General features: G+C 35.3%; 50 protein-coding genes and 1 pseudogene (1 of these 51 running past the window's edge). 24 read left to right on the plus strand and 27 right to left on the minus strand.

The genetic code is table 11. From position 1 onward, the window contains the following. The first annotated feature begins 672 nt into the window (after positions 1 to 672). Positions 673 to 1119 carry a helix-turn-helix transcriptional regulator gene (locus WD048_13090; protein ID MEX0813147.1) on the plus strand — a complete coding sequence of 149 codons (447 nt, stop codon included), beginning with the start codon at positions 673 to 675 and terminating at the stop codon, positions 1117 to 1119. Between the two features lie 1128 nt (positions 1120 to 2247). Here the strand turns inward: WD048_13090 and WD048_13095 are convergent. Then, positions 2248 to 2862, minus strand: coding sequence for a hypothetical protein (locus tag WD048_13095; GenBank protein MEX0813148.1), 615 nt, complete (start codon positions 2860 to 2862; stop codon positions 2248 to 2250). A 113-nt stretch (positions 2863 to 2975) separates the two neighbouring features. On the opposite strand from WD048_13095, the gene WD048_13100 reads away from it, so the two are divergent. From WD048_13100 to WD048_13120, 5 genes are read left to right on the plus strand one after another with little or no spacing between them, the layout of a single operon-like run. Then, positions 2976 to 4058: a hypothetical protein gene (locus WD048_13100; protein ID MEX0813149.1), complete on the plus strand. Its 1083-nt coding sequence runs from the start codon at positions 2976 to 2978 to the stop codon at positions 4056 to 4058. A gap of 9 nt (positions 4059 to 4067) precedes the next feature. Further along, positions 4068 to 4772, plus strand: coding sequence for an ABC transporter ATP-binding protein (locus WD048_13105; protein ID MEX0813150.1), 705 nt, complete (start codon positions 4068 to 4070; stop codon positions 4770 to 4772). Position 4773: 1 nt separating this feature from the next. Further along, positions 4774 to 5538 carry an ABC transporter permease gene (locus WD048_13110; protein MEX0813151.1) on the plus strand — a complete coding sequence of 255 codons (765 nt, stop codon included), beginning with the start codon at positions 4774 to 4776 and terminating at the stop codon, positions 5536 to 5538. Further along, positions 5525 to 6553: an ABC transporter substrate-binding protein gene (locus WD048_13115; GenBank protein ID MEX0813152.1), complete on the plus strand. Its 1029-nt coding sequence runs from the start codon at positions 5525 to 5527 to the stop codon at positions 6551 to 6553. The genes WD048_13110 and WD048_13115 overlap by 14 nt, the downstream gene beginning before the upstream one ends. After that, complete coding sequence (locus WD048_13120; protein MEX0813153.1) at positions 6534 to 7268, plus strand: class I SAM-dependent methyltransferase; 735 nt, start codon at positions 6534 to 6536, stop codon at positions 7266 to 7268. Before WD048_13115 ends, WD048_13120 begins: the two co-directional genes overlap by 20 nt. A 56-nt stretch (positions 7269 to 7324) precedes the next feature. Here WD048_13120 and WD048_13125 read toward each other — a convergent pair whose 3' ends face one another. From WD048_13125 to WD048_13135, 3 genes are all read right to left on the minus strand, one after another. Beyond that, positions 7325 to 10306, minus strand: a complete 2982-nt coding sequence (locus WD048_13125; protein ID MEX0813154.1) for a type IV secretion system DNA-binding domain-containing protein — start codon at positions 10304 to 10306, stop codon at positions 7325 to 7327. Beyond that, positions 10306 to 10881 carry a hypothetical protein gene (locus WD048_13130; protein ID MEX0813155.1) on the minus strand — a complete coding sequence of 192 codons (576 nt, stop codon included), beginning with the start codon at positions 10879 to 10881 and terminating at the stop codon, positions 10306 to 10308. Before WD048_13130 ends, WD048_13125 begins: the two co-directional genes overlap by 1 nt. A gap of 121 nt (positions 10882 to 11002) precedes the next feature. After that, positions 11003 to 11284 (minus strand): hypothetical protein, encoded by a 282-nt coding sequence (locus WD048_13135; protein MEX0813156.1) that lies wholly within the window; start codon positions 11282 to 11284, stop codon positions 11003 to 11005. A 106-nt stretch (positions 11285 to 11390) separates the two neighbouring features. On the opposite strand from WD048_13135, the gene WD048_13140 reads away from it, so the two are divergent. After that, a complete protein-coding gene (locus tag WD048_13140; protein ID MEX0813157.1) occupies positions 11391 to 14585 on the plus strand; it encodes a hypothetical protein in 3195 nt (1064 codons plus the stop codon). A 34-nt stretch (positions 14586 to 14619) separates the two neighbouring features. Here WD048_13140 and WD048_13145 read toward each other — a convergent pair whose 3' ends face one another. The 5 genes from WD048_13145 to WD048_13165 form a co-directional block, all read right to left on the minus strand. Next, the gene (locus tag WD048_13145) at positions 14620 to 14946 is read right to left on the minus strand and encodes a hypothetical protein (GenBank protein ID MEX0813158.1); all 327 of its coding nucleotides are present in this window, start codon (positions 14944 to 14946) and stop codon (positions 14620 to 14622) included. A 34-nt stretch (positions 14947 to 14980) separates the two neighbouring features. Further along, positions 14981 to 15748, minus strand: a complete 768-nt coding sequence (locus WD048_13150) for a fibrobacter succinogenes major paralogous domain-containing protein (protein ID MEX0813159.1) — start codon at positions 15746 to 15748, stop codon at positions 14981 to 14983. Positions 15749 to 16124: 376 nt separating this feature from the next. Continuing rightward, on the minus strand, positions 16125 to 17363 hold the full coding sequence (locus WD048_13155) for a type IV secretion system DNA-binding domain-containing protein (protein MEX0813160.1): 1239 nt from the start codon (positions 17361 to 17363) through the stop codon (positions 16125 to 16127). Further along, complete coding sequence (locus tag WD048_13160; protein MEX0813161.1) at positions 17350 to 17718, minus strand: hypothetical protein; 369 nt, start codon at positions 17716 to 17718, stop codon at positions 17350 to 17352. The genes WD048_13155 and WD048_13160 overlap by 14 nt, the downstream gene beginning before the upstream one ends. 116 nt (positions 17719 to 17834) lie before the next feature. Continuing rightward, on the minus strand, positions 17835 to 18149 hold the full coding sequence (locus WD048_13165) for a DUF2958 domain-containing protein (GenBank protein MEX0813162.1): 315 nt from the start codon (positions 18147 to 18149) through the stop codon (positions 17835 to 17837). Between the two features lie 137 nt (positions 18150 to 18286). Here WD048_13165 and WD048_13170 point away from each other — a divergent pair, with 137 nt between their 5' ends. After that, positions 18287 to 18466 (plus strand): hypothetical protein, encoded by a 180-nt coding sequence (locus tag WD048_13170; GenBank protein MEX0813163.1) that lies wholly within the window; start codon positions 18287 to 18289, stop codon positions 18464 to 18466. Positions 18467 to 18585: 119 nt separating this feature from the next. Continuing rightward, positions 18586 to 20292, plus strand: coding sequence for a recombinase family protein (locus WD048_13175; protein ID MEX0813164.1), 1707 nt, complete (start codon positions 18586 to 18588; stop codon positions 20290 to 20292). A gap of 770 nt (positions 20293 to 21062) precedes the next feature. Here the strand turns inward: WD048_13175 and WD048_13180 are convergent. Together WD048_13180 and WD048_13185 are read right to left on the minus strand one after the other, a co-directional pair. Next, positions 21063 to 22859, minus strand: coding sequence for an ATP-dependent helicase (locus tag WD048_13180; GenBank protein MEX0813165.1), 1797 nt, complete (start codon positions 22857 to 22859; stop codon positions 21063 to 21065). Between the two features lie 9 nt (positions 22860 to 22868). Next, positions 22869 to 25010, minus strand: coding sequence for an AAA family ATPase (locus tag WD048_13185; GenBank protein MEX0813166.1), 2142 nt, complete (start codon positions 25008 to 25010; stop codon positions 22869 to 22871). A gap of 455 nt (positions 25011 to 25465) precedes the next feature. Between WD048_13185 and xseA the strand changes: the two genes are divergently transcribed. Together xseA and WD048_13195 are read left to right on the plus strand one after the other, a co-directional pair. After that, a complete protein-coding gene (gene xseA, locus WD048_13190; protein ID MEX0813167.1) occupies positions 25466 to 26815 on the plus strand; it encodes an exodeoxyribonuclease VII large subunit in 1350 nt (449 codons plus the stop codon). Then, the gene (locus WD048_13195) at positions 26793 to 27065 is read left to right on the plus strand and encodes a hypothetical protein (GenBank protein MEX0813168.1); all 273 of its coding nucleotides are present in this window, start codon (positions 26793 to 26795) and stop codon (positions 27063 to 27065) included. Before xseA ends, WD048_13195 begins: the two co-directional genes overlap by 23 nt. Positions 27066 to 27207: 142 nt before the next feature. Here the strand turns inward: WD048_13195 and WD048_13200 are convergent, their stop codons facing one another. Together WD048_13200 and WD048_13205 are read right to left on the minus strand one after the other, a co-directional pair. Then, entirely contained in the window at positions 27208 to 28377 is a 1170-nt protein-coding gene (locus WD048_13200) for a hypothetical protein (GenBank protein MEX0813169.1), read from the minus strand. Next, the gene (locus WD048_13205) at positions 28337 to 29272 is read right to left on the minus strand and encodes a hypothetical protein (protein ID MEX0813170.1); all 936 of its coding nucleotides are present in this window, start codon (positions 29270 to 29272) and stop codon (positions 28337 to 28339) included. Before WD048_13205 ends, WD048_13200 begins: the two co-directional genes overlap by 41 nt. Positions 29273 to 29803: 531 nt before the next feature. On the opposite strand from WD048_13205, the gene WD048_13210 reads away from it, so the two are divergent. The 3 genes and pseudogenes from WD048_13210 to WD048_13220 all read left to right on the plus strand — a co-directional run bounded on the left by WD048_13210 (position 29804) and on the right by WD048_13220 (position 31166). Further along, entirely contained in the window at positions 29804 to 30151 is a 348-nt protein-coding gene (locus tag WD048_13210; GenBank protein ID MEX0813171.1) for a helix-turn-helix transcriptional regulator, read from the plus strand. Next, entirely contained in the window at positions 30148 to 30639 is a 492-nt protein-coding gene (locus WD048_13215) for a hypothetical protein (protein MEX0813172.1), read from the plus strand. Before WD048_13210 ends, WD048_13215 begins: the two co-directional genes overlap by 4 nt. A 401-nt stretch (positions 30640 to 31040) precedes the next feature. Continuing rightward, positions 31041 to 31166, plus strand: a pseudogene (locus tag WD048_13220) (IS4 family transposase). Positions 31167 to 31534: 368 nt separating this feature from the next. Here WD048_13220 and WD048_13225 read toward each other — a convergent pair. The 4 genes from WD048_13225 to WD048_13240 all read right to left on the minus strand — a co-directional run bounded on the left by WD048_13225 (position 31535) and on the right by WD048_13240 (position 33811). After that, positions 31535 to 31774, minus strand: coding sequence for a MazG-like family protein (locus WD048_13225; protein MEX0813173.1), 240 nt, complete (start codon positions 31772 to 31774; stop codon positions 31535 to 31537). Between the two features lie 89 nt (positions 31775 to 31863). Then, positions 31864 to 32430 carry a nucleoside monophosphate kinase gene (locus WD048_13230; protein ID MEX0813174.1) on the minus strand — a complete coding sequence of 189 codons (567 nt, stop codon included), beginning with the start codon at positions 32428 to 32430 and terminating at the stop codon, positions 31864 to 31866. Further along, positions 32427 to 33296, minus strand: a complete 870-nt coding sequence (locus WD048_13235) for an HAD hydrolase-like protein (GenBank protein MEX0813175.1) — start codon at positions 33294 to 33296, stop codon at positions 32427 to 32429. Before WD048_13235 ends, WD048_13230 begins: the two co-directional genes overlap by 4 nt. Next, the gene (locus WD048_13240) at positions 33296 to 33811 is read right to left on the minus strand and encodes a hypothetical protein (GenBank protein MEX0813176.1); all 516 of its coding nucleotides are present in this window, start codon (positions 33809 to 33811) and stop codon (positions 33296 to 33298) included. Before WD048_13240 ends, WD048_13235 begins: the two co-directional genes overlap by 1 nt. Before the next feature lie 363 nt (positions 33812 to 34174). On the opposite strand from WD048_13240, the gene WD048_13245 reads away from it, so the two are divergent. After that, entirely contained in the window at positions 34175 to 35167 is a 993-nt protein-coding gene (locus WD048_13245) for an IS30 family transposase (protein ID MEX0813177.1), read from the plus strand. Here the strand turns inward: WD048_13245 and WD048_13250 are convergent. Then, positions 35164 to 36171, minus strand: a complete 1008-nt coding sequence (locus tag WD048_13250; protein ID MEX0813178.1) for a methyltransferase — start codon at positions 36169 to 36171, stop codon at positions 35164 to 35166. The genes WD048_13245 and WD048_13250 overlap by 4 nt on opposite strands. 534 nt (positions 36172 to 36705) lie before the next feature. Between WD048_13250 and WD048_13255 the strand changes: the two genes are divergently transcribed. The 5 genes from WD048_13255 (at position 36706) to WD048_13275 (ending at position 41254) form a co-directional block, all read left to right on the plus strand. Continuing rightward, a complete protein-coding gene (locus WD048_13255) occupies positions 36706 to 37647 on the plus strand; it encodes an endonuclease/exonuclease/phosphatase family protein (protein MEX0813179.1) in 942 nt (313 codons plus the stop codon). Positions 37648 to 37658: 11 nt separating this feature from the next. Next, positions 37659 to 38456, plus strand: a complete 798-nt coding sequence (locus WD048_13260; protein ID MEX0813180.1) for a hypothetical protein — start codon at positions 37659 to 37661, stop codon at positions 38454 to 38456. A 302-nt stretch (positions 38457 to 38758) separates the two neighbouring features. Continuing rightward, the gene (locus WD048_13265) at positions 38759 to 38986 is read left to right on the plus strand and encodes a hypothetical protein (protein MEX0813181.1); all 228 of its coding nucleotides are present in this window, start codon (positions 38759 to 38761) and stop codon (positions 38984 to 38986) included. Between the two features lie 122 nt (positions 38987 to 39108). Beyond that, positions 39109 to 39660, plus strand: a complete 552-nt coding sequence (locus WD048_13270) for a lecithin retinol acyltransferase family protein (GenBank protein MEX0813182.1) — start codon at positions 39109 to 39111, stop codon at positions 39658 to 39660. 106 nt (positions 39661 to 39766) lie between these two features. Further along, positions 39767 to 41254, plus strand: coding sequence for a recombinase family protein (locus tag WD048_13275; GenBank protein ID MEX0813183.1), 1488 nt, complete (start codon positions 39767 to 39769; stop codon positions 41252 to 41254). Here the strand turns inward: WD048_13275 and WD048_13280 are convergent. The 3 genes from WD048_13280 to WD048_13290 all read right to left on the minus strand — a co-directional run bounded on the left by WD048_13280 (position 41187) and on the right by WD048_13290 (position 45093). After that, positions 41187 to 42296: a YifB family Mg chelatase-like AAA ATPase gene (locus tag WD048_13280; protein MEX0813184.1), complete on the minus strand. Its 1110-nt coding sequence runs from the start codon at positions 42294 to 42296 to the stop codon at positions 41187 to 41189. The two genes, WD048_13275 and WD048_13280, sit on opposite strands and share 68 nt — an antisense overlap. A gap of 71 nt (positions 42297 to 42367) precedes the next feature. Next, on the minus strand, positions 42368 to 43852 hold the full coding sequence (locus tag WD048_13285) for a sodium:proton antiporter (protein MEX0813185.1): 1485 nt from the start codon (positions 43850 to 43852) through the stop codon (positions 42368 to 42370). A gap of 2 nt (positions 43853 to 43854) precedes the next feature. After that, positions 43855 to 45093, minus strand: a complete 1239-nt coding sequence (locus tag WD048_13290; protein ID MEX0813186.1) for a Glu/Leu/Phe/Val dehydrogenase dimerization domain-containing protein — start codon at positions 45091 to 45093, stop codon at positions 43855 to 43857. A gap of 201 nt (positions 45094 to 45294) precedes the next feature. On the opposite strand from WD048_13290, the gene WD048_13295 reads away from it, so the two are divergent. Continuing rightward, complete coding sequence (locus tag WD048_13295; protein MEX0813187.1) at positions 45295 to 46452, plus strand: formimidoylglutamase; 1158 nt, start codon at positions 45295 to 45297, stop codon at positions 46450 to 46452. On the opposite strand, the gene murF is transcribed toward WD048_13295, so the two are convergent. The 6 genes from murF to WD048_13325 form a co-directional block, all read right to left on the minus strand. Continuing rightward, positions 46445 to 47734, minus strand: a complete 1290-nt coding sequence (murF, locus tag WD048_13300; protein MEX0813188.1) for a UDP-N-acetylmuramoyl-tripeptide--D-alanyl-D-alanine ligase — start codon at positions 47732 to 47734, stop codon at positions 46445 to 46447. The two genes, WD048_13295 and murF, sit on opposite strands and share 8 nt — an antisense overlap. Positions 47735 to 47897: 163 nt before the next feature. Next, positions 47898 to 48026 carry a hypothetical protein gene (locus WD048_13305; protein MEX0813189.1) on the minus strand — a complete coding sequence of 43 codons (129 nt, stop codon included), beginning with the start codon at positions 48024 to 48026 and terminating at the stop codon, positions 47898 to 47900. Between the two features lie 19 nt (positions 48027 to 48045). After that, positions 48046 to 48420 carry a hypothetical protein gene (locus WD048_13310; GenBank protein MEX0813190.1) on the minus strand — a complete coding sequence of 125 codons (375 nt, stop codon included), beginning with the start codon at positions 48418 to 48420 and terminating at the stop codon, positions 48046 to 48048. Positions 48421 to 48646: 226 nt separating this feature from the next. Next, positions 48647 to 48967 (minus strand): hypothetical protein, encoded by a 321-nt coding sequence (locus WD048_13315; protein MEX0813191.1) that lies wholly within the window; start codon positions 48965 to 48967, stop codon positions 48647 to 48649. 233 nt (positions 48968 to 49200) lie between these two features. Continuing rightward, a complete protein-coding gene (locus WD048_13320; GenBank protein MEX0813192.1) occupies positions 49201 to 50670 on the minus strand; it encodes an SUMF1/EgtB/PvdO family nonheme iron enzyme in 1470 nt (489 codons plus the stop codon). A 51-nt stretch (positions 50671 to 50721) separates the two neighbouring features. After that, positions 50722 to 51744 (minus strand): PorP/SprF family type IX secretion system membrane protein, encoded by a 1023-nt coding sequence (locus WD048_13325; GenBank protein ID MEX0813193.1) that lies wholly within the window; start codon positions 51742 to 51744, stop codon positions 50722 to 50724. Positions 51745 to 51839: 95 nt separating this feature from the next. Here WD048_13325 and porU point away from each other — a divergent pair, with 95 nt between their 5' ends. The 3 genes from porU to WD048_13340 all read left to right on the plus strand — a co-directional run. Beyond that, positions 51840 to 55652, plus strand: a complete 3813-nt coding sequence (gene porU / locus WD048_13330; protein ID MEX0813194.1) for a type IX secretion system sortase PorU — start codon at positions 51840 to 51842, stop codon at positions 55650 to 55652. A gap of 22 nt (positions 55653 to 55674) precedes the next feature. After that, positions 55675 to 56868 carry a type IX secretion system outer membrane channel protein PorV gene (gene porV / locus WD048_13335; protein ID MEX0813195.1) on the plus strand — a complete coding sequence of 398 codons (1194 nt, stop codon included), beginning with the start codon at positions 55675 to 55677 and terminating at the stop codon, positions 56866 to 56868. 93 nt (positions 56869 to 56961) lie between these two features. Then, positions 56962 to 57671: the 5' portion of an iron-containing alcohol dehydrogenase gene (locus tag WD048_13340; GenBank protein ID MEX0813196.1), read on the plus strand. It continues 442 nt past the right edge of the window; the window shows 710 of its 1152 coding nt (coding positions 1-710); its start codon is at positions 56962 to 56964; its stop codon lies off the right edge, out of view.

A 57671-nucleotide genomic window follows, 5' to 3' on the forward strand; every position in this document is an offset into this window, starting at 1 on the left:
CCTGCCAGTTGAGCAGTACCTTGTCCGGTGAAATGCCCGTAGCGGTCAGCCCGGGTTTGTAATTGCTTTGCGCCTGTGCCGGGATTCCAAAAAACATCAGGAAAGAAAGCAGTGATAATAACGACAACATTTTCATAAGTACGGTTTTTGGTTGATGAATATTTATAAAATAAGTACCCTGGTTAAAGAGGGCGAAATCTTCCTATTATCATTAATAGCCTTGCTTTTCACAGCAAGAACAGAATGTGCTCAAGCCTATATTTCAATACTCAAATTGAAAATATAGATATGTGACTAAGGTAAGGGGAAAGAATCGTTATTTACAATTATTAACAAATAAGGACTGTTTATAAGTTGTAATACAATATAATTTTCATTTGCTATTCATCAAATAATTTACTGTATAACAAAAAGTTATAAGCAAAAATAAAATGTGGATAAATTGTTTGTAAGTTTATTTGATATTGTCCAAATAGATTGATTCTAAGAGTGCAAAAACATATGGGAAAATGCAATAGAATTTCTTGAAACGTTTAGGTATACAGGTATTTATTCACAGAAGCCTCAGAAGGTCTTATATCCTTTAATGGACTTTATGGAGATACATTTATAAAATAAGCAGTCGTTATTCAACACGCTTTTGTTTTATGTTGGATGTGTGCTTTTATTTTCATGGTTGCGTACCCCATTTTAAAAAAGACATTAAAAGCACTAAAACCAAAGCCGGTCGCATATCCCACCAAAATTACAACAATTGGTGATCATATCCGAAAGAAACGATTAGACTTAGGATTGTATCAAAAAGATGTAGCTCAATTCATTGGAGTTACCACTGACACGATCACCTTTTGGGAAAAAGGAAGATCAAAACCTACTATAAAACAAATGCCGAAAATCATAACATTCTTGGGGTATAATCCTTGTATAAAAGAAGCAAAGACCATCGGAGAAAAACTCTATCAATACCGGATTGAAAATGGGGTAACTGTAAAAGAATTAATTAAGCTTATAAAGATAGACAGGCAGACGATATTGAAGATTGAGGGTGGTGAAACAGTTTCTGTAAAAGCTTTTAACAAAATGGCTGGATTCCTTAATGATAATAAAAAAAATAAATGAGCAATTCAATAAAAAATCATTCTTTTACAATGCTCTATTGAAGGTGTACGATTGAGACTTTAATTTACTAGGATGTACTATTTTATGAGTCAAATATGAATCCCTGTAATCAATATGACAACATTTGAAATCTGATAGTCAAGTGAATCCCGATTAGCGGAGTATATTGGGATTTAAATAGTCCGATGTTTGCTTCGGATAAAAAGATAGTACCTTATTGACATCTTCCTTGCTTTCTACAGGTTGTTCATTTGCTAACTTGATTGCAAGATTTAAAAATTTAGGTATCTCGGAACTAATTAAATGCTGTGTACATTAAGTTTGTATAATAAGGATTTAATGACGTTCTTATTTCATTTTTTCTAATTAAAATTTTGCCTATGAAGCACCCGCTCTCAATTTTCTTATAAACAGAAAATGTTTCAATAATTTCAAGACAAAATGACTACATTATCAGTTGATACATAATTGATTAAACTCGTAAGAGCGTCTTTATTATACACGTGTTTCATTAATATTTACAGAGTTTAATCAATTAATTCAATCTTATGGAAATCAGAAAAATTGAAATTATTGAAGAGAAATTCGAACGAATGTCTAATTCGTCTGAAAAAAGGGAAAAGACAAAAATAACAATCGAATCTCAAGAAAAAACCAATGAAAATTCGATGTTCTTTTATTTGAAAAAAATTGCATCATGGTTCATTGTTCTAATCTCACAGCAGTAGATTAGTTTGTTAAGTGTACAATGTATAATATATACAGATACGGTATGAAACGCGGGCAAAGGCAAGATAAGATCTTAGAAGTTATTATAGCCTACCAAAGCCCAGATCAATAGATCAAATCAGTAGAAAAATAGCTAAGCTATAAACTTGATTTTTCTATTTACATTCATAACAAGAACCTAGTAAGGTTACATGTAACAATAACAAAGCCCGTGGGTAAGTAAAAGAACTACTCACGGGCATCTTATTTATATACAATTCTGATTTTAGTAATCTTAAAGAACAACGCTTATTAATAGATTAAAATAAATAAAGGTATTTATGCAGGGTTTAAATGGAGTAAGTTAAAAAGACGTGTCATAAGAAGACTCTTGCAATAAAAAACTTAATATCCTAGAAATCACCTCGTTGATATATAATATTTAACTGGTTCTTCCCAATATATATTACCAGAAAATCCGCCTACTTTTTTTAAGTAACCAGTTATTCTATCAAATGTATCTTCACACTCTTCTTTTGAGAGAAAATGTTGAGTTAAAGTGGTAAGTTTCCCTTTATTATCATCAGCTTTATAATTAAGAAACACCCAGTTATTCTTGATTAAGAAGTTTTTTATTTTTTCATTAAACACTCCATCAATGTGAATATCCCAGCCAAAACCTCCGATAAAGAAGTTTTGATCATAAGATATAGAAATAGGTAAATTTGGATAGTGCTTGCTTATATTATCTTCATTAATCGAATCTGAATTTAATGAAACTAAATCCTTCATGTATTCTAGTTTAATGTGAAACTCTCCAGATTGTCCAGAACTCAATATGTTTTCAACCGTTTCATTAAAAAAATTAACAGCTTCAAGTTCAGTTTCAAAGTCATGAACAGAAGTTATTTCGTTTAAGCAAACTTGCGTATCTTCTATAATAAGTTTTTCATGCCTATATGGTATTAGCTTTAGGCATGTGTCATTATATGAAACTAAGTGTAATTCATACGAATACTTTTTATCATCATTCATTGGTCTGCGATTTTTTTATCAATATAGACATGCGCACAATTTAAAACAAAAAATATTTAGTGAGATTCTTGCTAAAAAGCGTAGATTCACAACATGTCAAATAATTGTACTGTATGGAGTTTGATAAGTTAGGGACTAAAACAACACAGGAATTAAAAAAAGTATTATCAAAAGTAAAAAGCCGATTAGATATTCAAGAGGAAGTTACTCCATATCAATTTTTATTCCCTATATTATCAAGTATTTATTACCAGATTCAAAACCAACACAATAAAGATGCTGAGATCAGTATTAAAGATAGTATAGAAAATTTTATCAATACTGAAGACCAGAATATAATATTTAAGGCACTCCAAAAAGGTATTAAAAGAATAGATTCCAATAATAATGAAACAATTGCACTAGCTTATTTTTCTTGGTCTGGTTCGAACAGGCTTTTTCTTGCGAGGAGAGTTTTTCCTACATACTATGATTTCATCACTTATAGCCAATGCCCAGATAGTTGGGGTGTTTTAGGTGAATTAGCAAGGGAGATTAGGAATAGTAAATATAAATATTCAGCTATTCATGCTAAAAACTTTAATCAAGCTGCATTACCGTTTTTAGGCGAAGTTCACCGTATTAAATTTAAATCTATACTAGCTTATCCAATATTAAAAGATATAGAAAATCCAAATATAGACAACCTACAAGGGGCATTGTTGTTTTTCCTGGGATCTAAAGAAGAACCAAAAAAAATAGAGCTTCTTGATGCCTATATGAAGCATGTTAATAAATCTGTTTCAGATTTATTAAAGATTCAAGAAAAAAATATTATTGGTAATGATGACCTCACACTAGACAAAATTTGGAAAGAATCAGTAAACTTGGAAACTCTCGGAGTTGATGTTGAACAGCTAACTATATTTGAGATAAAATTATCAATCTCACATTGTGACAAAAGTGAAAATGATGTAGAATTTATAAACCAGAAACTAAGAAGAGTAGCATCAGAAATAATTTCTAGTCTAAGCAACTTCGATTTTTTTGGACTAATAAGTTCAGATGAAATTCCAGAAAATGAGGTAAGTATTTACATTGCACCACGTTATCATAAAAAAAGTTCAACAGCAGAAATAATGAAAGAAATTGGAGCTGCTATTCATAAAGAGGATAGTATTAATCTAAACATTAGTTATTTATATAAGGCTTCCTGAGGAAACAATATGCTAAAAGTAGAGAACATAAATAAAATATTTGGCAATTTAAATGTGATTGACAAACTGACTTTTGATGTGAATAAAGGTGAAATTGTTGTTATTATTGGACCGTCTGGTTGTGGTAAAACTACTATATTAAATATTATAAGTGGTCTACAGGCTCCATCATCTGGGAAAATAATTTTTGATGATGATATCGTTATTAATATAGGTTATGCTTTCCAAAAGAGTGTATTGCTTCCATGGCTTACATTGAAAAAAAACATTTTTCTACCTTTTAAATTAAAAGATAAAGAGGTAGACAATAGTATTATCGAAAATTATAATTTCTTAATGAAAGAAGTGAATTTACTAGACTATGAGAATTATTATCCAAAAGAAGTTTCTGGTGGGATGAAAGCTAGATCAGTTTTAGTTAGAAATTTGTTATTTGCACCTCAACTTATATTGATGGATGAGCCCTTTTCAAGTCTAGATGAAATTAGTAGAGTAAAAACCCAAAATCTTTTTAAGAAGATGCTGGAAAAATTCGAAACGTCAGTTGTTTTTGTGACACATTCGATTGAAGAAGCTTTAAACATAGGAGATCGGTTAATTATTCTTTCAAATAAGCCTGCAAAGATTCTTTATGAAATTCAACTTGATAGTAAATCAAAATCAGATTTAGTGAAAAGGCAATCAATTAAGGATAAGATTTTAGAATTATTATAATATGAAGTATTTTAAAAGCAGTTTAATTTATCCCATTATTTTCTTCATAATTTTAGTAGTTGCATGGGAGATACTAGTAAACACATCAAACATTCCGGAATTTATATTGCCAGCTCCTTCTTCAATAATAAATTCAATAAGCATAAATTATATTTCCCTTTTAAATGACATTAAGATAACAGCAATTGAAGCTCTTGGAGGATTTCTTATCGCTAACATATTTTCCTTAGTCATTGCATATTTATTCACATATTTTCCTTTTTTTGAAAAAATCCTTTATCCATTAATTATATCGTTAAAATCTACACCTGTAATTGCTCTTTCACCATTAATGATAATATGGTTTGGTTATGGCATTGAAAGTAAGATTGTTATGGCTTCTATTGTTTCTTTCTTTCCTTTGGTTGTTAATGCAACTCTAGGATTTAAAAATGTGGATGAAAATGCTTTGAAATTATTCAGGACATTGACTAGATCTAAGATAAAAGAATTTTTTTATTTGAGGTTCCCAAGTGCATTGCCATCTATTTTTTCGGCATTGAAAATATCATCCACAATGGCCGTTGTTGGTTCAATAGTAGCTGAAATGTTTGGGGCTCAAAATGGAATTGGTCAAACTATTAATTTAGCTTCTATGAATTTAGATACACCTTTATTATTTTCAGGTATAATCTTTGCTTCATTGTTGGGTATACTATTCTTCTCATCTATTGTATTATTAGAGTCAGTCTTAAAAATTAATCGATATTATAATGAAACAACGTAGCATTCTTATAGCAAGTATATTGTTTATACTTTTAATAATTTCAATATCGCTGGGGGTATACTTTACCCAAAAACAATCCAAACATGAAAACCAATTAACGGAAATAAATTTCCGTTTAAAATGGATTAAATACAGTTCTTTTGCTCACCATTTCGTTGCTCAAAAAAAAGGATATTTTAATAATGAAAATCTAGAGGTAACTATTCATGAAGGAGGGGCAGGAATTGATCCAATTAAATCTGTTGTATCTGGAATAGACGATATAGGTCTTGCCAGTTATGCTCAAATTCTTATTGCAAGAGAAAAGGGTATTCCAGTTATCGCAATTGCAGAAGAATATATTAATTCGGGTGCAATAAGTATGAGCCTAGCCTCTTCAGGTATAACATCTCCGAAAGATTTTATCGGTAAAACTATTGGAGTTATTCCAGGCTCAGACACATATACTGTTTATTCTGCATTGTTAAAAAAAGAAGGTGTAAGTAAAGATTCATTAACTGAAATAAATGTTGGTTTTGATTTGAAACCCCTTCTTTCCGGTACAGTTGATGTTATTACAGCAGCATTTATAACAAATCAACCTATTTTTGCCGAAAGCCAAGGGTATAATGTAAACATTATTGATCCACATGATTATGGTATTAAAACTGGAGGAAATGTATTCTTTACTACTGAATACAACTTAAATAATAAAAGAGAAGAACTGATAAGGTTCCTTTCAGCAGCTTTTAGAGGCATAGAAGAGTCTCAGAAAATGCCAAATGAAGATGTGGTCAATATAGTCTTAGAAGTAAACCCAAAACTTAAGAAGGGTGCAGAAATGAAAATTTGGCAAGCTACAAAAGATTACCTATTAGAAAAAAGACCAGATCATATTGGAGTTATGTCGAAAGATAAATGGGAAGAGACAGCACAATTATTTTATAATTTTGGTTTATTAAATTCAGAACCGAATATAAATAAAGCTTTTACAAATGAACTAGTAAACGAAATACATGGAAGTAGTTTTAAATAAAAAGGATTTAAAAATCCTTAACAATATATACGATAAAGAAAGTTTCTTTAAAGCGTATCAGAAATATAGAAAAGATCCATTTTCTCTTAATAATATCGTTGAGCAACCTTTTATTAGAAAAAATTTGCCTATAGTCAAAAATCAAAAAATTCTAGATTTAGGTTCTGGATTTGGTGACTTTTGTGAATATTGTATAGGTAAAGATTGTAAAGACATTATTGGGGTAGATTCATCTAAAAGAATGATTATTGCTTCAAAAAATTTAAATTCTAAAATCAAGTTTGTTCATGATCATATTGAATTAGTTGAGTTTGGTGAGAATTCTTTTGATATTGTCAGTAGTTCACTAGCATTGCATTATATTGAGAATTTAGATTTAGTATTTAAAAAAATACAAGGATGGTTAAAAGAAAAAGGGGTATTTATATTTACGGTTAATCATCCATATTATTCTGCTAAATTTGAAAATATTACCGATGATGTTAAAGAAAGACTTTCAAGTAGTAGTGAAAATTATGCGTTAAGAGGCTTTCGAAAACATAAGTGGCTAGATCATTATGTTTCAAAATACCATAGAACATTAGAAGATTATTTATTAATTATTAAAAAAAATGGTTTCTTTGTTGATAAGATAAATGAACTTTATTTGCCAAATAAAAAAGTTTCTGAAAATACTTTACCGAAACTAATAGCTTTTAGGCTAATAAAAGTTTGAAAGCAATAATGCTTCTTTATTTATCTTAAATAAAAATAATATATATTTATGAGACTTTAATCGTTCTTTTTCATCCTATTAATCTTCACCCTATACCCCCTAATCCTACTAATCTCTGGTTTCTGTTTTTTGATTGTGGGTTTAAATATTTCGTAGAATCCTCTATAATTCAATAGTCTTATTTTCTTCCTTTCATCCTTTTGAAGTACAGTGCCATGCAACTTCTTAATTGCATCTAAATTTTTATCCGATTCAGAAATTAAAAACACCTTTTCATATCCTTCTTCTAAACATTTTTGGATATTCCTCACCTCATATTCAGCGGTATTCGTAACAGAAACCTCAACAGCAAACTTCTTTCCATCTTTTAATAAACTCACATCAACACGCCCACCATTGGGGAGCTGTTCTTCTATCGTAGCTTTATATCCATGACTTTCAGCCAGTTTTTTAACTTTCTCCTGCAGTTGTCGGTGCAATGATTTTTCTTTTCGTTTTTCATGATCTGAAATGAATTGCTTTACGCTTTCATCAAAATCCTTACTTTTCGGTTCTGGTATTTGAGGTTTTACAACATCAGCACTACTTGTTTTTTCTTCCGCTTCCTTTTCAGACTCTTTAGGTGGTTCAGGAGGTCTATGCCTGCTTTGACATTCAACCGGATGGGAGTAGTGTTTTCTAGAATGCTCAATAATTTTATCAACCACTTGCTTATCCTCATGGCTTTTGACTTCATACGTCACCAAGTTACAATCCCGGTCTCTTTGGCCTAATCTGCAGATTGCTTCTCCAACACTGAGGTTTTGCAAATCACCACTATCAAAAAAGGAAAAGCCACTTTCTAATTTCTTGGCATCAAAATCACCAACCCTAAAACATATGCGTGTAGCTGGATTAGAAAGCACCGAATTGGCAAGTTCTGCATCACGAGTGCCAAGCTGTGCAATGTCCTGATGGGCTAATACCAATCCCAATCCGTATTTCCTGGTACCGGAAAGAATTCCTTTCATGGATGGAGTCATAAAGTTTTGGAATTCATCCATATACAGGAAGTACGGGTTACGCCTATCTTTAGAAATATTCTGACGTGATAGGGCTGCCTGATAGAGCTTGGCGACAAAAAGCGTACCCAACAAATAGCTATTGTCTTCACCAATTAACCCCTGGGGTAACTTTATCAAAAGAGTTTTTCCCGAATTGATAATATCAGCAATATTGAGGCCGTCCTTTTGAGCCACCATGTTTCTGATAATCTTTGGCCGCAAGAAAGTGTCTAGGCGGGTCAATAGTGGCATAAGGGAATATCTCTTCAGCATAGGGAAATCCTGTTTCCAATATAATAGGGTCATGTCATCCTCTACCGTTTCTAGAAATTCCTCTCTAAATTTCTGATTAGTGAGAAACTGCCTCAAATCCATGAGTGTACCTCCCTCTGAGCTTTCTAAAAAGGCATTGATGGCATGGGACAGCACAGCAGTCATTTGATCACCCCAACTGGTGGCATGTTCTTGAAACATAGAAACCAGGTCAGAAGAGAGGGTGATTTTTTCAACTTCACTTTGAGCAGATAACGGATTAAAGCCAATAGGGTATTCAGTATCTGATGGATCTACAAGAACAACATTCTCGGCCTGTGAATCGGGAATGCGGGAAAGTATGCTGTCGATAAGGTCTCCATGTGGATCAAGGACGGCACAACCCACACCAGCCTTGATATCTTGATCGATAAGGTTGAGGAGTAGGTTGGATTTTCCAGTGCCGGTTGCCCCAATGATGTGAAGGTGTCGCAATCGGGCCTGCAAATCTAAATAAACCTCACGCTCTTGACCGCCATGTACATTGCTCCCAAGGAGAAATGTAGCGTCTTTTGGATTGGGCGGTGCTTCTTTTGTCTTTCGCACACCTCCAAATATGATGCGGTGGGCGATTGCGCTTTGTGGAATGTGAACCAATGATACAAGCTCATCCATGCTGAGGATCATACCAGCTCTACGGGTCTGACGGGTTATCACGTCATTGATGTGATCCTTTCTTGAAATATTGTCATTATCAAGCGGAATCAGGGAATTACCCTCCGGGTTATCAAATATCGCTAAGGATTGTGTAATCTGTCGAATGATGTCCAAACTCCGTATATTAGAATTGCCTTCACCGATAACACGGATTGATACCGATAATAGCGGAGAACGGAGCTTTTCTTCTGCCAGGTCTGTGATTTCAGGCGCATCGAGAAAAAACGGTTGCCCGGTATCATCACGCACAGCTTTTCGTATGTCGGTAGCCCAGGGAGCTGTCGTGGGAGAAACAAGAATTTGGACAGCACCAACTTCACCCAACCTCACCATATGCAAAGCCCCCATAAGGCCATTTAATACTTCGGTATGATTGCCCTCGTGGATGTTAAGGGGGAGCATAAATTCATCTGATAAGGCAAAATCAATGACCTGGGCAGTTTTTGAATCGGCTAATAATACTTCCAGTATGTATTTTTCTTCTTTGATGATTACCCCGGGGAAATGCACATTGAGCTGTGCGTATACACGTTCATAATCATCGCGGTGTACCGAAATGTACAATGATCTTTTTCTCCCATCAGCCAGATATTCAAAAGAAATGGGGCTTCCTATATGGCGTAGGTTGCTGATAAAGTCCTTCATGGACTGAACACTACCCTGAAAGGGTTCGGTAAATCCAAGATGTAATTCCCTGTAGCATCCATATTCCTCTTCTCCTACCTCGTGAGGGGTAATTGGGAATCTTGCTTGAAGGTAGTCTTCAATATCATCCTGATGGATTGCTTCCACTTTCGAGGTGGTATCGATCAAACGGGCAACACTTGATTGAATCGTGCTCAATAGCGTGTGTCGCTTTCCATCATCGGTAGTTTGGGTGTTAAGTGGGAGCAGATGCCGTTCAAAGGGAATATAGGGCGGCTCAAGGCGAATTGGGGTGGTGTGGGTATGCCAGCCACGTCCACGAATCTCCCATGCATAGAATTGAGCCGTGAGAAAGTCGGTATTTGAAATTTTAGGGTGCATTATCCTTTCAAGAGATCAGTATGGGTAGGTTTTTTCTGCTCTTGGGTGAGCCCTTGTGAGTCATGATCCTTCAATATTGAATCTATCAATTCCACGACCCTTGAATGTACCATAGACTGAAACATGCTGTTTGTATCTATTTTGTAGTAGGTATTGGGTACAATGAGGTTTAATAGTGGTTTTCCAATTACCGGAATCACCAGAAATACTTGATGCCACATAGGGCCTTTTTCAAAGAGCCACCAAGAGAAAAAATAACCATTGCCAAAAGGTGCGGCACAAACATCGATCACACGCCTTTTCCAAGTGATGCGTAGATAGGAGCGTTTGGCTGAAAACATAAAGTTTCCTTCACTGAGATTTACTGTTTTGGTTTCAATGTCTTCAACACCACTGTTGTGAATCTTTTCGGAAAGTTGATTGTAGAATTCGTGGGTTGAATAATTAAAATCATCGACTGATTGCCTCCATGAACCTAATGACTCAGAAGGTATCCAGCCCCTTGTGAGGCGGTATATTGCAACAATGATGATAAAGCCAATGAAAATCTTGAAAAGGATAGAAACAACAGCCATACTTGAGGGATTTACATATTAATATCCCTAAAGTATGAAAAATAACTGAAAGTATTAACATGAATTCTCAAATTTACCAAAAATAAAAAGCAATATGATAATCATATTGCTTTTTAACTTTTCAAGTATTTACATTTAACTCAATAATTCGTTCTAAGCGAGAATATTGATCTAAAATTTTAATTAGTAAATAACTTCTATTGCTGTTATTACGTGCAATTTTTGTCATTTGAAAATGTATAACTTCATCTTCATCAATTGCATAAGGAATAGACTCCTTATCTAATTCGCGGAAGAATTGTTTTTTTGCTCCGCTTTTTAGATAATCTAGATCTAAACTTATCACCGTATCTTTTGGGAATAATAAATGAACTTTTGAATCATGCATATATTTTTTATTCATTATATAATAGCCAATCTCTGAAAGTCAAGTTAATAGTTGTTTGTTTTGTAAAAAAATAGCACTTTTGCAAATCAACTACTGATTAGAAATAAGGAAAGTATTTAATTTGTTAAAGTCACAGGAAATAAGGATCTCAGAATTCTCACGTAAATATTCTAGTGATGCTAAGAAATGGGGGGAGAATATTGGTGCTAGTGGATCAAGTATTCTAGCAATCTCGCGTAAAAGCCCTAGATTAATTGAACTTTTAGTTAGGGATAAGATTCTAGCTCCTCAAATCCTATCCTCGGTTTTTAGTGAACACTCAATACCTTATATAACTCCAAACATTAAAAAGATAAAAGTAGTTGACGATTCTGTTTTGTATGGGTCTACGATTACGAATGTTTTAAAGAAAATCAATGAAGTTGGAGATGGTTCTAAAAAACAGATTGAGGTAACACCATTCAAATATTCAATTAACACGCCTTCGAGGGTAAAAGAAATTATTGACAGGAATGTTGCAACTCCTATCTTGGAAAATGAAATACCAAATTATGTAGGAAGCTTAATTTCCTCCTTTAAGTTATTGGGAAAACCTTATGATGTAGAACATCCAATCCTGTATGTATATGGAGATTTTAGTGATCTTGAAATGGTAGATCTCAAGTTTCAAACAATTGCAAATGATTTTGAAACAATTAGTTACATTAAAAACTCTAATGGTTCTTATTTGGATTCATATACTCTTTTGTTTAAAGAAGATGATTCTTGTGGAAATAAGTCAATATTAACTAAGTTTCGTTTCTTTATAAATGAAGAAAAGAATCGATTATCAATTGTTCCTATAGCACTTCGCAATCTTAGCGAATCAGATGTGAATAACATGGCGTCTGATAATGCGTATTTGAATTCTCTTTGGGAGAAGTTGTATGGTGCATTTATGAAGAATGAAAGTAAAAAATCAAGCTCGAGATCGTTAGTTGTATTTATAAACTACTTTTATTCCCTAAGCTTTTTCCAAGAACATAGATGCCTTTTAGAAAACTATTTTGATTTAACCAATTTACATGTCGACAAATTTGACTTGCAATTAATTGTAGGTTTGGAATTATCATCTGATTTCAGGAAAAATGTAACTAAAATAATCTCCTCCAGAAAGTTATTTAATTTAACCATAAAAGGTAATGGACAAAATAATTTAAAGTCTAATATAATTCCTAAAGAATACGAAGATGATTATAACAAATATCTAGATGAACAACTTGAAAAAAGTTTCAGCGTTTATGACATAGTGAGTACTATTTTTTATTGTCAACATGCTAAACTTGAGATACCAACAAGAAAAGATGAGAATTACAATCAAGAAAGTCGATTGAAGTTTGGAGTAACTTTTAAATCAATTGAGGAAATAGTAAGAAACCGAACTAAAGAAAATGTCGAAGTAAATGAATTACATAGAGTTCTAGATAGTTTGATTGACTCAGGAAATGTAGTTCCAAAGTACATGAATATTTCTAATAGTGAATCTAAGGTTTGGGGTAGAGGCTTTAGGGTCGGAGAATGTTCATCAAAAGCAACTCAAAGATCTTTATTGATCATTAAGCTTTTAAAAAATTTGTCTGAATTCTTTGAAGATAAACATATCCCTGCAATTTTACTTGAAAAATATCTTGTGTTAACATTGTCAGATAGTTTTGGTTTTGAGGATCTAGATCGTAAGCCTATTTCAGGATTGGGAATATTTATAAAGTACGATAAATATGGAGCTCGTTCTTGTTTTACAGAAGGCAATGAAAACAGTTATTTTCTTGAATGGGCTAAAGATAGAGGGTTGATATTTCAAAATCCAAAAAGTAAAAAATATCATATAGCTAAAGATATTTCTGAAAATTATGATTTAAACGAACTAGACATTGTAAAAAGTCTTGATTATAATTTTAAAGACTTAGCTGAGTTTTGCAAAGTGGTAGGTGATCAAGAATTGCTTGTTGCAATTACTAGTTTAGGATCTAGCTCTGAATATTGGAAAGCTTTATCAGCAGAACTTAGACTCTGGCTTTATCATCGAAAACACAATATTTATAACTGCCTTAATGAGTTGTTATATCTTGAAAAAAATAACACTGCAAAACTTGAAAGTGTAAATGAAACACTTTATGAAAATGCTAATTTTACAGCTCAAGTTACTCTAAAAAAAGAATTGTACAATGATTTTGATAATGTAATATTGAATATTGACAAACGCGTTAAAGAATACGATAAAAGAATTGTAGGTAGAATATGGGATACACTTAGAGAGAAAATCAAAATAAGAAAAATTTCTGATTCTAAAGAGTCTGATTTAAATGAATTAATTATCACTTTAAGAATTGCACATATTGTTTCGTCAGCATGTAGAACTTTTTTAACTAAGGCTGGATTCAAGACAGATGAAAAACATAAAGACAAGACTATATCATTTAGACTAGAGTCAATTCTTAATGTCATTGAAGCTTCTAATGATAGGAATGACGAGCACTACTCTCACTTGTTATACGGTGTGTTTCAGAAATCACAAGTAATTAAAAACATCAAAATATTATTGATTGATTTAAATAAACACGAAGACACTTTAAGTTATGATGAATTAATAAAAAGATGCTATAGAGTATTTGTACATGTAGCTGATACGTGTGACGAATGCTATTCGTTATTCGCTGATATAGAGCATAAATCAAAATCGTTAGAAAATAATAGTTTTCAGACATTACCTCCTCCACAGTATCTTGTGATGTGGGATGTTATTGGGTCAACTTCAATTGAAGATAGAGTTGGCCTTGAACAAAATGTTTTGTTTCCTATTACTGAAAAGATAAACTTAATTCTGAAAGAAGAGGTCGTAACGTTATCAGCAGATGATGGTAATTTTGCTATCGTTGAAAACTTTATGGATGTGTTATCTATATTTTCAATAATAAAGTCATGCAGTACAGAAAACAACGTCAGGTTTAGGATTGGATGTGATGTGAATTTTCAAGGCGAGTTAAGGTATTATCCTAACCGCAAGATACATGCTGGAAGAGAGTTTGAAGTTGTTTCAAGAACCACCAATTTTTATAAAGAGATTTCAAATGATGATTCAACTTGGACTTCTAAGAAACCAGTCATTGAACCAGACAGAACTTATCTTATAATTACTGAGTTTGTTAAACGAATTGCAGAATCCAACAATGATTGGGAAATTAGCAATGATTATACTTTAGAAGAATTACCCGGAACGTACCAGCCTAGGCTTAGAAAAAATTCCGTTATCCCCTATAAAGTATTCACCATAACTTAGTGAAGCCTCCTATTGATGCTTGGCCACATTGCCCTTACTCTTTCTCCAAGAGCTCATAAAACTGCTTCCATTTTTCTATTGCCATTTGCCTTACTGAATCAGGATAAGTGAAAAATGGTTTTCCCATATAATGGTTATAATCAAAATCAAAACCTTGATCTTGGTAGATTATAATGTTGTTCATCATCATACCGCTATTTATTGGAAGTTCAACGATTTGCATACCCCTTGTACTGCCATCATCAAAGCTTTTTAATGGGTCGAAATGTACGGTGCTTGAATCTGTTTCCAGTATTATACCATCAGCCCCATAGCAATATGCGGTTAGGATTATGAGAATGAAAATGATTAGGTTTTTCATAATTAAGCGGTTTTAAATCTTTCCAAGTAAGGGCTTATTTATCTTTAATACATCTACAGTATGCACCGTCAAATACACTTACATCACCTAATGTCACATCATCATCAGTTAAACGTAGTGTGGTGATTTGAGTGGAAGCTGAGCCTGAAATATACGATGTCATAAATTGAACTAATTCACCAACATACACAAATTTAGAAATTGAACCTCCATCCCTATATCCGCCTGGATAGGCATTGAAACCAGTACTATTATTTCCCTGGGTTCCATCCCAGTCAGATGTTGATTTCACTTCGTTTGCTTTCTCCTCTTTAGAAGGACCTTCTAAATCATTCTTCACAAAACTTTGTAATTCGGTCCATGTAGGTAACCTCCATCCTTCGGGACAAATATTCAAGGAATTATCATTTGCTAATTGGATAGTGTGTCCTTTATACATTTTTCCATACTTTTCTTCAGTATTCGGATCATTATTAAGGTAGCACCATGCTGCACCATCTGCATCATACCAATCTTGGCTAGTTGGTTTATGAGGTATAGGAGTGCCATTGTTGAATTTTGTAACTCGCAGATTTTCTGCCATCCAACAGAAATTTCCAGTAGAGATAACTTTGTAGGTATTCCCATCAATATCCGTTACCGTTGTAGTTGTCCCACAGGCGTTACTTTGCTGGTTGTTATTATTATTATTATTGTTTTTGTTGTCTTCTGCTGAATCATCTTTCTCACATGAACTCAATGCTAACATCGAGATGAATAATAAGGTGAAGAATTTCATTTGGTGTACAATACAGTAATTCATGATTTGCTTTATTTTTCGTTTAAAAATTTGATTTAGATATGCATATTGTGATTAGCATTGCTATACGAATATAGAAAAAATAATTTAAAATTCTACTTAAAAGATGGTGATTTATAAGAGGGTGTTTAAAATGTGTCTAATATAGAGTTTTGGACTATGTCAAAACATAGTTCAATAGTTGAATCTCAGATAGCAAATCTGGGTAAGCGCATAAAGGAGTTAAGGACTTCCCAAGGATATACAAGCCAAGAGAAATTTGCGTACCAGCATGGGTTTAATAGGACTCAATATGCTCGATACGAAACAGGGCAGGATATTACATTTTCAAACCTTGTTCGGTTGTCAATTGCTTTTGGTATTACCCTGGAAGAATTCTTCAGCGAAGGCTTTGAAGGCGAATCAAATCCCGATACAAAATAGTCTTGGCACTGAACGGTCTTGAAGTTTTTCCGTGAATAGCTAATTTGATATAGCAAAAGTAATTTGGGAGATTAATAAGGTCTTCCATTTCAATTTCAGGGTACATTTCAAGAGCTATAAACTGTGCATCTTCTGCACCTATACGAAAGGAAATAAGCGTACCGATATTTCCGATAATGGCGTGCTTGATATCATCTTCTAGCTGTTTGAGATATTGATGTGCCAATATCATCCCAACCTTGAATTTTCTCAGCTCAGAAAGCATATTGATCAGGGTAAGGGTTGTGTAATTGTGAAATTCATCGATATAGACCATGCACGGCACCCGTTTATCTTCATCGGTATCTACACGGCTGAAAGCCGCTGAGCTGATGGTTGAAATGAACAGTGCGCCAAGAATATGGGCTGCATCTTCTCCAAGATGCCCCTTTGATAGATTGACCAGAATGATCTTCTTTTCATCGATGGCTTTTCGCAATGAAACTTCTTCTGGATTGTCAACCAATGCCCGCTGTATTACCGGATACGAAAGCATCCCGCCAACCTTGTTTAAGGCCGGCAGGAAATCATATTTATTATATTGCGGAAACTCCTTCTTCCAAAAAAGCCGAAGGTTTTTGTTTTGTACATACCTCACTGCATTATTCCTAAAATCCTTGTCCAATAGCATCTTGGGAATATCATCGATTCGAGCCTTTGGCTGGTCGAGAAGTGTGAGAATGGTATTTCTCAAAAGGTGTTCAAGTTTCACGCCCCAGGCATCAGACCAAAGCTTTTTCATGGATTCCAAAATACTCGAAGCGATCAAGGCTCTTTTTTCATAGGAAACTTTTCTAAAGGGGTTGTAGCGTAATTTCAACTCGGTATCGGGAAAATTGAAGTACAGGACATCACCTTTCCTGTGTTTTGGAATTTCCCGATGCACGGTTTTAACCAGGTCTCCATGCGGATCAATGAGGCATACTCCTTTTTGAGCATGGATATCCTGCAATATCATACTGTGAATCAATGAGGATTTGCCCGTTCCGGTCTTTCCCAAAATATAGCTATGGGCAAACTTATCACACTGAAGAACCCCAAAGAGTTGAGGGTTATCGCGAAAATATGTAGTTCCTAAATAAGTGGTATCTGACATAGGGGTATAAAAAAGGCCATCCCCACGTTTGAGGATGACCCGAAGGCTAAACGGTTTCAAGTTTGGTAGCCAGATGATCTTTCAATCTCTCCAATCGAATATCCGAGATATGAAGGAGCAATTTTGCAATGTGCTCCTTATCCCAACGATTGTGGTATGTAACACCTTGCCACTTGGCAAATTCAATACACTTTTCCAGTTCATACGGCATCAATGGAACATCGCTTACCTTGTTATAGGTGGCGATGGTGTCCCAATTGAAATGAGAACAGAACAAATGAAAAAGGTAGATTACGGGAGCGACACAAGAGCCGTCAATTTCCTGACCAAGTTGAAATGGTCTTTTGCTCCTGATGTTAAGATGCTTCGTTCTCTGCAAGATGTTATAGGTAGATGGCCATGAGGGAAGGTTCATGGTCGCATATCTTACAAACGTCTTGTTTCGAATGAAGCATACTGCACTGTATATCCCTCCTCTTTGGTTGTACGTGACCTCTATGGAGAATTTCTCGTTTCTCAATTTCTGCACTTTCATAGCTCCTGATTTTGAAGTTCTGAAAACTTGCATTCATCGAAATAGAGATCCCGCTCAATGGGAAGATTAAGCGGAGGGCATTTCACCTGCTCCAATTCGCTGATGGAGAAATACCCCCATTCATCGCCTCCCGGCACAAGGCCTTTGACATACCCAAAGCAAATGTTTTCGTCTGGGATGTATTCTGTCGCATACCATGTAGCACTGCCACTTGGGGTAAAGAACTTGGCGATGACGATTGGATCATCGATACCATCCTGGCAACCAATTTCCTTAAACCGTTTTTCTAATGATTTTGTAATGAGTTTCATACGCTCTTTGGTTTTTAATGATTAATAATTCACAGAGAGTATGACAGGAGGGGTTTTCAAAATATAGCAGTGTAAATTTGCTTGATGGGCAAATTTGCAGTGCTATCTATTTTCCTATATAGAGCTATCCTTATCACATGCGATTCCAAGTCCCAACAAAACTTCCCAAACACCTTGTGCTGTCATTCAAAGAGATCTATGAAGAAAGGATTGGAGATAAATTGAGCTATGAAGAAGCTCATGAAAAAGCATTGGATTTTCTGGAGCTCAATATTGAGTTAATGAATATTAAGTATAAAAATGTGAATAAATTCTAAACTTATGATATGATCAGAATAGCACTCTAAATTAATATGAGATTTAATCCCAAAGAGGGGCAACGGTGATTTAGGGTGCTACTTAAATCTCAGCCGTTGTCCCTCTTTGTTTTTATAATATGAAATACTTCATCTATGCACGTAAATCAAGTGAATCTGAGGACAGACAGAAAGCCTCTATTGAGGACCAGGTTTTTGAAGCTCAGAGAATTTCAGAGGAAAAAAATCTTGAGGTTTCTGATGTCATAACAGAGTCTATGTCAGCAAAATCCCCAGGAAGGAACGGGTTTAATAAAATGATAGAGAGAATTGAAAAGGGTGAAGCACATGGAATCATTTGTTGGAAATTAGACAGGCTTGCTCGAAATCCAGTTGATGGAGGAAAGATAAGCTGGATGCTCCAAAATGAGCTTATTAAGGAAATTCAGACCATTGGGAGAGTATATCTACCGAATGATAATGTGCTTATGATGCAGGTCGAATTTGGGGTAGCAAATCAATATGTTAACGATCTGAGTGTAAATGTTCAGAGAGGCATGAGAAGAAAGGCAGAAAGGGGTTGGTTCCCTTTAGTTAATCTGCCTTTGGGCTACCTACATGCAAAACAGAATTCATCAGACAAAAATGAAATTATACCTGATCTTAAAAAATTTTCATTGGTCAAAAAAGTATGGAAAAAAATGGCAAAAGGAAATTCCTCAATTATACAACTCCGGGATTATTGCAAAGAGATCGGATTGAGAAGTAAGAATGGGAATATTCCTTCAAGAAACAGCCTTTACAGGATGTTTAAAAATGAGTTTTATCGAGGGTATTTCTATTGGAAAAACAGAGATGGTGAGATCATAAAGTATAAAGGAAAACACAAAAGGATGGTATCGGATAAAGATTTCTTTCAAGTTCAGGAAATAATCCAAGGAAAGCGTAACCCAAGTCGTGTAAGCTCATATTTCTATCCATACCGAGGGCTTATCTCATGTGGAGAGTGTGGCGGTCATATTACTGCAGAACATAAACTCCAAGCAATTTGTACGAAATGCAAACATAAATTTTCGATCAAAAAGAACACTGTATGTCCTCTGTGTAAAACCGATCTATCTGATATGAAAAACCCAAGTGTGATAGATAAAACATACTACCATTGCACAAAAAACAAAGGGTCTTGTTCCCAAGGATCAATTACAATTGAAGCTATTGAAGAAAGTCTCGTCAATGAAATTGAAAAATACTATATCCACCAAGATTTTTCTGATTGGCTCACCGAAACTCTGTTTGTAACATTTAGCAAGGATCAACAGAAAGATGAGATTAAGAAATTAAAGAAAAGAAAAACCGAACTAGGCAATAAAATAAAAGGACTTGTAGAGTTGAGGCTCAATAAGGAATTGACACAGGAAAGATACAAGGAGATGAGCCTTGAAAAAGAAAATGAACTTTCAGAAGTCAAAGAAAAGATTTCTCACCTATGTAAATCTAATAAAAACATTTCCAGAGAAAAGCTAAAATCCTGCATCAATACCATTTTAGATTTTCATATTGAGTTCAGGAATGGTCAGAAAAAGGATCGTCATTCAATGGTGAATAAAGTTGCTTCGAACCTGGTTCTAAAGGATAAAAAACTAATAATTTCAATGGATAAGTTGTTTATAAGCATTAAGAATTGTCAAACTACATACTATTCCCAAAATAGATGCTTCGAACCTAGATCGAGCATTGGTAATAAACACTCTCATGGCAAAAGAAGCTCTTTGTGTACCTTACTGCGGGCACAACTCAACAATATTAGAACTTTGCTTAATGAGAAAATTAATCGGGATGGTGTGTAGCTTAAAATATTATGAACTACAAATGCACCACGTTTATACCCAATATCCTCTTTGATGAATATCTCTCTCATCTGTCAGAATCTGAATTAAAGGTCATTCTAGTCATCATCAGGCAAACCATAGGTTGGTATAACAAGGTTACCAGGAAGAGAAAGTACCGGGATAGGATATCTCATTCACAATTTCGGGAGAAAACAGGTCTTTCTTCTCGGTCTATCACTAAAGCGATTGATCGATTAGTTATCAGAAAACTTATTGAAGTGACTGATTACAGAGGTCAGGTGCTTTTGTTGTCTGGTGATCGGAAAGGAAAAGTAAGTCTGTATTACAGGGTAAAATTGTAACTGGACATAGGAAAAATATTCCATGAACCTCCGCAGAATCTGCGGATAACAAAACTAAAAACTAAATATATATAACTAATCAAAGTCTAATATTTGTTCAGTACGACAGAATTCAGAATCTTTTGCTCTCAAGATATACTGACCAGCAGAAGGTATTTTAAATTCTTCAGAACTTTGCCATCCAGTATGGTTTACCAGTTTGTATTATGGATATACAAAATTTATAGGGAATATAACAAATAAATAGCAAAAAGGGGTTCGCATAACTCAGGCACTAATTTAAATGCTTTTGATATAGCGCATTTGCCTAGCTTTCAGAAAAATGAAGAATCTGTTTGCTAAACAAAAAAGTAAATGAATAAGATCAAAATAAATAAAGCGGAAAACGGAGGGATTATAGAGTGAATAATAAAATAAAAATATTATCTAAATAATATCATATTTATGTGTATTTCTTATCAGATGTGGTGTAGGAGTTAATCCAAATGGGTTATACCTAGAGATTTTTCTACCCTTTTCTGATATTAAGTGTAAATGCTTTTTTGCACGTGAGGTTAAAACATAAAGCATTTTTTGTGCATTTTGATCCCCATTAGCATCAGTAAAGTGTGGAATCCAGCTATCAAGTAAGCCGAAACCTATAACGACGTCAAATTCTGTGCCTTTGACTCCATGTATTGTTGATATAGTAATTCCTTGCTTTTGTTTGAATACTTTTCGAAACGTATCTATGTGTCCAATATATTCTAGCCCCTCTTTTTGAAGTCTTTTTATTCGAGATTCAGAACTGCTAAAAAAAGCTTCGTAATGTTCAGAAAGGAATTTATTTCTACCTATTTCTACTCCTAAATAATTACTCACATTTTGAAATGCTTCATCTAAATATTCTAGTCCGCCAGTTTTCTTTATGTCTATTCCATTAGTAAATCTAAGGAAAGACTTCTTACTGATTGAGGAAGTATCGATTTGATTATTAGATAATTCGTTTAATACTTCCCCAGACCATCTAAGACGTTTCAAATATAAATTCGGAGAAGGTTCAGTTAGAATAATGCGAGATATTTTATACCAGAAATTTTCTATGTCTTTAGAAAACGGTGTCATTCCTGGTCCATTAAAATTTTGATCAGGCATTCGAGCAATAAGATTTCTAGTTATCATTGCCAAGTGCACCCATTGAGGTGCGGCTATACATATTTCATTAGGCGATATTTGATGTTCTTTTATGCTTATATTAAGCAAACGCTCAATTTCAATTTCAAGATCTTTGTGGCTAATCAGTTGGTTATAAGTAACGATACTATTAAAGTCCTTATTTATACCTTTCGCGTTAATAGAGTTATTGTATGTTTTGTAATTTTCAAAATATTCAATTATTTTTTTTGATGATCTGTAGTTATTTTTCAAGCTGTAAGAATCATTTAAACTAAAACCAATCAATTCATCTAAATCATATTTTTTCATAGGAAATCCGCCCATTGTCTGATAAATTGATTGGTTAGGGTCACCGACAATAAATGTTTTAGTGCTCCCTCTTCCTGCACGTAGAATATTGCAAATAATATGATACTGAATTTCTTTCGTGTCTTGGTATTCATCTAATAGAATGAATGGAAATAAATTAGATAAAATAGAACTGATTTTCCTTTCTTTAATAAGAATTTGATATGCGTAATAAAGTATTAATTCAAAATCTATCTCTCCATTCTCCTTCAATATGTATAAATATTCATTAACTATATCTCTTACGCCTTCATTTTTTCTTGTATCTGAACAAGAAATTTCAAAACCCTGAGTTGTAGCACGATAATTTATATCCCAGATTGTTATGTTAGAATAGGATTCGCATAGTTCTTTTAAAATCTTTTCAGATTTATGGATGCTTGTAACAGTGTAGCCATCCTTTAGATCGTCATGGTAAAGGGAGTAGGGTTTTAAAATCCATTCTAGGCAAAATGAGTGTATAGTCCCTATCCATAATTGAGAAGTGTCTACCCCGAGTAGTTCCACTCTTTCTTTTATTTCATCAGCTGCTAAATTTGTGTAGGTGATTGCTATTACAAACTTTCTTTGGTTTTTCAATTTCGAAAGCTCCAGAGCAATTTTATAAGTGAGTGTTCTAGTTTTACCACTTCCAGGGCACGAATTAAGTAGTATACTGTCGTTCTCTAGTATTGCAGCAGACTGCTCTTCATTTAGTTCTGTATTGCTCCAGGTGAACATCTGATTGGATTATAAAAGATCTAGTAAAACATTTAATTGCTTGTCTTCAACAACTGTATTTATTTCCTTATTTAGCTCCCCCAACTCACAATTATTATTTAAAAAATTCGATAATTTTAGATATACATCTGAAAAATCTAGATAAGGATCAGAATTTTCGTGCTTTTTCAATCTGTAGCCTATTATATTGCAGATTAAGTCAACGCTAAATTCACCTTTTGCAAAAATTATTGCTTTGAGGATATACTCTGGAATTATGGTATGGTAATTTACGCGACCACCTATAAGAACTGCTAACCATCCTTTTCCTTTTTTATTAGCCATTGCAAGTATTCTTTTCCCATATATGCTTACATCTTTACTTGCAAGTTCATTTTTCGAATCTCTTAACTTTGAAGGTTTAGTGTAAACCTCGGATAGTATTTCTTGAGCTGTTGAGGCATTTCCACATGCAATAAAATCAACTTCGAAGGTATGAGTTGCGTAAAATGGTTTAATCCAATCGTTAGCTTTACAATACTCATCAAGAACTTTTTTTCTTCTCAAACCAACTATGCTTGAGTTTTCTATTTTCTCTTTATATTTTTCTGTTTTCTTAGTATCTGATTCATTGATTGTGGTATCGCAAATCTGTGAATCTAAATCAGTGATTATACTGCATTTTCTCTGAAGTCTCTTTTCATCAAATATTTGTGCAATATTGATGAATCCTGTACTCCGAATATTTATTAAACTTAACCCAAGTTCATCAAGGCTAACACCTAAAACTTCTTTAACGATGATCGGTATTAAAATCTCCTCCGCATCACCTTCAACCAATATAACTCCCTTGGCAAATAAAAGGTTACTTCTTACAGCATCCAAATATCTCTCAAGCTTAGCTATATCTTCAGGCTTCAGACCTATTGATGGTTGATATACTTCCGAACAGTTTATTTTTTTAGATAAAATATTTATGTGCGAAATTTTATTTACTTCTGAAATATGTGTGGAATGCGTAGAGTAAATAATTTGTGTTTCACCATATTCGAGCTTATCAAACAATGTTTTTTGAATATGGGTGTGTATATGAGCTTCAGGCTCCTCAATTACAAGAAAATTTGCAACCTTTTCTTTTGATTTGTATTGATATTCTAAAAGTTTTAGTGCAAGAAAAATAAGATTAGCTCCTCCTAAGCTTAGTTCGTGTATTGCCCCTTCATGAGTCTCTCCAGGTTCACTTATGTATAATCTTAAAGCTTGTAATAATTTGTTTGCTTCATCAGATAAATTTGACTGGATAGAAAGTGATGCAGGGGAGTAGGTTTCACCGACAGCATCTTTTATCGTTTTTCTAATGTTTTGTCTTATCTCTTGTACGTCTGGCAGTTCTTCTATGCCTTTATTTAATTCATTTACCATTTGCGAGATGGGTTCATAATCATCTTCTTTTATTTCGACACTCTGTTCCTTTAAAAGTGAGAGTAAAGGATTGGTTCTATTATTGTGAAAGTCACTTACAACATCTCTTAAAGCCTTAATAAAAGTAAATGATATTTCTTTTGATATTGAAAGCTGATGAGGCACTTTAATTCCAAATTTAGAAGAATCAATATCATACTCGAATTTAACATTGTCAAAATCACCAACTAGCTCCTTATATGCTTCTGGATCGTTGAAATTAGCTGTACTTTTTCCTGTAAACCATGTTTCATATTTATCATTTAAATTATTTGGATTTATCTCGTCTAAAATTTCCTGTAAACCTTCCTGATCTCCCTCTTCTAATTCAGATAGTCGATATCTAATGTCGGCCTTAGGTCTAAAAAATAAGGTATAACTTGCTTTATTTACTTTGTCTTCGTCTTCTAAATTTCCTAAACTATGTACAAATAATGCTTGCACTGCTTCATCATCCGGGATATCGCTAAATTCTATGCTAATTATTATCCAATGCCCTTTCCAGTCATCAATTGATCTGTTAAAATCATCATGTCCTAGTTTATAGGCGTACTGATATGATGAATCATCGAGTAATAGCCTAAGTGCTCTAAATATATTTGTCTTACCAGCACCATTTTCTCCAATGATTGTATTAATCCCTTTCTGAAAATGAAATTGAGCGTTCTTAAAGTTTCTATAGTTGACAATTGATAGTTTTGATATATGCATATGTTATATTTAATATATTATCATCAGTATAGCATCTATTTTATAGAATAACATTATGAAAATAAAGCTACTCTCTGTCTATTCCAAGAATAATATTATGCTATAGTCATCTTCTAAATAGTTCAGAATACTCTGATGGTCTTTGTGGATATACCCTCAAAGGTGCTATCTATCTACATAATTTAACAATTGTAAGATTTTATATATCTAGTAGCAAATTGAAGGAAATAAACTCATGATCCTAAACAGAGAAGACCCCAGGAACCAGAATTATTGTCAACATACATTTCAAAAGTCATCAAACGCTTGATGATTTGAAAATTGATAAAAAAATTCAACCACAAGAATCGTGGGCTTACCTTCTCAAGGATAAAATACTCTTGCCCTATAGTAGAAAGCTAAAATAGTTTATATTCGGATGTGGTAAAATGGCAGTATGGCAATTAAAAATGTTTATGATTAAAGATTCTGCAAAAGTATTAGATGTCTCGGAGTTCATTGAAGTATTGAACAGTCAATTGCGCACACTCCAAGCTAAAGTCCACGGTGAAGTCACTCAGGTAAAAGTGTGGAGTTCAGGTCATGTATATTTCACTATAAAAGACATGAATAATGGGGATGTGTTGAATTGTGTCATGTGGAAATCGAGATACAATTTAGCAAGCATCGAAATTGAAAATGGACTTGAACTTATACTACAGGGGCGCCCAAATGTTTATGGACCAAATGGCAGTCTTTCTTTTATTGCAGACAAGATTGAACTTGTTGGTGAAGGTGCCTTGATGAAAGCTTATCTGAAACTCAAAGAAAAACTTACTAAAGAAGGTCTTTTTGATAATATCAACAAACGAGCTTTACCAGAATTTCCGGTTAAAATTGGTGTTATAACATCTTCACAAGGAGCAGTTATCCATGACTTTACTAATAACTTGAAGCAAATTGGATTTCAGGTCAAACTACTACACTCTCCTGTAGAAGGGCAAGAATCTGGTCCTGATTTATGCTTAGCAGTTCGGCAGATGCGGAATGTTGATATTGATGTGTTAGTCCTTATTCGAGGTGGTGGCTCGGTTCAGTCTCTTGCAGGTTTTGATAACGAGGCTTTGGTTCGTGAAATTGCTCGTTTTCCTGTTCCAGTTATTGCAGGTGTTGGCCACCATGAAGATATACCACTAGCCGCATTAGCAGCTGACTTAGAAACTTCGACACCTTCTTTAGCTGCTAAAACCCTCAATGAAACTTGGGATCGTGCAGAGTTGGATTTTTTCAATTTCAAACAGCGTATATTGAATGGTTTTGAAAGAGCTGTTAGTATTCATGAGCGAGAAATGCAATCCAGGTCGAGTAGCATCCTTTCAAGTTTTCGTGGGATTCTTCGTCACTTCGAAGATATACAGGAGTCAATTCCCAAATTAATCAACAAGTTTTCTCAGCACCTCTTTGTAATCAATTCTCAAATAAAACTCTCGAGAAAAAACATCATTAAAAATTTCGAAAATCTTCTAACATTGTATCAGGATAAACTGACTTCACTTCCCAACAAAAGAATAATACCAAACTTTAATGGTCAAATTCAATTTGCTGAGAGTCGGTTAAGATCTACAAAACGAATAATTCAATCGAACAACCCTGAGCGACTACTCAAGCTCGGGTATGGCATTGCATATCATAAAGATGCAATAGTTAAATCAGTTTCCCAGGTGGAAAAAGACGAAAAAGTAACATTAAAACTTTTTGACGGTAACATAGACACCATTATTAAAAACATAACCAACAAACATCATGACAAAGAAAAAAACAACTAATATCAACTTAACCGAAAACCTCAAGAAGCTAGAAGAAATTGCTGATTGGTTTGATGAGCAAGAGGATGTTGATGTCGAAGAAGGCCTCATAAAAGTCAAAGAGGCATCAGGACTAATGAAAGAAAGCCAAGACCGCCTCACACAGGTAAAGAATGAATTCAATGAGATAAAAAAAGAAATTACAGGATCAATAGATGAAGTATCCGAAGAAGAAAGCCCATCAAAAGAAAGTGACAACCTTCCTTTTTAACTCCTCTTTATAAAATTATTACTTTCTTTAAGATATGGGATGAAATTATAGCGGATAGTTTTCGATAACAACTAATAACCACCAAGATATCGACAAAGTGAAACAGTCCTTTAACTTCGAATTTAATTAGATACCTGAAAAATTAAGCTAAGCTCTCTTTTTCCTTTAAATATTCAAGGAAATCCGTAAACGTCTTTTCTTTTTGCTTGTTGAATAAATCTAAAAGGGTTCTTTTCAGCTTATTCTTTTCATTTGCTGAGTAAGTTGAACTATCATTTAGTCGAAAACTTGATATGTTTATCTCAAACTCAGCATCATCACCTTTCTTAGGGAAGTCTTTAAAGGAAAAAGTTACATTACATTTACCTTTATAATTTAGGTAACTATACTTGAATGCAGATTCAACTTCCCAAAACTTTAGATGTTTTTGAAATTTCCTTTCTTTTACAAAAAAAGTTTGATGTATTTCCTTGCCTTTAAGTTTGAGTTCGGTTTTCTTTTTCATCCAATCAATTTCTTCAGGTAATTCTGTGTTATGATCGGGACTTATTTCGATGTTTTCAATGTCTACAAAGTCAAAAACATCGCTATTCATTTGGGATGATAATCTGTAGAAAAACAATAATCTGTTTTCATTACTAAAGTTTCCAAATAACACCTTAACTAAATCCTTATCTGCTTTAATCTTATTTTTATCCTTTAAATAAAGTATGGCTTTTTTTTGAATTGCATTAGCAACATTATCACTCTCAGAAGAAGTGTAAGATTTTATTATAAGAAGTTGATTTTCTTCAGTTTTTTCTAAGTCAATTTGTCCGGAAAATTTATTGCTTGATTCATACCAACTTTTGTTTAAATCAAATCTTTCTATCTCAAATGAGATAGACACTTTGTTGGGCTTGTTATTATCAAAACTTATTTTAGGAGGTGTAATTAACGAATAATTAAGTTGTTCTTCGGAGATTAAGTCATCAAGATTAAGGTCTCTGATCTCTTGAAATAATTCTAAATCAGGCTCACAATCTATTCTACTTGTTGACTTCTTTATATTGTCTTCTTTTGTGTGTTGATATTGTCTCAATTCATCAAACTCAGAGGCGCTGATTAAAACTGTACATAAAGTTGGTACAAGATTTTCCTTGTCATATAATCTGGAAAATACACCTCTAGATTTAAGAAATTTATTTAAGTCAGATTTAGAAACATAGCTTTGATTAGCAAAACCCCTTATAAACTCTCCAAATGGTAATATTTTATCAATGTTTTCTGGCTTACTCTTCATAGGGATTTTCTTGGAGGTTTCTATAATCATTACAATAGTTTACTACCTTAATCTTAGCTGTAATTCCCTCATTAGTAAAAGAACTTTTTGCAATGTCAACATTTTGAATATGTCTAGTTTCATTGTAATCAGGAAATCCAATAATAATTTCAGAAGCCCATGATTTAGATAATGTTTGAGACAGGTTGATTAATCTTTTAAGATCTTCTTCCTCAAAATTGTCAATACATGTAAGAATTAGCTTGGTTTTATTCTCAGATTTACTTTCCAACCTAATAGGGATAATGCTAGAATTAATATACTCAACAGGAAGAATTTTTCCATGATCAAGCTTAAGTGAGGGGTTAATGTTTTTGCCAGTTTCAGGATAAAAAAAAGAATAATTATAACTTTCCGAAAATTTTTTGGCAAAACTAATTGATTTATAAATGAAATCAGCTCTATTGTTATCTACCAGATAAATCTGATCGTAATTGAAATTACTTGGCGTTAATACATCACTAACTTTTTCAATCAAGTCGTCATATGTATCCTCATCATTAGATAACCAAAATAGAACACCAATATTTTCAGATTTGATATGAGGTTCAGCATTTTTAATCCAGTTTTTATGTATATGACTATACCTGAAGCAATCTATTGACTTAGCTAAATCCTCAAAATATTCTTTAAATTTTGTTTTTGGAGAATTGGGGTAAGGCTTAGCAGTGAATTTGACAGAAATTAGAACTTTTTTAAAAACTAAATCAACCAGAGGAGACTGATAATTAAAGGCAACATCAATACCATGGGTTCGTTTATCATGCTCCTGGTTATTGCAATCAAATTCAATAGCTTTTAAAGTTTCTGTCCATCCGATTAATGCAAGAAAATTAGAAACAAATCTCTCACCATATTCACCTATAAGTTTAGATTTTTCTCCCACGTAACTTTATTTCATAAGACTTAATGACTAGCGCCCTATTATCAAAGATTAAACTGAAATAAGGCTTGCCGATATTTAACAATAGTGGATGAAAATAAGACATAATATCTATAATTTTAAAAAACAAGTGCAGAAGATAGAATTTATGCAGAAAACTTTTTTCATTATATCAACGCAAAAACTTCACATAACAAAATAAAAAACAAAATAAATAAACGCCCCTTACCTTATGGTATAATCCCAACAATAATTCATTTCACTTTCATAGCTGATAGGATGCTAATCTGTGAATTTTTAATTCACAGAATTGAGCCTTCTGATCAGGTGTGAAAGCATACATGAGTTGTATTACCAATAACCATTAAGAGCTTGGCTCTTGAGTATCCGCTAAAGGATAGGTTTGGAATAATACGCTGATACACCACAAAAAAATTTGCTCATTAAGCAAATTTACACTGCTACGATAAGCCTGGATTTTCATCTATGCTTTGAGGGTATTACAGATTAAGTTCTTAATACCCTTTTTTTGTTATGAGAAAACTCCACAACCATCTTAAAGTGCATAGGAAGAAATCATCTTTGAGTCAAAAAGATATTTCATTTCTTTTAGGATCGAGATTTGATCATTCCCATGTTTCCAAATGTGAAAGTGGCTTGCAGGACATACACACCAACACACTCATTACCTATCACCTTCTTCTTGATGTCCCCATAGAACAACTTATCCCACATCAACGTGAAAGAATAGCCAAAAAAATCCTGCCCCAGATTAACAAGAGAATCCAAAGACTCCAGGAAGAAAAGCCGGTACCCTCAACCCAAAACCGCATTCAATTTTTGAAGGAATCACTTAAAAGATTAACCAACTCATTCTCATGAATACCAATGGCGAAATAACATTAGCAATATACGCAAGTACATCAGGCTTTGGATATGCATGCATGGATGGTACTAAGCTCCTTGATTATGGCGTAAAATCCTTGCGCCCAAGGGATGTAAAAAAAGCCTTAAAACAGATTGAGATGCTCCTTGATTACTTTATCCCAACCATCATTCTTGTTCAAACCCCATATGGAAAGTACAGCAGAGGCGGGAAACGAACCAAGAAGCTCATAGAAGACATTTTGAGACAGTGTGAAGAAAACGGGATAGAGGTACGGCAATATTCACGTGATCAAATCCGCTATATTTTTAAGCAATTCAAGGCTACATCTAAATATGAGATTGCCAAGAAGATAGCGGAATGGTTTCCCGAACTCAAGCAAAAAATGCCAACCAAAAGAAAACTGTGGCAACCTGAAAGCTATTATATGGGGATATTCGATGCCCTCTCCCTTATCTGCACCCATTACTACATTACACAATAACAGTACTCATAGCTTCTGCTTTTCTCGGTGTAAGCGACCAACAATTCTTTTTGGGAATGTCTCACAAGTAGGAATCCGACAAAGGAGGAGCATTGCTTGGGAGCATTCTTCAAAAAGGAGTAATCTTGCCTCAAACCGAGAACATTACAATTTTTATTGCACGCGCAAGAACCTAATTCGAATTGACCATACCTAATCAAAGAGTTTTCTCCTTTCATTTAATGACTCGTACCCTCCACATAATGAAGTATTTTCAAAGACAATTCGATTCCTTATTATTATTATCCATACTTTTTGCTGTAAATAATAAATTAACCCGTTTAGCGATTTAAATTTAAGCAGCGAGCGCATGTTTAATGTGGTTTAAAGGTTTTCCGTTTTGGTAATTGATTAACTGTAATGCCCTGATTGCATATTTATTGCTGGAATTGTTGCGCAGGGTTAAAGCAAAAGGAAAAACGGCATTTTCAAACTTTGTAGAGAAAATACGCATCTGCCTCTGCTTCTATCTAACCCTCGACTATGTGATATGTCGTATTCAGCCGCAGGCAAGAAGACTCAGAAGTAGGCAAGCCCGGCTGAAATTTGATGGGGCGGAACACTATTTTAAACAAAACAGCAACGAAGTGTCTAATTTTGAAGTGATTTCATGCAGCAATAGATTTCCTAATGCATATTCCGAGTGAAAAGGATACAGAATCAATGTGAAGTTTGGCGATTAATTTTTTGCAGACGTTGAGGGACCTTTAGCGAGCAAGTTCAGCACAAGCAGGGATCACATTACGAGCCATACGGAGTGTAGAAGAGTCAATGGCACAATAATGATGCGATATGCGGTGTGCTGATGTAGGGTAGGAGGCATGATCATCAATCGCTTGTTAGCTATAGTGCTTCTCTATAGTTCTGTGTATTTTAAATTCTTTCCATAGCATTTTGTTATTGGATATTTTTTCTTGTTTATTTCTAATTTATCCAATAGTGCTTCTTCAAGATCAATGTTCATCTTATTACAAAGCAATAACAATGAGTAGTAGGTGTCACCAATTTCTTGCTTCAAATGATCGATGTCAATTTCAGATTCTTCTTTCCATAGAAAGACTTCTAATACTTCACTTGACTCTACGTTTAGACTCATTGCAATATTTTTTGCGGAATGATATTTAGACCAGTTTCTCTCTTTAATGAATTCAACAATTTTTTTAGTTAATATTCTTTGATTTGATTTCATAATTCCATACATTTTACTATTTGATTAGAAACTTGACTAATAGTTCCTTCTGCTAAAATTTCACAAAATTCAATTCTACTTTTTAGTTTTTCTATAGCAGGTATAGTATCTCTATTATATACTATTTCTCTGTATTTCTGTATTTCTTCTTTATCATCTGTACGATTTGATTCAATTCTCCTCTTTTCTTTTCGTCTGCTTAGCTCTTTTTCTGAAACAGATAGAATTATCATCTTCTCGATATTTAGATTTTTTTTATTCAGGAAATTTAAAAAATTGTCTACTTGACCTACTGTTCTTGGAAATCCGTCAATTATAATTGAATCCTCAATGGAGGAATTTATAATTATATTTTCAAGAAGTATTTGAATCAAATTATCCGGGATTAATTCTCTTTTATCAACATATTTTTTTAGCAGTATACCATATTTATTTTCCTTCTTAATTTCTTCCCTGATTAAAGTACCAGTTGATATGTGTTTGACACCGTATCTATTTTTAATATTTTTTGCTTGCGTTCCTTTACCGCATGACGGTGGACCTATAAAACAAAATATTCTCATTGGTCAAACAGGTTCAACTGTGGACCTTTTACTATTTTTCTTAAATCGCTAAAAGAGTCTACTTCGTATTGTGGTACTACAGTTTGTTTCTTGTATTCTTTTTTAATTTTTTTATCAGTCCAATATGTCATTTTTAATAGAGTTTCAAAATTTTTTTCTTCATAAATAGCACCATACTTGGCCCATATTGAATGTGCTCCAATTTCATTCGCAGGAAGTATATCTTTAGCAAGGCTATCTCCAATTACGTAAGTTTCCTTGTGAGAAACAAACAAACTTGAAATTACTTTTAAATAACCAATTGGATTCGGCTTTATGTTTTCTTTAGGCTCTGGCCATCTGTGTTTAATATGTTTAGATTGATAATGATTTGTTTCAGCTTTTTTTCTTATCTCCTCACTAAATGGACTGTCAGGAATTGAAATGCCTTCCCATCCAAGAATTCCATGAAAGTATTTGTCTAAGTTTAGTTGTTTTATTCTTTGCTCTCCAAAAAAAATAGGAGCATTAGTAACTGCAACTATTATTACCCCGGAAGACTTAAGGAACTCAAATGTTTCTTTAACTCCAGGATATGGTCTAAGATTTTTTGTTCTGACAATTGAAAATACTTTTTTTGCAAGTGAAATGAATTTTTGAATCTCATCTGAAGTGTAACGTGATATAAAGGGAAGTTCTTGAATTAAAAAACTATATTCAAGTGTTCCAACTTTTGAAAAGACTTCCTTGGCACCATCATTAAACTCTTCTTCACTTATTTTCATTTCTTTTGCAACAGCATGAACCATACCTCTATAGCTCATGCCAAAGTAGTCCACCCAATTGTAGAGGGTATTGTCAAGATCTGTTATTAATAGAGTTCTCATTATATTTCAACTAACCACATTGTTACGTCAGTTTGCCTTAACCCTTCTAAATTAGTAACTTTTTTATCCAATATATTTTTAAATCTGGCTTCATTTTTCTTTTTCGTTGACACAGTTGGAAAATCTTTGATTAAAATATTCTTCTCTTCAACTTTCACTTCATCAATCCTGCTTAATAGGAACCATGCTGGATAAGACCCTCTGTGATAATAATTTGGAGATTTTTCTGGATAAGGTGTTCCTATAGTGGTAGGTATTGGCGCAACTTTAATATCTATAATATTTGTTCGAAATATTTTTAGTGAACCACTGTTGAACAGATATGCTTTGAAATATTCTTTCTCGTCACAGATTGTTTTAATAAACTTGAATTGTTCAATTGGAGGTGTCTCATACTGCTTCATCCACCAGCCCCACCATACTTCGCCATGATTGTTAATCAAATCTTGATGATCTAATATAGTTCCTCCTTCTTCCGTAATTAAATCTCTGAATCTTAATATTATTGAATCCATTTATTTTCTTTTTATTATTAGTGGTATAATCTTATGGTAATGAATATCATTTCGAGTAATAATACCAAAATTTTCTTTTAAGAATTTAAACCATCTAGGTTTGCTAAAAACTGCTTCTACATCAAATAGTACTTCATGACCATCCTTAAGCAGTTCCTTGATTTTATATTGCTTTGGTAATTTTTCTTTTACATGTTTGTAAGTAATGTGACTTATAAGTAGGAATAATTCACCTTTTTCATTTATAATTTCATCTAAATTGTCAAATATTGTATCTTGAATCCCAGTCTGAAATGCAACAAAAAAACATAACCCCTTTGATATAGTTAAGGTGCATTACTCACTTAACCAACCAAAGAGGCTATGTCTACACACATTAGCAAAGAAGAGCGAAAAGTAATAGCATACTGTCTGTCTTGTAACTGGAAGTATACACAGATAGCACAGCTGTTAAATCGAAACCGCAGTGTCATTTCTCGAGAATTGAAACGCAATACTGGTGACGATGGGCAGTATCGATATGGATACGCACATCAACAGTATCTGAAACGAAGAGAAAAAGCGAAACAAGGGTATCAGAAGATACTCCATCATTCGACCCTGCAGAACCATATTGAAGTACAGCTCAACGAAGGTCACTCACCCCAGCAGATTGCAGGGAGATTAGCTCACATCCCAACCCTGCCAACTGTCTGTACGGAAACCATTTATCAGTTCATCTACACCCACCGACCTGCTTGGTGTCCTCTGTTGTGCTTCAAGAAGACTCAGTACCGAAGAAAGAGAGGAACAAAGAAACGTGAAAAGAACAGGAGAATACAACAGTTTCGCTGTATTGAGACACGACCAGTATCGGTTGACACCAAGCAGTACCTCGGTGACTTCGAAGGTGATACCGTCATCGGAAAGGGAAAGAAACAACGACTCCTCACTCACGTTGATCGAAAGAGTGGCTATGGACTCGTCGATGTACTGCATCAGGTGAGCAGTGACATTGTGCAGCAACATACCATCAAACGCTTCAGTACGTTGCCTGACAGCAAACGAAGAAGTATCACCTACGACCGAGGTACCGAGTTTGGTGGAGACGATTCTCTTGTTGAACGTTACACTGGTATGATGGTCTACCGAGCCCATGCCTATCACAGCTGGGAACGAGGGTGCAACGAAAACTTCAACGGGTTACTTCGTCGCTACTTCCCAAAAGGTACTGACTTCAGTACACTGACACAAGCAGACGTTGATGGAGTGGTTCACCAACTCAATCACCGTCCTCGCAAGAGACTTAACTATTTAACGCCCTATGAGGTGTTTGTTGAGGGGTTAGATCCTGTTGCGTTTCAGACTAGAACCTAAGTATCAATGACTTCTAATCCCCCAACCGCAGTATAGTAATCTTGAGAAACATCTGTTTTTCTATTTGATTTTGGAAGTGGAATATATGGAGGATTGCAGATTGCGAGATCATATTTGCATTTCAATACTTGAGTACTGAACTTTCCGCAGATAAATGAAATTGTCTTATTGTCAATTTGGTGTTTGGTCAAATTTGAATACAGGTTTTTGTGAGTGCAATAGATAGCATTAAAGTTCACATCTACTATATCAAGCTGATCTAAACCATTCTGATTCTTCACAGTTGAAATTGATAATAACCCATTCCCACATCCAATTTCTGTTGCCTTACTATTAGTTTTTTCTTCTTCGAAATAGTATTGACATAAAACTTCGTTCATCAATATTGTATCAATGGATGGTCCGAAAACTTGTACATCCTTTCTTTTATCCACATGAATTAAAATTCCTCTATGATATATAAGTTTATGTCCAGTACTAAGGATTTCTTTCAACATATTTCGACTACTCATTCCTGCTTGATTTATTGAACCCCAGAAATCAAAAACAGATTGGGGTTCGTCAATTGCATCAATGACCTCAAGACCAGTTTTATATCTGTGAAATCTTGAAATGATACAGAAATGCATTCCAGCCACGTATATTAATAGTCCACCTGATGCTGGAATATTCATTATATTCCTTGAATTTGAAATATGATGTGTTATGTTTTTTGATAAAGCCTCCCATGCATAATACAATACCATGCCAATTTTATCCATCTCATGATTTGGGTTGGTTGAGGTTTTTTTAAAATTGTCAATATCTAAAAAGAAATCTTTCAGATTTCCATAACCAACAGAATTTAAAGCTTTTAGGCCATACTTTGATGCAAAAATATTCAAGAATCCATCATGTAATGAATCATTTACATAGGAAATCCAGTCTTCAAAACTATTTTCTTCAACAGCAATTCTTAACGCCTCGTTTCCTTCTTTATGTCTTTTCGAATTAATATTTATCATACTATTTTATTTTTTTGCATTATATCTAACTACTGGATATAAGGTGTATTTCTTCTATCCTTCTGATAAAGTATGCATATAATATTTTTAGAGCAAAATTAGCAAAATAATGAATGTTATTGTAGTTCTCGATTTTGTGAAAATAAAAGATGTTATTAAGAGGCATAAATTAGAATTCGATTGAAGGTTATATTTCTATTGTGAAAATTGTATAGCAATATTTTAAGAATGACCTTTTCTGATTAAAAGAGCTTAATTTTTGGATATGTTAGAACTTATAACCTCCTCTTGAATTGATGGACATATTTTCCAAATCACCTTGATACTGATAATAAAAAGTAAATGTAATTACATGCGATGTAAAAATCAATGGATTATGATCCAGTAATTCATACATCGCTTAACATAAGTGTAAACATAACAAAATCAAAATTTAACTCCTATAAATTAGTGAAATCTGTATTGATATTATATTTATTTCATTACCTTCGAGTTTATCTTTAAATTTAATGTCTCCTGACAAAAACACTTGAAATGAAAAACATCTTCTTTATTAGCCTGACAATAATCACGTTCAATTCTTTTTCTCAAAGTATTGATATCGTATCCTGGAACCTCAAAGAAATTTTCTCCGAGGAAGATATTTCTAATAGAAGTACTGATTTCCAAAGCTTTGGTGATGATCTTTCACCTGATATACTGTTACTCCAAGAATACACCGATGGATCATTAATGGAAGGGATTGGTAATGCTATGGGGCTTACTGACTATTTTCATGCATCATCCAATTTTGTGACAGGAGGAACTGGCAGACATGGCTCCTTTGAAACAGGCGTACTGTCAAAATATCCCATTTCAAGAGTCATCGAATTTGATATTTCAACAAATGGAGGGTTGGGAGATGCCGAAGAAATTGAAATGGTCGAAACCATCAAGGGATATACGTCAAATTCTGGAACAGGTAGAGGCTTTCTATGGGTTGAAATCGAATGTTTAAATTTAGTCGTAATCCCTGTTCATTTAAAATCATCGGTCGGAAGAACTGGGAATGATGATAAGGAGAATGCCTTTAAACGTGAACGTGTTGCTATAGCCATCGCTAACTTTGTCTCACAAGCTAAAATATTATACCCCCACTACACTTTTATCGTTGCCGGAGACTTTAATGTTGGACATGCTGATAGCAAGAAAAATGGTACAAAACTCGATGAAGATTGCTATGAGGATTGTTCTGATTCTGATGATGGATATGATGACACACACGCAATTTTTGAAGCCGGGATTGTAAATGGTTTAACAATGAAAAACCTTTTAAAATGGACTGATGCAACAACCTATGAAAGAGATTTTGGTTCAGGCCCGATTGATAATATTTTTGTTGATGGGGATGATAAAGAGAATTTTTCTCAAGGAGTGATCAGTGACAAATTATACAACTCGGATCATTTTCCTATCTATACTACTCTAAAATATTAAAAATATAAATAATGATAAAGTCTATTTCATGCCTTGTAATAATTTGTTTTGTCCAAATAGTAAATGCTCAAGATGCATATAAAAAGAGATACTTTGTAAAAGATACTATAAAGTACACTGAAAAGTATTATGACGAACGAAAACAAAGAACAAAAAACAAAGAAGTTTTCTTAACACTAAAGACTGAACATGCAGATAAAGAAGTTAACGACACAATTATCAAAATAGCTGGAAGCAGAGGCCTAAAATCAAATATTATTTTTGGAGAAAAAAATGAATCACATAAACTATTCATTAATCCTTGGCTAGTAAATTCTGAAGGGGGGTATATTGACAGAGATTCAGTTTATTATTATGAGCTGAAAAATAGGAGGTCTGTTAAAATTCGTTTTAAGCAGTGGTCTTTCAATGCTTTATCAGTTCCTTTAAAAGTGAGGTTTGGAGAAGATAAAACTGAGTTTTCTACTGGAATAAACTTAGGGGCTTTATTGGGCCATACTTGGGGTAAGACAAATTTTCTTCACAGAAAAAAAATAGGAAATAAACAATATGATTCCCAACATACACTTGGTGGTTTCGTGGGAGCAAACAAATTAGATTTCTCATTTGAAGATGAAGATGGCAGTGAAGAAGATGTTACTACAGCATCTATATCGCTAGGTTTAGGATATATGTATGCATATCAAAAATTTACATTTGGTTTAACTGGAGGGTTTGATTTTGGTCTTGGAGAAAATAGTACTGAATGGGATTATCAATCAAAACCATGGTTAGGAATTGCAGTAGGTTATTCTTTATTCTCATTTTAAAGTAAAAATATAATTTAAATTTATATTCTGTATAGTATTTGCTATCTGAAAAATCGATTGTTCCATTATGTGATACAACTCAATCTACTTTTTCGATTCTAGTCATAAAATCAGAGATTTTGATTAATGCTTTATTAGTTACATAAACTATTTTTTCAACTATATCTTACCTAAATCAAAAACCCCGCGGCAGAGCCGAGGGGTTTTCTAGGATTAAAAAATAATGTTCTTTCAGAGATAAAGTGAGAAGATTTTTTAGTAGATAAAAACCTAAAAACACTTGTTTTGCATATCTTTAAACCATGTCTCAAGAAGTCATTCGAGTTAAACCAGAACACATTGAAAAAGGAATACAGAAATATCATGCTGAGCGTGATGTTGAACTCAATGCAATAATTAATAGACACGGCTTTGACTATACCGTATATCGATTTCAAGATGGTCGAGTTCTTTTAGTTCTCCCGCACAACATCTCAGCTTTTCTCTATAAAAATGAAGATCACCTCTTTGATTCACTTGATTTGACCTAACATAAAGAACGGAAAACCACTGTTTCTTCCAGATAACACCCAAATCATCCCAATAACTCCCTTTAAGGGAAAACTATAATTTCTAATTTGCTATTTTCATATTTCATCAACCAACATAAAAAATGAGAAAATTAAGAAGAAGATCCTCTCCTATGAATCGTCCAAGTTTGAGAAGAAGATCAGCCCTCGTGATTCATCCAGGTGATGCAATCGTTGTTAGATCTAGAAAATTCGCTTTAGTAAATCACTATGCAGTTTTTCTTGGTAAGAAGCGTGGGCAAAGTTTTTATATGATATACATGCAAGAGGGGGTTAAAATTCTAACCAAAGAAGAAGCGCAGGAAAAATATTTCATTAAATACAAGGTGGAAAGGATTAGAAGGTTTCCTGGGTCGGAGAAAGAAAGAAGAATTGCAGTCCAAAGAGCCTTATTAAGAGCTAATGAAAACAGTTATAATTTCTTTTTCAATAACTGCGAACATTTTGCAAATGATATCCAGTATAGTAGATCATACAGCGATCAAACGAGAACCTTCGGTGCCAGCATTGCTTTAGCAAGTGTAGCAATTGCCGGAACTTCTAAAAACGAAAACACCCAAGCACTTGGAGTATTAGGCATGGGCTTGGGACTTCTCACTTTGATGTATGATCGTTTAAACGAATCGTACTCATAAGTCGCTCTATATCTTTGGAATAGCTATAGATGAATAATATGAGAATAATCAATACACACCCTCCATGTGTATCATATATTTCATACCTTTAGGGAAAAGGCATGAAATGAAAAAAGTAGGAATTTGGCTGAGAGTCAGCACCGATGATCAAGCAAAGGGAGATAGCCCAGAACACCATCAGAAAAAGGCGGAAATGTATGCCGAGGTTAAAAGCTGGGAGGTTGTAGAAATCTATCACTTGGAGGGAGTGAGTGGGAAATCAGTAATGAAACACCCGGAAGCGCAAAGGATGCTTGCAGATGTAAAGCGGGGGCACATTACTGGTTTAATTTTCTCAAAACTCGCACGTCTTGCAAGAAACACCAAAGAGCTTTTAGATTTTGCTGAATATTTTCATACCTACAAAGCGGACTTGGTAAGTCTGTATGAATCAATAGATACATCGTCACCAGCAGGACGATTCTTCTATACCCTCATATCAGCAATGGCTCAATGGGAACGTGAAGAGATTTCGACTCGTGTTGCTGCTTCCGTGCCCATACGAGCAAAGCTTGGAAAACCTTTAGGAGGAGCGGCACCATATGGCTACAAATGGAATGATAAAAAGCTGGAAATCGATGACAAGGAAGCTCCGATCAGAAAGATGATGTACGAGCTTTTTCTCAAGCTCAAAAGAAAAACAACGGTGATTAATACCCTTAATGAACAAGGGTATCGAACCAGAAAAGGAGCAAAATTCACAAAAAACACCCTAACCCGTCTCCTTCGTGATCCCATCGCAAAAGGCATGAGACGTATGAACTACACTCAAAGCACCGGAGAAGGAAAAAAATGGATTGAAAAACCACAAGATGAATGGGTTTTCCAAAAAGCCCCGGCCATTATATCAGAAGAAGTATGGGATGAAACCCAAAAGCTCTTAGACGAGCAAATGAGCACTTTTAAGAGAAGGACTAACGGAAAGGTGAAACCATTCACAAAAGTCACACATTGCGCCTGTGGTGGCAAATTCCACTACCAAACACCAACTTCAAAATATGTTTGCAAAAAGTGCAACAACAAAATCAAGGATGAGGATCTCGATGTAATTTTCCATGAACAACTGACAGAATATGTTATCTCAGAAGATAGTTTGAAAGAACATCTCTCTGACAGCAATCAGAAAATCTATGAAAAAAAGAAAGCACTTTCAGCAATTCAATCAAAAATAAAAGAACTAGAAATTGAAATAAATAATCTCGTCCAACTTCACAAAGAAGGTGAAATTCCAACCAAAGGTTTTGGAGAACTCTATAATCCAATATACGAACAGCTCAATCAACAACGAGATACCATCCCAAAACTCGAAGGAGAAATACAAGCCTTAGAACAATTACAAACATCAAGTGAATATATGTTTGATGAAGCCAGGAGTGTTTACAAAAAATGGACAACCTATTCAATAGATGAAAAAAGAGAGATTGTAAATACAATTACAGAATCAATTATTGTTGGTGAAGAAGATATCACCATCAATCTTTTATACCTCACGCCACCAAACGCCCTTCTTCATGAAACCCATTCAAATGGGGTCCACAACCACAAGGATTCATAGAAGAAACCAACATAAAGCTTGCAGGGTAATCCACGGTGAATTTTGCGCGGGAAATGGTAATATGCCGATCTTCAATAGGTTGCCTGAGTACTTCGAGTACGCTGCGCTTGAATTCGGGCAATTCGTCCAAAAATAAAACCCCATTGTGCGCCAGGGAAATCTCACCGGGTTGCGGATAATTGCCGCCACCCACCAGTGCCACATCGCTCACGGTGTGATGTGGAGCGCGAAAGGGTCTTTGGTGTATCAGGCTTGAGTGGTCTTGCAACTGTCCGGCAACCGAATGAATTTTGGTGGTTTCCAGTGCCTCTCGAAGATTGAGTGGAGGTAAAATGCCCGGCATCCGCTTCGCCAGCATGGTTTTTCCCGCTCCGGGCGGACCTATTAAGATTACGTTGTGGCCACCGGCTGCAGCAATTTCCAATGATCTTTTGATATTTTCCTGTCCCTTTACATCTGAAAAATCAAGCTCAATATGATCCAGGCTTTCAAAAAACTCATTGCGTGTATCTACAAATTCGGGCTGTAAATCCGATTCCCCGTTCAGTAAATCTACCACCTGACGGATATTTTCCACCCCGTAAACATCCACATCATTTACTATGGCAGCCTCACGGGCATTGGCTTTTGGAAGGATCAGGCCTTTGAAATTTTCCTGCCGTGCTTTTATGGCTATCGGCAATGCCCCTTTAATGGGCTGTACATTTCCATCGAGCGATAATTCGCCCATAATGATAAAGTCTTTTAGCAACTCATCGCTCATCTGTTCTGAGGCAGCAAGGATTCCGGCAGCGATGCTCAGGTCATAGGCCGATCCTTCTTTTTTGATATCGGCAGGCGCCATGTTCACCACTATTTTGGTGCGCGGCATCTTGAAACCATTGGTTTTCAGAGCAGCCTCAATGCGCTGCTGACCTTCCTTTACAGCATTATCGGGCAATCCTACCAGGTAGTAGTTCATGCCCCCTGTAACCATGGTTTCAATGGTAATGGTATGTGCATCCACCCCATATACCGCGCTGCCAAAAGTCTTTACTAACATAAATTCATTTTAGAATATGCCAAACTAATAAAAGATTGGGATATCCAAGAATTCTATTTGCTTATTCTGATTTATAACAATATGAAAAACACTATCCAGGTAAGAAGTAGCACAGGAATTAAAAAAGGAACTGAGTAACGTACAATGTACCCCACGAAAGAAGGCATTTGAATACCTGCCTGTTCGGCTATTGCTTTTACCATAAAGTTGGGTGCATTTCCTATATAAGTGAAAGCTCCAAAAAATACCGATGATACGGAAACTGATATCAGGAAATCAACCTGCTCAGCAGCAAATTGGGCAACATGCGCTTTGTTTTCAATATTTAGCCCAACTTTACCCATGGCGGCAGACAGAAAATTCAGGTAAGTAGGTGCATTGTCCAAAACTCCTGACAGCATTCCGGTAGCCCAATAAAGCGAATTTTTGGTTATAAGCACAGCACCGGCTTCAGATCCAGCAAATGTACTGATCAATTGCAGAGCGGGCATCATTGTAGCAAAAATCCCAATAAATAAAAATGCCACTTCTTTTATGGGTTCAAAATCAAATTCATTGCCTTTCAAACAATCTTTATCTGCTGTTTTAAAGGCAAGAAATGCTGTCCCCAGCATAATAAATTCTCTCAGGAAACTGAATTTATCTCCACCGATTTCCAATGCAGGCACCCAGCCAATCACATTGGGGTCGAGGAATACAGCTCCAATTGTTATGGCCAGCCAGATTGTGTTTTTTAGTCCTTTCACTTCAATTTTTCCGCTAAAATTCTTTTGCTCAGCTTTATTTTGAGCAAGATTTCTGGCATCAAGGTAATAGAATATTGCCGCGAGCAAACCAATTCCGAAAAACCATTTCTGCCAGATATATTCTACTGTCCAGAAAAAGGGAACCCCTTTTAAAAATCCCAGGAACAGAGGTGGGTCACCAATAGGAGTAAGGCATCCACCTACATTACTTACCATGAAAATGAAAAACACAATATGATAAGGCTGGATTCTGTGGTGGTTCAATCTTATAAAAGGGCGAATGAGCAGCATAGACGCCCCGGTTGTACCAATAATATTGGCAAGTGCAGCACCAAAGATCAGCAATAGGATATTGACCATTGGCGTACCTTTCTTATCAACTTTTATAAGGATACCTCCTGATGCAACGAAAAGTGCTGTAAGTAAGGCTATAAATGAAAAATATTCAGCGGCAGAATGTATAGGATGGTGCAGGTCGTGTAAATGAAGCACATAATAAAGCACAGTAATTAAACCTAGAACGATGGCAATTACAGGGTAATATTTATGCCAAAAATGGGCATAAAATAATGGGCCTGTAGCAATCATCAAGAGCAATAACACAAATGGGGCAACAGACCAGGGGGCAGGGTCTGCATGGTGAACAGGGCTGGCACCAACATCTGAAACAGCCCCACTCAATGCACTTGTGTCAGTACCAAAAGCTGCAATGGGTATAATGAAAAGCAGTAATAAAATACCGGGAATTAAATAATTAAAAGTGTATGATTTCTCGGAGAATTTCTGCAGGAGGCTAATACTGCGTTTCATAGTTATTTATTTAATAATTTATCTAAAGCAAGGTTTAGAGCTGTTCGGGTAAGGTTGGTTTCTGAGCTGTTCACAGAATGACTTTCTTCCAGTGCTTTTAATATGATATCTGAAACATCATTAAAAATAGCCTCATCGGTTACGGATATTTCACTTTCTTTCATCAGGTAGGCAAATACACGTGCCATACCGCAATTGGCAATAAAATCTGGGATCAGGCTCGTTTTTTTGTCGATGTACTGAGTAGTGGGGCCAAAAAAGTTTTCATCTTCAATAAATGGCACATTGGCTCCGCATGAAATCACTTCCAGTCCTCCTTTTATCAGGCTGTCTATGTTTTCTTTGCTCACAAGCCTGGAGGCAGCTCCAGGAATAAAAATATCTGTTTTCTGTTGCCATATGTGAGCATTTACCTCATCAAATGGTAGCATTTCAGTAGAAGTTAGCGCATTGTTCTTTCTGTTAATAAAAAGTTCTCTTACTTCCATGAAATCTAATCCTTCCTCTTTGATCAATCCTCCGTTTCGATCAATTATCCCGATAATTTTAGCCCCATCTTGCGCAAGGTAATAAGCTGCTGCACCGGCTACATTTCCCCAGCCTTGCATAATGACTTTTTTGTCTTTTATACTTCCGTTTTTATAGACATTATAGTAATGTTTTACCGATTGGGCAACACCAAAACCGGTGATCATATCGGCCACCAGGTATTTTTTAGAAATATCAGGTGAATAGCGTGGATCTTCCAGTTTTTTGGAAACTCCCTGGCGCAATTGCCCTATAATATGGATCTTGCTTTTTTGATTGGCCTTAAAGTGTCCGTTTACTACACCTTCTTGCGGATGCCACAGGCCGTAGTCTTCTGTGATTGGAATCACTTCTTTTACTTCATCCACATTCAGATCGCCACCGGTTCCGTAGTAATTTTTCAAAAGAGGAATTACAGCCTTAAACCATCTGTCGAGTACTCCAGGTTTTCTTGGGTCATTGGGATCAAAGTTGATGCCTGATTTAGCTCCGCCAATTGGTGGTCCTGAAATGGTAAATTTAATTTCCATTGTTTTAGCCAGTGATTCTACTTCTTTCTTGTCGAGTCCTTTGCGCATTCGGGTTCCTCCACCGGCAGCACCACCTCTTAATGAATTGATTACTACCCATCCTTCTGCTTCAGTTTCAGTGTCTTTCCATTCAAAAACAATCTCAGACCTTTTTTCTTTAAACTGCTTCAATAGCTCACTCATTCATTCTATATTTTAGCTCAGTGCAAGAAGGGATGATTTTAGCCCTAACCTGATCCTGTTTATTTTTTAGCTTTTTGATATAATTTTGCAAAGCTAATAAAACTAAGGCTATACAATCGCAGAAAAGCACTGTTGAAATGTGTAAATATACAGGCTTGGCTCAAACTATATTTTTTTAGCTTTACTACATAAGTAAAGCTTATGATACAGGACTTTTTAACACCCGTTGAACATGAAGTTCAGGACTATTTCCGCACACTAATGAAAAGATCAGTTGGAGAGCAGGTGCTTTTTTACAATGGGGATTTGCCAGAACTGAAAAAAGGCATTGCAATTGTACATGTACCTGAATATCGAGGTTCGGGTTTTTTAGAAAAAAGTTCTGATGCATTGCTCATTAGAAGGTCATTGTATCAGCTTTCGGAAATACCCGGAGCACTTCAGTTGATTGATATGGGCGACCTTAAACCCGGAGCTGAATTGAATGACAGCCGAGCTGCACTGAAATTGGTTTGCGAAGAATTGTTAGCAGCAAATATCTTCCCTTTGATTATTGGGGGCAGTCATGATTTGACCTATGCACAGCTCGAGGCTTTTCCAAAGCAGAAAACCGGCTTGAATTTACTTATTGCCGATCAGAAAATTGATTTTTTTGATTCGAAAAATGAAGCAATGAGCGATAAGAATTTTTTGATGGAAGTTTTGACTTCAGGGAAGGTAAATTTGTTTGATTTTAATGTTATTGGATATCAAATGCATTTTACTTCGGGTGAAGCACTTCATACACTTGACAAACTCAATTATGAGGCTTATCGGCTTTCACTTTTGCAGGATAATATAGAAGAAATAGAACCAATAGCCCGCGATACGGATGTGTTGAGTTTTGATATGGGAGCTATTCGATATCCTGATGCCAAAGGTGTTTTAGATCCTACTCCAAATGGTTTTTATGGCCAACAGGCTTGTCAGATTATGCGCTATGCGGGGCTTAGTGGCAGGCTAAAATCACTGGGGATTTATGGTGTGGATACCGATGCAGATGAGCAGGGGCAAACGGCACAGTTGATGGCGCAAATGATATGGTATTTTTTGGAAGCCAGGAGCCTTTCTAAAGCTGATTTCCCTGATTTTAAAAGAAGAAATTTTATTAAATATTCTGTGAGTGTAGATGGGACAGAAGGTGAAATGGTTTTTTTAAAAAGTAAACTCAGTGAAAAATGGTGGATGGAAATTCCTGATTTAAATGAAGAACAGTCGGGCAACAGGTATGTGATTCCTTGTTCTTATACTGATTATCAGTTGGCTTCTAAAAACGAGATTCCTGAACGCTGGATGAAAGCAGTACAAAAATTCAATTGAGAAATACCTTTTCAAGACTGATACCTCTTGAGCCTTTTACTAAAATCAGGTAGTCCTGCGGTAAATTCAAATTGAACCAATCTTTCAATTCTTTATAATCATTAAAATGCAGACAATCTACTTTGTGTTTTAATTTTCCGAATTCTTCGCCAACCAGAATAATTTTATCAACCTGCATTTGTTTGATCTGAAGAATTGTAAGTAAATGTTCTTCTTCACTTGTGTCACCAAGTTCCAACATATCACCCAGTACTAGCATTTTTTTTGGATGCTCTATTTCATCAAAGCTTTTTAGTGCAAGTTCCATTGAGGATGGATTTGCATTATAGGCGTCAAGTATTACTGTGTTGCTGTCGAATTGAATGAGTTGTGAACGATTGTTTTTAGCTTGGTATGCTTTTATTGCCTCGCATATTTTTTTTGAGGGCACCTTAAAATAATGACCTACAGCTACTGCTGCCATTAAGTTCTCTAAATTATAAGTGCCTACCAATTGAGTTTCACAATTCATCCATTCATCATCTATCAAAAATGCAAAATGCACATAAGGATGTCCCGATTCAATTCGTCCGGGATACTCTACGCCCGGAGTTTCCCCATATCGAATGATCGTTTGGGCTTCTTTTGCCGCTTCAATAAGTGCTTTATGTTCAGGGTTTACAAAGACAACTCCTGCATTGGCTTTCAGGTAGTCAAATAGTTCTGCATTGGCTTTCAGCGTATTTTCTACACTGCCAAAAAACTCTATGTGATCCTTGCCAATATTGGTGATTAATCCATGGGTGGGAGTGGCAATTTCGCAAAGGAAAGCAATATCGCCCCTTTTTCTTGCGCCCATTTCCAGGATTATAAGTTCAGCATCCTGTTTTATATTGAGCAAAGTAAGAGGAAGACCAATTTCATTGTTGTAATTGCCTTGGGTGAAAGAAGTCTTATAACTTGTATTTAAAACAGCAGCCATCAATTCTTTGGTAGTTGTTTTTCCATTGCTTCCGGCTATGGCTATCACAGGAACTGCAAGTTGTTTCCTGTGATAAGCGGCTAAGTCCTGTAGTGTTTCCAATACATTTTCCACTACTAAAAACCTTTCGTCCAAAGCAAAATCAGGATCGTCAACAATTACTTTTGAAGCACCGTTTTCCAATGCTTTTAGGGCAAATTTATTCCCATTGAAATTTTCTCCTTTTAAGGCAAAAAACAAATCACCTGTTTTGATATTTCTGCTGTCGGTAGAAATATCATTTGCTTCAAGGTAAATGTTGTAGAGTGTTTTTATATCCATTTCTGCCAAATTAAAAAAGCCTTCCCGTATTAAAGAGAAGGCTTGAAAATATTTATCGGTTTGAATAAAAATAGGCAATGATTGACTTGCCTTATTTTTATAATTTACCACAATATTTAAACAAGATAAAAAGTAGGGAAGCGATACTCACAGTTACCTGCGTTCATTTTTCCTTGTGGACTTTTCCTCTTTTCTTTTTTAACTCTTCAATTTGGTTTTTTATGTGTTTTTTTCTTTCATCTAAAGTCATGTCTAAAATCTCTAAACTGAATTTGTCTCGAATCTCGCGCATTAACTTCACCAAATTTGGTTTAACCGTTATTGTCTCCATAATCAAATATTTCTTTTGGTGTTCTAATTTCTAAAGTATTGTAATCTTCTCTTAAATTTATTGAGTTATAACCTCTTATTTTTTGAAGGTTTACAATATGTTTAAAGTTCCAACTTACCAAAACGTCAACATTATTTATAGTAGCAATGGCAATATGCTGGCAGTCTGCTAAACTTGTTTTGCCAACGACTTTTTCTTCAATGTACTTTTGAGCTAAAATTTCTGCTTCCTCCGTTAGTTCTGCTTTTGAAACATTTTCTAATGATTCAAACAAGTCAATTATAAAATCTGGAGCACGATAAATTTCAAGTTCTAGCGATTCCGAAATAATAATTTCAATTTTTTGCTTTGCCAATTCTTTAAAAAAAGGAATTGTATCATCACTAAATTCTTTGTCGTAATAACCACCGAAAACAGAAGTGTCTATAAACAGTTTTTTATCATTCTAATTTAGATATTAATCTAAGGTTAATGTTTCTGATTTTATAGTTACCACTCATAGAGTAATTGGCAGAAAAATGGATGGCTTCTTGAGGGCTTAGAAAAATTAGCTTTTAATATTGTTTGCGAACTTATTAAAGTTAAGAAGTTTTGTCAGTAATTGTAATTTTGTATTTAGAGCGTATTTTATCACTCGCTTCTAAACATGATTTTCCAGCTTCATCCAGTTCCTTTAAAAGAGGTAACAGCAACTCACTGCTTCTCTCAAATCTATTGCTTCTTTTACTGTCTAGTATTTTAATATACTCTTTAAACTGATTGTTGTATAAAGTGTCAAGAAGAGACACATATTTAATCACCTTTGTTTTGTATTTAATACCCCCATCGATTTCCTGTGCACCATTTATTAGCGGCAATCTCGATTGATTAGCCATTTTAGCACTATCTAATAAATTGGTCAATTCTTTTGTGTCAATAATAGCGTCTTCTTTGTATTTTACTGAATTAAGAGCTTTAGCCGCCTTGTCAATAAAATTTTTTCTAACTTATTACGAAAGAAGTATGAATTAGCATATACGACTCTGCTACCTTCCCTGCATCTTTATCTTTCTCGTTACAGGAATTAAAGATTACCATTATAGCTAATAGTATCAAAAGGTGCTTCATGAAAATCGCTTACAACAATTACCTAAGCTTATCTTTTTCTAAACTTGTTGCCACCTTTTTCTGAATTTCCAGAAGGACTGCCAACGCGATCCATAGCGCAGCGGAATCCTATTTCAGACGAGGCAACGTCTTCATCTAAATATCTTCTGGCACCAGGTGAAAGCCAATAGGCTCTATCATTCCATGAACCACCTTTGTAAACTCTTGCATTGTCACTGATCAAAGTTGACACGCCATAATTGTATTCAGCTTCAGAATCCTCGTCACCATCAAGATAATCTAAGTTGTCTGATTTTTTGTAATTCCTGCGGTTTACATTGTCTTCCTCTTTTACTGGTTCATAAACCAGACGGCCTAAACTATCTTTAGGCTCCAAAACTCCATCGGAATCACGTTTTTTCTGCATGAATTCGTTACCTCTGAATGAATTAAGGTCTTCCATATCTTCATAAGAAAGTGGTCGGTAAACATCGGCAACCCACTCGCTCACATTTCCTGCCATATTGTATAGACCGTAGTCATTGGGAAAGAACATATCAACTGGTGCAGTGATTGAGGCATTGTCATTCAAATTTCCTGCAAGTCCCATGTAATCTCCACGACCTCTTTGGAAATTTGCCAGCATATCACCCTGCCATGCACCACCTTTTGGATATCTTAGGCTGTTACCGTCCCATGGATAAATCCTTCTGTCTGTAATTCTTTCTTCGCTACCATAAGGTTGGTTTCCAATAAGTGCCAGTGCAGCATATTCCCACTCCGCTTCTGTTGGAAGTCTATAATCAGGAAGTAAAATTCCATCTTCAAATTTCACAGGACGTTCTCCGCTTCCATTAGGATCTAAATCAGGAAGGTTTTTAGCGACAACACCTTCGTATTGTTGAGCGAGATAAGCTTCTGTATTAAAATTGTCTTCATTCACCTGACTTGGGTTCAATTCAAGAATTCCCTCCTGAACCAACATTAGTTCATTTACACGATCAGTTCTCCATTTGCAGTATTCATTGGCCTGCAACCAATCTACCCCTACTACAGGATAGTTATTATATGCAGGATGTCTGAAATAGTATTCTACAAAAGGTTCGTTGTAGGCCAATTCTTCTCTCCACACTAAAGTGTCAGGAAGTGCTTTACGAACTACTTCAGGGTAATCAGCGCCAAAAACTCGCTCTAACCAGTAAAGATATTCGCGGTAGTGAATATTTGCTACTTCTGTTTCATCCATGTAAAAGGACTGAACTGTAATTCTTCTTGGAATTGCATCCCATTCGTACATGACATCTTGTTCTACTTGTCCCATCACGAAAGTGCCTCCTTCAATAAGCACCAATCCAGGACCTGTTTCCTGTCCCGGATAATCAACATATTCGAAACCACCCCAGTCGGGATCATTGTATTTCCACCCTGTTGTGGATGAATCTTCTTTTGCACATGAGGTCAAAAGTACGATTAGCAATACTGAAAAAGTTGCTAAGCAAAGTTGTTTTAATGTGAACATGATTACAATTGGTTTTTAGGAAAACGCTAAAATAGCTTAATTATTTTAAAATCAAAAATTCAAAAACTTCGGACAATCCAATGGTGTCTTGCGTCTTGATGGATTCAGTGGATTATCGGCTCCGTAAAAATTAATTATCAGCGATGCTTCATGCGCTCCACCTGAAGCAAGAGCAAGATCGGAAACCGTAAAATCATAACTGTAAGCCACCTTAAAATACTCAAATTTAACACCTATAACGCCAATAATTGCGTCATAATTGTTGAACACGTAGCGAAAAAATGCCCCACCAAAAACTTTTTGCACAGTAAGATAAGAGCCAAGCATAAGCTGAGAAGCACTTCCCTGTAAAAAAATGGCACTGTTTGGAGACACATAAACATCAAAATTTCTCTTTCTTGGCGCCAAATCTATATCCGCTCCAATAAATGCATTTATTGCGGTGGGACGTGTTTCATCTTCTCCGTAAAAAGACATTTTTGGCCGGTGAAAATGTTTTACAGTAAAACCACCGTATATAGCTTTAGAAAAAGCCACAAAGCCAATAGCAAAATCCGGGTGACCGGCATTCATTTGTTCTGGCAAGTTCTCATTGCTGAGATTGGGAATGTTTTGCTGGTCTACAAATCCATAGATTGGGTCAATTTGATCATTAAATGTAAGCCTTGACCAATTGACACTTTTATGCGTATATCCGGCTGAAAGCCCAACCCTAATGCCAAATTTTCGATTGAAGCTGACCTGATAATTATAAGATGCATTGATATTATAAGTGTTCAACAGTCCATTGGCAATTCTATCATTATATATGGAAAGCCCAATTCCGGAATTTATTTTAGAAATATGCATGTCGTATGCTGCGCCATAGGAAACAAAGCCCTTGTCAATTTTCGGCCATTCATTGCGATAGATCATACTTACCCTTGGGCCATAAGATATCCCTGCCAGTGCAGGGTTGAGGTGCAATGGTGCAGATATATACTGGCTGAATTGCAAATCCTGGGCATTTGCTGAACAAAAAAGCAACACACAAGCTAAGCATGCAATAAGATTAAAAATGTATTTTTGAACCATTATAAGGGGAATCAATTTTTATAATAAGGATATCGATATTGCGTTTCAAAGTTATCAAAAAATTAAATTCTCTATTCAATTCCAACTCAGTGATTGTGATTTTTCGTAGCTGCTTAATCTTACTTTGTTTATTTTCTTTTTCCCTAACGGCACAACAGCGTTTTTCTTTTACTATAGATTGGAACAATACTATTGAAACTGTCAAGTCAGATAACGGAACCTACAAAAAAGTAAAAAGTTTTAGAGGCGCTTATATTGATCGGGAAAATGGTTATTTGCCCAAATGGAGTGGCCTTTATAAAATCCAGCGTCAAGGGAAGCTTCTTGTTACACTTGTAAATGCTGATTGGGAAGAACTTGAAAGCAGAAATTTAGAACAGGATTTTTCTTTGCTTACCGGAAGTCCAGAAGTCAGGGGGAATTTAGCGTTGATAAAAGGACAGCCTGTTGTTGATATTCATATGGTGCCAATGCGAATGCAAAATGGCAGGGTTTATATTTTAAAAAGTGGTGTATTTGAAGTGGAAGTAATTCCACAGGCTGCTAAAAGAAGTGGGGCACCGTCAAATTATGCAAACAATTCAGTACTGGCGAATGGCGATTGGTATAAATTTAGAATACAGGAAGATGGGGTGCATAAAATAACATATGCAGATTTGGATGAACTCGGATTAGATCCTGACAATATCAATCCTGCCAATTTGAGAATTTATGGAAATGGTGGAGGAATGTTACCAGAAGAGAATGCCGATGTGCGCCCTGATGATCTATTGGAAAACGCTATTTATATAGAAGGTCAGTCAGATGGAAGTTTTGATCCAGGGGATTATATTTTGTTCAATGCACAATCACCCCATCGTTGGGTGTACAATCCGAACGAAGGACGCTACAATCATATTTTGCATGTCTATTCTGATTATACCTATTACTTTATTACCACCTCACTTGGCCCTGGTAAAAGAGTGGGAACTCAGGCTTCTTCTGGAAGCGCAACTATAATCATCCAAGATTTTGAAGATTATGCTTTTCATGAAAAAGAGGAAAACAACCTGATAAAATCCGGAAGAAAGTTTTATGGTGACTATTTCAATTTTGCAACCACTAGCCGGAGTTTTGATTTTTCCTTCCCCAATTTAATTGCTTCTCAACCAGTTTTGGTGAAATCTTCCATTGCCGGACGATTTACTTCAAGCAGTTTCTCGGTATCTGTACGTACAGGTGGCCAAAATTTATTGACGCATAGCATCTCAAGTGTGCAAAGCTCATACACTGCTACCTATGCAAATGTTCAAACAGATTTCGGGCAGTTTACAAGTAACTCACCAAATATCACGCTTGATTATACACTTCAGGTTCCTTCTGCTGAAGCCTGGTTGGATTATATTGAAGTGCAGGTAAAAAGACAATTGAATTACCCGGGCAGTGGGCAGTTGATTTTTAGAAACCGCAATTCCATAGGGCAAACTGCAAACTATCGCATATCTGGAATGAACAGTAATCTTTGGGTGTGGGATATTTCAGACCCTGTAAATGTGAGAAGGCAAAATGGCCAATTGGGTGGCAATACTTTCTCTTTTACTATAAGTGCCAATAATCTGAGAGAATTTGTGACATTTAATCCACAGGACAATCTCTTGAGTATTGAAACAGTAGGGAAAATAGACAATCAAAACCTACATGCACTTAGCAACAGGGATATGATTATAGTGACAATACCTGAATTTTACACGCAGGCTGAAAGGTTGGCCTCTTATCATAGAAATGACAGAAGCCTATTGGTAAATACTGTATTTGTGGAACAGATTTATAATGAATTTTCAAGCGGAACACCGGACATAACGGCCATAAGAGATTTTATGAAAATGCTCTATGACAAAGCGGGTAATGACCCCGGAAAAATGCCGCAGTATCTTTTACTTTTTGGAGATGCTTCTTATGATTACAAAGATATTATACCTGATAACACGAATTTTGTACCCACTTATCAAAGTTTCAATTCGCTTTCTCCCATTGGGTCTTTTTGTTCTGATGATTATTTTGGGTTTTACGATGATATCGAAGGGGGAAGCATTACTGATAGAAATGATTATCTCGATATTGCTATTGGCAGAATTCCCTGCTCAGATAATGAAGAAGCCAAAAACAGTGTAGATAAAATAATGCATTACAAATCCACAGCTAGCCTTGGCAACTGGCGCAACAACATTACTTTTGTGGGAGATGACGAGGACAATAATATTCATATTAGAGATGCTGATTTACTTGCTGACTATATAGATGACAATTACCCTGTTTATAATCTGGATAAAATCTATCTTGATGCCTATCAACAAGTGTCAACCCCGGGCGGTAGCAGGTATCCTGAAGTGAGGAATGCCATTAAAAACAAAGTGAAATCCGGAACACTGATTATGAATTATACCGGACATGGAGGAGTCAATGGTTGGGCACATGAGCGCATACTCCAATTGCAGGATATTTCTGAATTCGACAATTATGACAAAATGCCGTTATTCATAACTGCAACTTGTGAATTCAGCAAATTTGATGATCCGGCAGTTAATTCTGCCGGGGAGCAATTGTTTTTTAATCCCAATGGTGGAGCTATTAGTATGGTAACGACTACACGGCTTGTCACATCATATGCCAATTATCAGATCAACAGTGCTTTTTTAGAACAGGTGTTTGAGCCATACAATACCCGTACTCCTACACTTGGAGAAACTGTTAAATTGACAAAAAACTCTTTGGTAAACAGTGGAAATGAAGTGAATAACAGAAAATTTGTACTGCTGGGTGATCCTGCGATGAGCCTGAATTTCCCAAAATACAATGTAGTTACAAATACCGTGAATGAAACAGACATCAATTTGAATATTGATACAATGAAGGCACTTTCTAAAATTACAATAACGGGCGAAGTTCAAGATCTCAATGGCAATAAAATGACCAACTTTAATGGGATTGTTTATCCCTCTGTTTTTGATAAACCAGTTACTTTTACGACTTTAGTCAATGATGGAGGCAGCCAGGAAAAAGAATTTGAAATTCAAAAAAGCGTAATATTCAGAGGGCGCTCCACAGTTAGTCAGGGAGAATTTGAATATGCATTTATTGTACCCAAAGATATTTCCTATAATTTTGGTCCCGGAAAATTGAGCTATTATGCAGACAATGGACAGGAGGATGCCAATGGTTATTCATTCGATGTAATAGTTGGAGGAACGGCTGATAGTGCGGCTATTGACGAAACACCACCACAAGTGGAAGTTTTTATGAATGATGAAAATTTTGTTTTTGGAGGGGTAACGAATGAAAGTCCGCTATTATTAGTTAACCTATTGGACGAAAGTGGAATAAATACAGTGAGTACAGGTATTGGTCACGATATTACGGCAATTCTAGATGAAAATACAGCAGACGCTATTGTGCTGAATGAATACTATGAAGCTGAACTCAATAGCTACAGCAGAGGAAAAGTATCTTACCCTATGTCTGAACTTGAAGATGGCCGACACGCTCTTAGCGTTAAAGCCTGGGATGTTTACAATAACCCAGGTGAGGGATATACGGAATTTGTAGTAGCAAGCTCTGCTGAACTGGCATTAAAACATGTGCTGAACTATCCAAATCCATTTACAACAAGTACAAATTTTCACTTTGAACACAATAGACCCGGAGAAATGTTGTTAGTAGTGCTCAATATATTTACTGTGTCAGGTAAATTAGTAAAAACAATCAGACAGGATATTCTCACTGATGGCTTTAGGGTGGACGATATCCATTGGGACGGATTAGATGATTTTGGCGATAAAATAGGGCGTGGAGCTTATGTCTATAAATTAAGTGTACGAACTCCTGATGGTGATAGTGCCCATAAGTTTGAAAAATTGGTTATTTTAAGATAATTTTGAAATGTTAAGTTAAAAGATGAAAAAATTTACCCTTGCAATATTGTTGTTTATTTTAGGTTTTTGCATTATTACGAAAGCTCAAAATAATCTGCCCGGCCTTTCCAAAAATGGACAGGCAATTCCAATCACAACAGCAGTTCCATTTCTTTCTATAGTACCAGATGCACGTTCTGGAGCTATGGGTGATGCCGGAATAGCTACAACACCCGATGTAAATGCCTCTTATCACAACCTTGCAAAACTGGCTTTAGTTGATAAGCCAATAGGTGTGTCTATAAATTATGTGCCCTGGCTTCGTAGTTTGGTGAAAGATATCCATATGGCGCATGTCACTGGCTATTATAAATTTAAAGAAGACCAGGCTATTTCCGCTTCATTAAAGTATTTTTCGCTTGGTCAAATTCAATTTACTGATATTAATGGCAATGAAACCGGTCAGTTCAAGCCCAATGAATTTGCCTTCGATCTGGGTTATTCCCGTTTGTTGGGAAAAGGTTTTAGTACAGGTCTGGCTCTACGATTCATATACTCCAATCTTGCTGCGGGGCAAGTTACAAGCGGTGTTACCGCACAACCTGCGCTGGGTGCTGCTGCCGATATCACTTTTTATTATGAAAAAGATATAAAAGTTGGCGATTTAAATTCAAAACTATCACTTGGCTTGGTTTTCAATGATATTGGTAGCAAAATCACATACACACAATCTACTGTACGTGATTTTATCCCTATGAGAATGGGGCTTGGCGGTGGCTATCATATAGATGTAGATGATTACAACCGCATAAGCATTGTCGCAGATGCAAAAAAATTATTAGTGCCCACACCATCTGATATTGATGAAGATGGCAATGGTATTTATGACTATCGTGAAAAATCTGTTCCGGCAGGTTTGTTTGGATCTTTTGCTGATGCACCAGGAGGAGGTCAGGAGGAACTTCAGGAGATATATTATTCCCTTGGTCTTGAATATTGGTACGACAAACAATTTGCTGTGAGAGCCGGCTATTTTCATGAAAATCGCTTTAAAGGAAACCGCAAATTTGTTACAGTAGGTGTTGGCTTACGCTACAGCGTGTTTGGTATTGATTTCTCTTACCTAGTGCCTACCAATGCAGTTAGAAATCCCCTGGACAATACTTTCCGCTTCTCTTTAATATTTGATTTTGAATCCTTTGGTGCTGAAACCCAGCAAGCTACCCCGGTAGATTAAACAAAGCATTTTCACGGTATTATTTTTCTGATTTTCTCCATTATCTGCTTTCTTTAAGCTTATTTTGCGCTGAACTTTTTAAAACCATTAATAATGAGTTTTTCTGATCAACGCTATACCTACACCTTTCCTACAACCATTCGCTTTGGCAATGGAGTAATAGATGAACTGCCAGCTTATATCAAATCAAATAAGCTGACAAAACCTTTGCTGGTAACTGATGCTACTATTGCAGAATTGCCTTTTTTCAAAGAGATTCTTAAAGACCTTAGCGGTGAAAATTTGGATGTAGAGGTTTTTTCTGAAATGCATAAAAACCCTGTAAAATCTGATGTGCTGAAAGGAGGTGATTTTTATCACCAAACCAATCGGGATTGTATTATCGGCATTGGTGGTGGAGTGGCTCTTGATGTAGCACGTGCTATAGTTTTGCGTGTAAATCATCACCGTGATCTTTTTGATTATGACGATCTAATAGGAGGAGATAAATATGTGACAGAATCTGTGCCCCATTTTGTAGCAGTGCCTACCACGTCAGGTACTGGAAGTGAGGTAGGAAGAAGTGCTATTATTTCAGAAGATGAAAGTAAAAAGAAACGCATACTCTTTTCTCCAAAATTATTGGCAAAACAAGTGTTTGCTGATCCATTGCTCACAAAAAACCTTCCTCCATTTATTACAGCAGCTACGGGAATGGATGCACTCACACATAATATGGAAGCTTACCTTGCTAAAAATTACCACCCAATGTGTGATGGAATTGCGCTACAAGGCATGAAACTGATTGCCGAATCTATAGTGCC

The organism is Chitinophagales bacterium, from assembly GCA_040877935.1.
Taxonomy (GTDB): Bacteria; Bacteroidota; Bacteroidia; order Chitinophagales; family CAIOSU01; genus JBBDNB01.

Coding starts and splice junctions, on each gene's coding strand:
- WD048_13200 (MEX0813169.1), bottom strand. CDS start 28,377: ATGATTATAGAAACCTCCAAGAAAATCCCTATGAAGAGTAAGCCAGAA.
- WD048_13130 (MEX0813155.1), bottom strand. CDS start 10,881: ATGGCTGTTGTTTCTATCCTTTTCAAGATTTTCATTGGCTTTATCATC.
- WD048_13095 (MEX0813148.1), bottom strand. CDS start 2,862: ATGAATGATGATAAAAAGTATTCGTATGAATTACACTTAGTTTCATAT.
- WD048_13115 (MEX0813152.1), top strand. CDS start 5,525: ATGAAACAACGTAGCATTCTTATAGCAAGTATATTGTTTATACTTTTA.
- WD048_13240 (MEX0813176.1), bottom strand. CDS start 33,811: ATGGATTCAATAATATTAAGATTCAGAGATTTAATTACGGAAGAAGGA.
- WD048_13295 (MEX0813187.1), top strand. CDS start 45,295: ATGATACAGGACTTTTTAACACCCGTTGAACATGAAGTTCAGGACTAT.
- WD048_13120 (MEX0813153.1), top strand. CDS start 6,534: ATGGAAGTAGTTTTAAATAAAAAGGATTTAAAAATCCTTAACAATATA.
- WD048_13270 (MEX0813182.1), top strand. CDS start 39,109: ATGAGAAAATTAAGAAGAAGATCCTCTCCTATGAATCGTCCAAGTTTG.
- WD048_13225 (MEX0813173.1), bottom strand. CDS start 31,774: ATGAGTCTAAACGTAGAGTCAAGTGAAGTATTAGAAGTCTTTCTATGG.
- WD048_13290 (MEX0813186.1), bottom strand. CDS start 45,093: ATGAGTGAGCTATTGAAGCAGTTTAAAGAAAAAAGGTCTGAGATTGTT.
- WD048_13275 (MEX0813183.1), top strand. CDS start 39,767: ATGAAAAAAGTAGGAATTTGGCTGAGAGTCAGCACCGATGATCAAGCA.
- WD048_13195 (MEX0813168.1), top strand. CDS start 26,793: ATGACAAAGAAAAAAACAACTAATATCAACTTAACCGAAAACCTCAAG.
- WD048_13245 (MEX0813177.1), top strand. CDS start 34,175: ATGTCTACACACATTAGCAAAGAAGAGCGAAAAGTAATAGCATACTGT.
- WD048_13105 (MEX0813150.1), top strand. CDS start 4,068: ATGCTAAAAGTAGAGAACATAAATAAAATATTTGGCAATTTAAATGTG.
- WD048_13325 (MEX0813193.1), bottom strand. CDS start 51,744: ATGGTTCAAAAATACATTTTTAATCTTATTGCATGCTTAGCTTGTGTG.
- WD048_13280 (MEX0813184.1), bottom strand. CDS start 42,296: ATGTTAGTAAAGACTTTTGGCAGCGCGGTATATGGGGTGGATGCACAT.
- WD048_13265 (MEX0813181.1), top strand. CDS start 38,759: ATGTCTCAAGAAGTCATTCGAGTTAAACCAGAACACATTGAAAAAGGA.
- WD048_13305 (MEX0813189.1), bottom strand. CDS start 48,026: ATGCGCGAGATTCGAGACAAATTCAGTTTAGAGATTTTAGACATGACT.
- WD048_13160 (MEX0813161.1), bottom strand. CDS start 17,718: ATGAACCTTCCCTCATGGCCATCTACCTATAACATCTTGCAGAGAACG.
- WD048_13110 (MEX0813151.1), top strand. CDS start 4,774: ATGAAGTATTTTAAAAGCAGTTTAATTTATCCCATTATTTTCTTCATA.
- WD048_13185 (MEX0813166.1), bottom strand. CDS start 25,010: ATGCATATATCAAAACTATCAATTGTCAACTATAGAAACTTTAAGAAC.
- WD048_13150 (MEX0813159.1), bottom strand. CDS start 15,748: ATGAATTACTGTATTGTACACCAAATGAAATTCTTCACCTTATTATTC.
- WD048_13215 (MEX0813172.1), top strand. CDS start 30,148: ATGAATACCAATGGCGAAATAACATTAGCAATATACGCAAGTACATCA.
- murF (MEX0813188.1), bottom strand. CDS start 47,734: ATGGATATAAAAACACTCTACAACATTTACCTTGAAGCAAATGATATT.
- WD048_13175 (MEX0813164.1), top strand. CDS start 18,586: ATGAAATACTTCATCTATGCACGTAAATCAAGTGAATCTGAGGACAGA.
- WD048_13100 (MEX0813149.1), top strand. CDS start 2,976: ATGGAGTTTGATAAGTTAGGGACTAAAACAACACAGGAATTAAAAAAA.
- WD048_13170 (MEX0813163.1), top strand. CDS start 18,287: ATGCGATTCCAAGTCCCAACAAAACTTCCCAAACACCTTGTGCTGTCA.
- WD048_13210 (MEX0813171.1), top strand. CDS start 29,804: ATGAGAAAACTCCACAACCATCTTAAAGTGCATAGGAAGAAATCATCT.
- WD048_13145 (MEX0813158.1), bottom strand. CDS start 14,946: ATGAAAAACCTAATCATTTTCATTCTCATAATCCTAACCGCATATTGC.
- WD048_13260 (MEX0813180.1), top strand. CDS start 37,659: ATGATAAAGTCTATTTCATGCCTTGTAATAATTTGTTTTGTCCAAATA.
- WD048_13125 (MEX0813154.1), bottom strand. CDS start 10,306: ATGCACCCTAAAATTTCAAATACCGACTTTCTCACGGCTCAATTCTAT.
- WD048_13230 (MEX0813174.1), bottom strand. CDS start 32,430: ATGAGAATATTTTGTTTTATAGGTCCACCGTCATGCGGTAAAGGAACG.
- WD048_13255 (MEX0813179.1), top strand. CDS start 36,706: ATGAAAAACATCTTCTTTATTAGCCTGACAATAATCACGTTCAATTCT.
- WD048_13165 (MEX0813162.1), bottom strand. CDS start 18,149: ATGAAACTCATTACAAAATCATTAGAAAAACGGTTTAAGGAAATTGGT.
- porV (MEX0813195.1), top strand. CDS start 55,675: ATGAAAAAATTTACCCTTGCAATATTGTTGTTTATTTTAGGTTTTTGC.
- WD048_13320 (MEX0813192.1), bottom strand. CDS start 50,670: ATGTTCACATTAAAACAACTTTGCTTAGCAACTTTTTCAGTATTGCTA.
- WD048_13135 (MEX0813156.1), bottom strand. CDS start 11,284: ATGAATAAAAAATATATGCATGATTCAAAAGTTCATTTATTATTCCCA.
- xseA (MEX0813167.1), top strand. CDS start 25,466: ATGATTAAAGATTCTGCAAAAGTATTAGATGTCTCGGAGTTCATTGAA.
- WD048_13235 (MEX0813175.1), bottom strand. CDS start 33,296: ATGAGAACTCTATTAATAACAGATCTTGACAATACCCTCTACAATTGG.
- WD048_13285 (MEX0813185.1), bottom strand. CDS start 43,852: ATGAAACGCAGTATTAGCCTCCTGCAGAAATTCTCCGAGAAATCATAC.
- WD048_13180 (MEX0813165.1), bottom strand. CDS start 22,859: ATGTTCACCTGGAGCAATACAGAACTAAATGAAGAGCAGTCTGCTGCA.
- WD048_13090 (MEX0813147.1), top strand. CDS start 673: ATGGTTGCGTACCCCATTTTAAAAAAGACATTAAAAGCACTAAAACCA.
- WD048_13250 (MEX0813178.1), bottom strand. CDS start 36,171: ATGATAAATATTAATTCGAAAAGACATAAAGAAGGAAACGAGGCGTTA.